Annotated in this window: 60 protein-coding genes and 2 pseudogenes (2 of these 62 only partly in view); 28 read left to right on the plus strand and 34 right to left on the minus strand. The window is 70.1% G+C overall.

Features of this window, described 5'->3' with window-relative positions; translation table 11 throughout:
* The 3 genes from ACZ5U5_RS23235 to ACZ5U5_RS23245 all read left to right on the plus strand — a co-directional run.
* Nucleotides 1–288, plus strand: the end of a protein-coding gene (locus ACZ5U5_RS23235; RefSeq protein WP_469024739.1) for a phthiocerol/phthiodiolone dimycocerosyl transferase family protein. Its footprint begins 951 nt before the window's first position; the window shows 288 of its 1,239 coding nt (coding positions 952–1,239); the start codon falls outside the window, past its left edge; the stop codon is at nt 286–288.
* Nucleotides 289–375: 87 nt separating this feature from the next.
* Nucleotides 376–1,038 (plus strand): TetR/AcrR family transcriptional regulator, encoded by a 663-nt coding sequence (locus ACZ5U5_RS23240; protein WP_469024741.1) that lies wholly within the window; start codon nt 376–378, stop codon nt 1,036–1,038.
* Between the two features lie 151 nt (nt 1,039–1,189).
* Nucleotides 1,190–1,828 carry a TetR/AcrR family transcriptional regulator gene (locus tag ACZ5U5_RS23245; RefSeq protein WP_469024744.1) on the plus strand — a complete coding sequence of 213 codons (639 nt, stop codon included), beginning with the start codon at nt 1,190–1,192 and terminating at the stop codon, nt 1,826–1,828.
* Nucleotides 1,829–1,842: 14 nt separating this feature from the next.
* Here the strand turns inward: ACZ5U5_RS23245 and ACZ5U5_RS23250 are convergent, their stop codons facing one another.
* The 4 genes and pseudogenes from ACZ5U5_RS23250 to mshA all read right to left on the minus strand — a co-directional run bounded on the left by ACZ5U5_RS23250 (nt 1,843) and on the right by mshA (nt 5,843).
* Nucleotides 1,843–2,061: a hypothetical protein gene (locus ACZ5U5_RS23250; RefSeq protein WP_469024747.1), complete on the minus strand. Its 219-nt coding sequence runs from the start codon at nt 2,059–2,061 to the stop codon at nt 1,843–1,845.
* A gap of 143 nt (nt 2,062–2,204) precedes the next feature.
* A pseudogene (locus ACZ5U5_RS23255) lies at nt 2,205–3,874 on the minus strand (glycosyl hydrolase family 28-related protein).
* Nucleotides 3,875–4,000: 126 nt separating this feature from the next.
* On the minus strand, nt 4,001–4,504 hold the full coding sequence (locus ACZ5U5_RS23260) for a type III secretion system chaperone family protein (protein ID WP_469024750.1): 504 nt from the start codon (nt 4,502–4,504) through the stop codon (nt 4,001–4,003).
* A complete protein-coding gene (mshA, locus tag ACZ5U5_RS23265) occupies nt 4,497–5,843 on the minus strand; it encodes a D-inositol-3-phosphate glycosyltransferase (RefSeq protein WP_469024753.1) in 1,347 nt (448 codons plus the stop codon). Before mshA ends, ACZ5U5_RS23260 begins: the two co-directional genes overlap by 8 nt.
* Nucleotides 5,844–6,050: 207 nt before the next feature.
* On the opposite strand from mshA, the gene ACZ5U5_RS23270 reads away from it, so the two are divergent.
* The 3 genes from ACZ5U5_RS23270 (at nt 6,051) to ACZ5U5_RS23280 (ending at nt 9,732) form a co-directional block, all read left to right on the plus strand.
* A complete protein-coding gene (locus ACZ5U5_RS23270; RefSeq protein WP_469024756.1) occupies nt 6,051–6,848 on the plus strand; it encodes a class I SAM-dependent methyltransferase in 798 nt (265 codons plus the stop codon).
* Nucleotides 6,849–7,064: 216 nt separating this feature from the next.
* On the plus strand, nt 7,065–8,114 hold the full coding sequence (locus ACZ5U5_RS23275; RefSeq protein ID WP_469024759.1) for a C40 family peptidase: 1,050 nt from the start codon (nt 7,065–7,067) through the stop codon (nt 8,112–8,114).
* Nucleotides 8,115–8,391: 277 nt separating this feature from the next.
* The gene (locus ACZ5U5_RS23280; protein ID WP_469024762.1) at nt 8,392–9,732 is read left to right on the plus strand and encodes a PP2C family protein-serine/threonine phosphatase; all 1,341 of its coding nucleotides are present in this window, start codon (nt 8,392–8,394) and stop codon (nt 9,730–9,732) included.
* 29 nt (nt 9,733–9,761) lie between these two features.
* On the opposite strand, the gene ACZ5U5_RS23285 is transcribed toward ACZ5U5_RS23280, so the two are convergent.
* The 3 genes from ACZ5U5_RS23285 to ACZ5U5_RS23295 all read right to left on the minus strand — a co-directional run bounded on the left by ACZ5U5_RS23285 (nt 9,762) and on the right by ACZ5U5_RS23295 (nt 11,386).
* Nucleotides 9,762–10,103, minus strand: coding sequence for a DUF2516 family protein (locus ACZ5U5_RS23285; protein WP_469024765.1), 342 nt, complete (start codon nt 10,101–10,103; stop codon nt 9,762–9,764).
* A 125-nt stretch (nt 10,104–10,228) separates the two neighbouring features.
* Nucleotides 10,229–10,831 (minus strand): hypothetical protein, encoded by a 603-nt coding sequence (locus ACZ5U5_RS23290; RefSeq protein WP_469024768.1) that lies wholly within the window; start codon nt 10,829–10,831, stop codon nt 10,229–10,231.
* Nucleotides 10,832–10,891: 60 nt separating this feature from the next.
* Entirely contained in the window at nt 10,892–11,386 is a 495-nt protein-coding gene (locus tag ACZ5U5_RS23295; protein ID WP_469024770.1) for a helix-turn-helix domain-containing protein, read from the minus strand.
* Between the two features lie 393 nt (nt 11,387–11,779).
* Between ACZ5U5_RS23295 and ACZ5U5_RS23300 the strand changes: the two are divergent.
* From ACZ5U5_RS23300 to ACZ5U5_RS23310, 3 genes and pseudogenes are all read left to right on the plus strand, one after another.
* Nucleotides 11,780–12,265 (plus strand): annotated as a pseudogene (locus tag ACZ5U5_RS23300) (GtrA domain-containing protein); the annotation flags it as partial.
* 216 nt (nt 12,266–12,481) lie between these two features.
* The gene (locus tag ACZ5U5_RS23305; protein ID WP_469025020.1) at nt 12,482–12,949 is read left to right on the plus strand and encodes a helix-turn-helix transcriptional regulator; all 468 of its coding nucleotides are present in this window, start codon (nt 12,482–12,484) and stop codon (nt 12,947–12,949) included.
* A 10-nt stretch (nt 12,950–12,959) separates the two neighbouring features.
* Nucleotides 12,960–13,376, plus strand: a complete 417-nt coding sequence (locus ACZ5U5_RS23310; protein ID WP_469024773.1) for a VOC family protein — start codon at nt 12,960–12,962, stop codon at nt 13,374–13,376.
* A gap of 39 nt (nt 13,377–13,415) precedes the next feature.
* On the opposite strand, the gene ACZ5U5_RS23315 is transcribed toward ACZ5U5_RS23310, so the two are convergent.
* Nucleotides 13,416–13,877 carry a pyridoxamine 5'-phosphate oxidase family protein gene (locus ACZ5U5_RS23315; protein ID WP_469024775.1) on the minus strand — a complete coding sequence of 154 codons (462 nt, stop codon included), beginning with the start codon at nt 13,875–13,877 and terminating at the stop codon, nt 13,416–13,418.
* 11 nt (nt 13,878–13,888) lie between these two features.
* Nucleotides 13,889–14,875, minus strand: coding sequence for a helix-turn-helix domain-containing protein (locus ACZ5U5_RS23320; protein ID WP_469025022.1), 987 nt, complete (start codon nt 14,873–14,875; stop codon nt 13,889–13,891).
* A gap of 132 nt (nt 14,876–15,007) precedes the next feature.
* On the opposite strand from ACZ5U5_RS23320, the gene ACZ5U5_RS23325 reads away from it, so the two are divergent.
* Both ACZ5U5_RS23325 and ACZ5U5_RS23330 read left to right on the plus strand, forming a co-directional pair.
* Complete coding sequence (locus tag ACZ5U5_RS23325; protein ID WP_469024777.1) at nt 15,008–15,988, plus strand: NAD(P)-dependent oxidoreductase; 981 nt, start codon at nt 15,008–15,010, stop codon at nt 15,986–15,988.
* Between the two features lie 91 nt (nt 15,989–16,079).
* Nucleotides 16,080–17,555: a peptidoglycan D,D-transpeptidase FtsI family protein gene (locus ACZ5U5_RS23330; protein WP_469024779.1), complete on the plus strand. Its 1,476-nt coding sequence runs from the start codon at nt 16,080–16,082 to the stop codon at nt 17,553–17,555.
* Nucleotides 17,556–17,560: 5 nt separating this feature from the next.
* Here ACZ5U5_RS23330 and ACZ5U5_RS23335 read toward each other — a convergent pair whose 3' ends face one another.
* From ACZ5U5_RS23335 to ACZ5U5_RS23345, 3 genes are all read right to left on the minus strand, one after another.
* On the minus strand, nt 17,561–18,433 hold the full coding sequence (locus ACZ5U5_RS23335; protein WP_469024782.1) for an SRPBCC family protein: 873 nt from the start codon (nt 18,431–18,433) through the stop codon (nt 17,561–17,563).
* Between the two features lie 43 nt (nt 18,434–18,476).
* Nucleotides 18,477–18,791 (minus strand): ArsR/SmtB family transcription factor, encoded by a 315-nt coding sequence (locus tag ACZ5U5_RS23340; RefSeq protein WP_344520983.1) that lies wholly within the window; start codon nt 18,789–18,791, stop codon nt 18,477–18,479.
* Nucleotides 18,792–18,853: 62 nt separating this feature from the next.
* Complete coding sequence (locus ACZ5U5_RS23345; RefSeq protein WP_469024785.1) at nt 18,854–20,950, minus strand: HelD family protein; 2,097 nt, start codon at nt 20,948–20,950, stop codon at nt 18,854–18,856.
* Between the two features lie 84 nt (nt 20,951–21,034).
* Between ACZ5U5_RS23345 and ACZ5U5_RS23350 the strand changes: the two genes are divergently transcribed.
* Nucleotides 21,035–21,748: a TetR/AcrR family transcriptional regulator gene (locus tag ACZ5U5_RS23350; RefSeq protein WP_469024788.1), complete on the plus strand. Its 714-nt coding sequence runs from the start codon at nt 21,035–21,037 to the stop codon at nt 21,746–21,748.
* 16 nt (nt 21,749–21,764) lie between these two features.
* On the opposite strand, the gene ACZ5U5_RS23355 is transcribed toward ACZ5U5_RS23350, so the two are convergent.
* Entirely contained in the window at nt 21,765–22,484 is a 720-nt protein-coding gene (locus ACZ5U5_RS23355) for a TetR/AcrR family transcriptional regulator (protein ID WP_469024791.1), read from the minus strand.
* A gap of 232 nt (nt 22,485–22,716) precedes the next feature.
* Here ACZ5U5_RS23355 and ACZ5U5_RS23360 point away from each other — a divergent pair, with 232 nt between their 5' ends.
* Nucleotides 22,717–23,682, plus strand: coding sequence for an ABC transporter ATP-binding protein (locus tag ACZ5U5_RS23360; RefSeq protein ID WP_469024794.1), 966 nt, complete (start codon nt 22,717–22,719; stop codon nt 23,680–23,682).
* Complete coding sequence (locus ACZ5U5_RS23365) at nt 23,675–24,421, plus strand: ABC transporter permease (protein ID WP_469024796.1); 747 nt, start codon at nt 23,675–23,677, stop codon at nt 24,419–24,421. Before ACZ5U5_RS23360 ends, ACZ5U5_RS23365 begins: the two co-directional genes overlap by 8 nt.
* Nucleotides 24,422–24,437: 16 nt before the next feature.
* Here the strand turns inward: ACZ5U5_RS23365 and ACZ5U5_RS23370 are convergent, their stop codons facing one another.
* The 3 genes from ACZ5U5_RS23370 to ACZ5U5_RS23380 all read right to left on the minus strand — a co-directional run bounded on the left by ACZ5U5_RS23370 (nt 24,438) and on the right by ACZ5U5_RS23380 (nt 28,586).
* Nucleotides 24,438–25,292 carry a hypothetical protein gene (locus ACZ5U5_RS23370; RefSeq protein ID WP_469024799.1) on the minus strand — a complete coding sequence of 285 codons (855 nt, stop codon included), beginning with the start codon at nt 25,290–25,292 and terminating at the stop codon, nt 24,438–24,440.
* Between the two features lie 24 nt (nt 25,293–25,316).
* Complete coding sequence (locus ACZ5U5_RS23375; RefSeq protein ID WP_469024802.1) at nt 25,317–27,545, minus strand: phosphotransferase; 2,229 nt, start codon at nt 27,543–27,545, stop codon at nt 25,317–25,319.
* Between the two features lie 162 nt (nt 27,546–27,707).
* Complete coding sequence (locus ACZ5U5_RS23380) at nt 27,708–28,586, minus strand: GntR family transcriptional regulator (protein ID WP_469024804.1); 879 nt, start codon at nt 28,584–28,586, stop codon at nt 27,708–27,710.
* A gap of 183 nt (nt 28,587–28,769) precedes the next feature.
* Here ACZ5U5_RS23380 and ACZ5U5_RS23385 point away from each other — a divergent pair, with 183 nt between their 5' ends.
* Nucleotides 28,770–28,958 carry a hypothetical protein gene (locus ACZ5U5_RS23385; RefSeq protein WP_469024807.1) on the plus strand — a complete coding sequence of 63 codons (189 nt, stop codon included), beginning with the start codon at nt 28,770–28,772 and terminating at the stop codon, nt 28,956–28,958.
* On the opposite strand, the gene ACZ5U5_RS23390 is transcribed toward ACZ5U5_RS23385, so the two are convergent.
* The gene (locus ACZ5U5_RS23390) at nt 28,943–29,737 is read right to left on the minus strand and encodes an HAD family hydrolase (RefSeq protein WP_469024810.1); all 795 of its coding nucleotides are present in this window, start codon (nt 29,735–29,737) and stop codon (nt 28,943–28,945) included. The genes ACZ5U5_RS23385 and ACZ5U5_RS23390 overlap by 16 nt on opposite strands.
* Complete coding sequence (locus tag ACZ5U5_RS23395) at nt 29,686–30,579, minus strand: winged helix-turn-helix domain-containing protein (protein ID WP_469025024.1); 894 nt, start codon at nt 30,577–30,579, stop codon at nt 29,686–29,688. The genes ACZ5U5_RS23390 and ACZ5U5_RS23395 overlap by 52 nt, the downstream gene beginning before the upstream one ends.
* A 125-nt stretch (nt 30,580–30,704) precedes the next feature.
* Here ACZ5U5_RS23395 and ACZ5U5_RS23400 point away from each other — a divergent pair, with 125 nt between their 5' ends.
* The gene (locus ACZ5U5_RS23400; RefSeq protein WP_469024813.1) at nt 30,705–30,893 is read left to right on the plus strand and encodes a hypothetical protein; all 189 of its coding nucleotides are present in this window, start codon (nt 30,705–30,707) and stop codon (nt 30,891–30,893) included.
* A gap of 33 nt (nt 30,894–30,926) precedes the next feature.
* Here ACZ5U5_RS23400 and ACZ5U5_RS23405 read toward each other — a convergent pair whose 3' ends face one another.
* Entirely contained in the window at nt 30,927–31,802 is an 876-nt protein-coding gene (locus ACZ5U5_RS23405; RefSeq protein ID WP_469025027.1) for a winged helix-turn-helix domain-containing protein, read from the minus strand.
* A gap of 243 nt (nt 31,803–32,045) precedes the next feature.
* On the opposite strand from ACZ5U5_RS23405, the gene ACZ5U5_RS23410 reads away from it, so the two are divergent.
* A complete protein-coding gene (locus tag ACZ5U5_RS23410; protein ID WP_469024816.1) occupies nt 32,046–32,231 on the plus strand; it encodes a hypothetical protein in 186 nt (61 codons plus the stop codon).
* A gap of 88 nt (nt 32,232–32,319) precedes the next feature.
* Here the strand turns inward: ACZ5U5_RS23410 and ACZ5U5_RS23415 are convergent, their stop codons facing one another.
* Nucleotides 32,320–33,297 (minus strand): asparaginase, encoded by a 978-nt coding sequence (locus ACZ5U5_RS23415; protein ID WP_469024818.1) that lies wholly within the window; start codon nt 33,295–33,297, stop codon nt 32,320–32,322.
* 61 nt (nt 33,298–33,358) lie between these two features.
* Nucleotides 33,359–34,024, minus strand: a complete 666-nt coding sequence (locus tag ACZ5U5_RS23420) for an RsiG family protein (RefSeq protein ID WP_469024821.1) — start codon at nt 34,022–34,024, stop codon at nt 33,359–33,361.
* Between the two features lie 214 nt (nt 34,025–34,238).
* Here ACZ5U5_RS23420 and dtd point away from each other — a divergent pair, with 214 nt between their 5' ends.
* Nucleotides 34,239–34,676, plus strand: coding sequence for a D-aminoacyl-tRNA deacylase (gene dtd, locus ACZ5U5_RS23425; protein ID WP_469024824.1), 438 nt, complete (start codon nt 34,239–34,241; stop codon nt 34,674–34,676).
* Between the two features lie 94 nt (nt 34,677–34,770).
* Here the strand turns inward: dtd and ygfZ are convergent, their stop codons facing one another.
* The 3 genes from ygfZ to ACZ5U5_RS23440 are packed head-to-tail and all read right to left on the minus strand — an operon-like array spanning nt 34,771 to nt 36,824.
* Nucleotides 34,771–35,736 (minus strand): CAF17-like 4Fe-4S cluster assembly/insertion protein YgfZ, encoded by a 966-nt coding sequence (ygfZ, locus tag ACZ5U5_RS23430; protein WP_469024826.1) that lies wholly within the window; start codon nt 35,734–35,736, stop codon nt 34,771–34,773.
* A 34-nt stretch (nt 35,737–35,770) separates the two neighbouring features.
* Complete coding sequence (locus tag ACZ5U5_RS23435; RefSeq protein WP_469024828.1) at nt 35,771–36,220, minus strand: Fur family transcriptional regulator; 450 nt, start codon at nt 36,218–36,220, stop codon at nt 35,771–35,773.
* A gap of 31 nt (nt 36,221–36,251) precedes the next feature.
* Nucleotides 36,252–36,824, minus strand: coding sequence for a heme-binding beta-barrel domain-containing protein (locus ACZ5U5_RS23440; RefSeq protein ID WP_249589121.1), 573 nt, complete (start codon nt 36,822–36,824; stop codon nt 36,252–36,254).
* Between the two features lie 295 nt (nt 36,825–37,119).
* Between ACZ5U5_RS23440 and ACZ5U5_RS23445 the strand changes: the two genes are divergently transcribed.
* Complete coding sequence (locus tag ACZ5U5_RS23445) at nt 37,120–37,482, plus strand: DsrE family protein (protein WP_469024832.1); 363 nt, start codon at nt 37,120–37,122, stop codon at nt 37,480–37,482.
* A 23-nt stretch (nt 37,483–37,505) separates the two neighbouring features.
* Here ACZ5U5_RS23445 and ACZ5U5_RS23450 read toward each other — a convergent pair whose 3' ends face one another.
* From ACZ5U5_RS23450 to ACZ5U5_RS23485, 8 genes are all read right to left on the minus strand, one after another.
* Nucleotides 37,506–37,769 carry a DUF3099 domain-containing protein gene (locus ACZ5U5_RS23450; RefSeq protein WP_469024835.1) on the minus strand — a complete coding sequence of 88 codons (264 nt, stop codon included), beginning with the start codon at nt 37,767–37,769 and terminating at the stop codon, nt 37,506–37,508.
* Nucleotides 37,770–37,860: 91 nt separating this feature from the next.
* On the minus strand, nt 37,861–38,148 hold the full coding sequence (locus tag ACZ5U5_RS23455; protein ID WP_160505842.1) for a DUF1416 domain-containing protein: 288 nt from the start codon (nt 38,146–38,148) through the stop codon (nt 37,861–37,863).
* 30 nt (nt 38,149–38,178) lie between these two features.
* Nucleotides 38,179–39,024 (minus strand): sulfurtransferase, encoded by an 846-nt coding sequence (locus ACZ5U5_RS23460; RefSeq protein WP_363213164.1) that lies wholly within the window; start codon nt 39,022–39,024, stop codon nt 38,179–38,181.
* A 158-nt stretch (nt 39,025–39,182) separates the two neighbouring features.
* Entirely contained in the window at nt 39,183–39,263 is an 81-nt protein-coding gene (locus ACZ5U5_RS23465) for a putative leader peptide (RefSeq protein WP_351007875.1), read from the minus strand.
* Nucleotides 39,264–39,477: 214 nt separating this feature from the next.
* Nucleotides 39,478–40,227, minus strand: coding sequence for an LmeA family phospholipid-binding protein (locus ACZ5U5_RS23470; protein WP_469024838.1), 750 nt, complete (start codon nt 40,225–40,227; stop codon nt 39,478–39,480).
* Between the two features lie 111 nt (nt 40,228–40,338).
* Nucleotides 40,339–41,541 (minus strand): hypothetical protein, encoded by a 1,203-nt coding sequence (locus tag ACZ5U5_RS23475; RefSeq protein WP_469024841.1) that lies wholly within the window; start codon nt 41,539–41,541, stop codon nt 40,339–40,341.
* Between the two features lie 8 nt (nt 41,542–41,549).
* Nucleotides 41,550–41,804, minus strand: a complete 255-nt coding sequence (locus ACZ5U5_RS23480) for a MoaD/ThiS family protein (protein ID WP_160505846.1) — start codon at nt 41,802–41,804, stop codon at nt 41,550–41,552.
* A complete protein-coding gene (locus ACZ5U5_RS23485; RefSeq protein WP_469024844.1) occupies nt 41,804–42,703 on the minus strand; it encodes an alpha/beta hydrolase in 900 nt (299 codons plus the stop codon). Before ACZ5U5_RS23485 ends, ACZ5U5_RS23480 begins: the two co-directional genes overlap by 1 nt.
* Before the next feature lie 243 nt (nt 42,704–42,946).
* Here ACZ5U5_RS23485 and ACZ5U5_RS23490 point away from each other — a divergent pair, with 243 nt between their 5' ends.
* From ACZ5U5_RS23490 to ACZ5U5_RS23515, 6 genes are all read left to right on the plus strand, one after another.
* Nucleotides 42,947–43,759, plus strand: coding sequence for a response regulator transcription factor (locus tag ACZ5U5_RS23490; RefSeq protein WP_469024847.1), 813 nt, complete (start codon nt 42,947–42,949; stop codon nt 43,757–43,759).
* Nucleotides 43,760–43,782: 23 nt separating this feature from the next.
* Nucleotides 43,783–44,805, plus strand: a complete 1,023-nt coding sequence (locus ACZ5U5_RS23495; RefSeq protein ID WP_469024850.1) for a LacI family DNA-binding transcriptional regulator — start codon at nt 43,783–43,785, stop codon at nt 44,803–44,805.
* A gap of 178 nt (nt 44,806–44,983) precedes the next feature.
* Nucleotides 44,984–46,006, plus strand: a complete 1,023-nt coding sequence (locus ACZ5U5_RS23500; protein WP_469024852.1) for a S1C family serine protease — start codon at nt 44,984–44,986, stop codon at nt 46,004–46,006.
* Between the two features lie 35 nt (nt 46,007–46,041).
* Nucleotides 46,042–46,269: a hypothetical protein gene (locus ACZ5U5_RS23505; protein ID WP_469024855.1), complete on the plus strand. Its 228-nt coding sequence runs from the start codon at nt 46,042–46,044 to the stop codon at nt 46,267–46,269.
* A gap of 45 nt (nt 46,270–46,314) precedes the next feature.
* Nucleotides 46,315–47,052, plus strand: a complete 738-nt coding sequence (locus ACZ5U5_RS23510) for a response regulator transcription factor (RefSeq protein ID WP_469024858.1) — start codon at nt 46,315–46,317, stop codon at nt 47,050–47,052.
* Nucleotides 47,049–48,470: a HAMP domain-containing sensor histidine kinase gene (locus ACZ5U5_RS23515; RefSeq protein ID WP_469024861.1), complete on the plus strand. Its 1,422-nt coding sequence runs from the start codon at nt 47,049–47,051 to the stop codon at nt 48,468–48,470. Before ACZ5U5_RS23510 ends, ACZ5U5_RS23515 begins: the two co-directional genes overlap by 4 nt.
* Nucleotides 48,471–48,474: 4 nt before the next feature.
* Here ACZ5U5_RS23515 and ACZ5U5_RS23520 read toward each other — a convergent pair whose 3' ends face one another.
* Together ACZ5U5_RS23520 and ACZ5U5_RS23525 are read right to left on the minus strand one after the other, a co-directional pair.
* Complete coding sequence (locus ACZ5U5_RS23520; protein ID WP_469024864.1) at nt 48,475–49,785, minus strand: LmeA family phospholipid-binding protein; 1,311 nt, start codon at nt 49,783–49,785, stop codon at nt 48,475–48,477.
* Between the two features lie 97 nt (nt 49,786–49,882).
* Entirely contained in the window at nt 49,883–51,715 is a 1,833-nt protein-coding gene (locus tag ACZ5U5_RS23525) for a bifunctional metallophosphatase/5'-nucleotidase (RefSeq protein WP_469024867.1), read from the minus strand.
* Between the two features lie 294 nt (nt 51,716–52,009).
* Between ACZ5U5_RS23525 and mshD the strand changes: the two genes are divergently transcribed.
* From mshD to ACZ5U5_RS23540, 3 genes are all read left to right on the plus strand, one after another.
* Nucleotides 52,010–52,933, plus strand: a complete 924-nt coding sequence (mshD, locus tag ACZ5U5_RS23530) for a mycothiol synthase (protein ID WP_469024870.1) — start codon at nt 52,010–52,012, stop codon at nt 52,931–52,933.
* Nucleotides 52,934–53,024: 91 nt separating this feature from the next.
* Nucleotides 53,025–53,435 carry a GntR family transcriptional regulator gene (locus ACZ5U5_RS23535; protein ID WP_469024872.1) on the plus strand — a complete coding sequence of 137 codons (411 nt, stop codon included), beginning with the start codon at nt 53,025–53,027 and terminating at the stop codon, nt 53,433–53,435.
* A protein-coding gene (locus tag ACZ5U5_RS23540) for an ABC transporter ATP-binding protein (RefSeq protein WP_469024874.1) crosses the window boundary here: on the plus strand, nt 53,432–53,456 show its 5' portion. The gene runs 875 nt beyond the window's last position; only the first 25 of its 900 coding nucleotides appear in the window; it begins with the start codon at nt 53,432–53,434; its stop codon lies beyond the right edge, outside the window. The genes ACZ5U5_RS23535 and ACZ5U5_RS23540 overlap by 4 nt, the downstream gene beginning before the upstream one ends.

The raw sequence follows: 53,456 nt of genomic DNA on the forward strand, positions 1-53,456 counted from the left end.
CCGGCGAGCGGGGAGGAGGCAGAGGCGATGATGGCCGCCGCCACCGCGGCCGACATCCAGATCACCAACCTCGGCGTGGCGGAACCGCGGCCCCCGAGTGCCGGCACGCTCACCGCCCTGTGGGGCCCGGCGCAGATCACGCAGTTGCGCGGGGAGCACGTGCTCGGTGTGGTCACCGTCGGCGGGCGGCTCCGGATGACTGAGCTCACCCACGACCCCGTCGCCGGTCTTGTCGGGGACATCGGCGCCGTACTGGCCGAGGCTTGTCGCCGCACCGGCCACGCGTAGGCCCGCCCTGCCGTGCTGGCACGGGACGTCACTTAATGTCAATATGACACTGACGCACCGGCAAGAACACGAGCGGAAGTGACCGGCATGGCGACGGCCAAGCGTGGCAAGAGCGGGATGAGCGACCAGCGGCGCCACCGGCTGCGCCTGGAGATCTCGCGGGAGGCATCCCGCCTCTTCTGGGAGCAGGGCGTGGACGCCACGAGCGGCGACCAGATCGCCGCGGCGGTGGGCCTGTCGACCCGCACCATCTGGCGTCACTTCCGCAGCAAGGAAAGCTGCGCCGAACCCATCGTGACGCAAGGCGTCGAATGGGAGATGAGCACGCTGCGCGGCTGGCCCGCGGACGTCTCCCTCGAAGAGCGCTTCCGTACGGAGGCGAGCCGGTTCCGCCGCGAGGCCGACCCCGTCGAAGTGGCCGACACCGGGCTCGCGATGCGGATGATCCGGCTCGCCGACACGGAACCGGCCCTGCGTACCGCCTGGTTGATGGCCTGTGACCAGGTGGAGCGCGAGATGGCGGAGATCATCGCGAAGCGGCTCGGGCGCCCGGCCGCCGACCTCGAGGTGCGCCTGCACGCCGCGGCGGCCTCGGCCGCCCTCCGGGTCCTCAACGAGGAGATCGGCGCGGCCCTCCTCGACGGTGCCGATCCCGCACAGTTCGCCGACGCCTCGGAACGCATCGCGTCCGCCGTGCGCCGGGCCACGGGAGGGGCCGTGGGGGACCCGGTTCCGGTCACCACGGCCTGAGCCGGTTCGGAACCCCATCCCGGGTCGCCAGGAGCGCCACTAAATGCCATCGTGACACTTGATGACATGCAAATTACACTGGTGGCAGACGTCCATGTGCCGCGATGGGGTGAATCAGATGGCAACGCCCACCAGCCGTGGCTCCAGGGGAATGAGTGAGCGCCGGCGCCACCGGCTGCGCCTGGAGATCTCCCGGGAAGCGTCCCGCCTCTTCTGGGAGCACGGCGTCGCCGCGACCAGCGGCGACCGGATCGCCGCGGCGGTGGGCCTGTCCACTCGCACCATCTGGCGTCACTTCCGCAGCAAGGAAAGCTGCGCCGAACCCATCGTGACGCAAGGCGTCGAATGGGAGATGAGCGCGTTGCGGAGCTGGCCGCGCCATCTCTCCCTCGAAGACCATCTCGCCGCGGAGGTCATCAGGCACGAGAACGCCGCCGATGCCGCGGAGCGCTCCGACACCCTGCTCGCGATCAAGATGATCCGGCTCGCGGACCGCGAGCCGCCGATCCGGACGGCCTGGCTCATGGCCTGCGACCAGGTGGAACGCGAAATGACCGCGATCATCGCGAAGCGGCTCGCGCGCCCGCCCGGCGACCTCGCGGTGCGCCTGCACGGAGCGGCCGCCTCCGCCGCCTTCCGGGTCGTCAACGAGGAACTCGGCGCCGCCTCGCTGCGCGGCGCCATCCCCGTGGACTTCGAGGACGACCTGATCGGACGCATCGCGCGGGCCGTACGGGATGCCACCGGCGGGGCGATCGGCGACGCGATCGCCCCAGCCCCACCCCCCTGATCACGGGGCAGGGCTCACGGACCGCCACCCGCGTCCGAGATGCCCTGCGCGAGCTCGCCGACGGCGTCCATGATCCCGTGCCCGAAGGCCGTCGGGGCGATCAGTACGCCGAAGACCAGCACGACCGCCATGGTCATCCCCGTGTCGAGCCGGGTCCTTGGCTTCACACGTCTGCGCCACAGCAAGACGATGACGACAGCCAGCAGGACCGCGAGATCCATCGTGAGCACCACTTGGCCGGCCCTCCCCATCAGGCAAGAACGTCCCGGTCATCCTGTGTAGCCGGAACCGCGTGATGGGGGCACTCAGTTGGGCGGGGTTGGCGACAAAGCACCCGTGGGGGGCCGAATCGGCGGACTTGTCAGGGGCGGACCTGTCAGACGGGGCGCGGCTCCCGCTGTGCCTCGGGCAGTTCCAGCTGCGCCTCGGGCAGTTCCCGTTGTGCCTCGTACAGGTTCCTCGGCCGCACGGCATCCGTCGTCCCGTAGAGCTCCAGTCGCGCGTGCAGGTCTCCGGAGAAGTCCGGTACGTCGATCTGGTCGAACTCACGGACCTCGTTGATGCCGACCGTGGCGCTGTACGGCGCGAGGCCGTCGATTTTCATCAGGCCCGCGCGGCCGTTGGTGACGCGGATGTTCCAGTGGGTGAAGCGTGCCCCGAAGAGGGGGCCCGCGCTCGCGTCCCCGCCGTGGCGGCCGTTGTTGTCGACCGTGATGTCCGTGCGGACGTTCGCGAAGGGCATGCCTCGGTGGCTGTCGAACGTGCCCATCTCCATCTCGCCCCGGGACCAGACGTTGTGGGAGGACAGGCCCTCCACGTTGATGCCGTGGAGCTGGGTGCCCGACGGGGCCGGGGCCGTGCGCCGGGCTATGTGGAAGTCCTCGGTCAGGTTGTCGTGCGAGCCCTCGCGGCAGAAGTACGGGTGGTGCGCTCCCCTGCCCTCCACCCGCGTGCGGCGCAGCGTGCACGCCGACGCGCTCACCAGGCCGAAGCCGTTGTCCACGTGGCGGACCACGATGTCGTCCGCCCAGCAGTCGTACGCGCACTGGAAAGTCACCCCGTTGTAGCCCTTGTCCAGGAGGTGGGGCGATTGCGGTGTCTCCACGGCTTCGAGCGTCAGGCCCTCGACCCCCGCGCCCGTCAGCGCCTCCACGTGCGTCGTCAGGCGGGGGTCCCATTCCTCGCGTACATCCAGCGGGAGCGGGCGTTCGAGGGTGACCGCTTCGTCTTGTCGTCCCAGGTGTACGACTCGGCGCCCGGACCGCCGCCCGCCATGTGCTCCAGGAGCGTGTGGCCGGCGTCGTCCGCCAGGCGCAGCAGCACCAGGTCGCCCTGGTGGAGGCGCGATGTGTCCTTGACCCGCAGGGTGCGATCGCCTCGGCTCGCGGGAGCGACCGCCGTGAGGGGCTCCCACTCGTCCCGCCCGTTGCCCGTCCAGCCCTCGAAAGGCCACGCCTTCGCCCTGATGGCGGTCGTCAGCGAATCCCAACGAGCCTGCGGGCAGAGCCAGATGAGCCCGCCGGCCCAGGACCAGCTCGACTTGTCGCCGCCGTAGCGTGAGCCGTACGGGCCGATCAGTTCCGTGAGGTTCTTCGTCGCGTGGAGGGTGGTGCGGTGACTGCCCGCGCCCCGCAGGACCACGTTGTCGTGGGCCATGCGGATGATGCCGTCGATGCGGTATCTGCCGGGCGGGAGGAGCACCGTGCCGCCGCCCCGCTCCCCCGCTTCGGCCAGTGCGCGGTTGATCGCCGGGGCCGCGTCCTGCGTGCCGTCCGGCCTCGCCCCGTAGTCCCGCGCGTTCGCGACCACCTTGGGCCTGGGGAGGCGGCGGGCGCCGGAGCGGGCGCCTGCCCTGGCTACGTAGGGGATCTGGGGGTGCGTATACGGGGCCGCCCTGAACTCCCGCCAGAGCGCGGGGATTTCGCCGGGCTTCGCCGCCGCAGTCCCACCGGAGGCGGCGACGGCGACGGCCGCTACGGCGATCGCACCGCCGAGTACGCCACGTCTGCTGGGATGCTCCTCGTCCGTGCCCGTATGCCTGTCCATGCCCGCCGCCACCTTCCATGGATGTGAACGCCATTCATGTCTGCGATGGGCGCGAGCATGCCACTGCCTCCCCGCACGGGGAAGACGTCCCGCGGAGGCGAATCTGGCGCAATTACTGCGGCGCAGCTAGCCCTGCGGCTGAGTCAGGTGAGTGAACGCGTCCAGGTTGCGCGTGGATTCGCCCCGCGACACCCGCCACGCGTACTCCTTGCGAATCGCCGAGGCGAAGCCCAGCTCAAGGAGGGTGTTGAAGGACCCGTCCGCGTTCTCAAGGACCGAGCCGAGCAGGCGGTCAAGTTCGTCGGGGGTGACCGCCGCGAGCGGGAGCTTGCCGGTGAGATAGATGTCGCCGAGGGAGTCGATCGCGTAACTCACGCCGTACAGACGCAGGTTCCGCTCGAGGAGCCAGCGGTGGACCGCGTCGTGGTTCTCGTCGGGGTGCCGGATCACGAACGCCGTCAGGGACAGCGCGTGCTTGCCGACCCGCAGCGAGAGCGTCGTCGACAGCTTGCGGGTGCCCGGGAGCGTCACGACGAAGGAGCCGCTCTGCGGGCTCTCCCACTCCAGTTCCGCTTCGTTCAGCGTCTGTTCGATGATCCCGATCGCCGCTGCGTCCGCCTGATCAGCCATGATGCGAGCGTACGCGACGCCGGTGTTCGTGCACCGCCGCCGTGTAGACGTCCGCCGTGGCGGACGCGGCCGTGTCCCAGCCGAAGGATTGCGCGTGCCGTGCGGCCGCGTCGCCCATGCGGTCCACGAGGTGCGGGGTCTCGGCGAATTCACGGAGCACGCGCGCGTAGTGGGCCGGTTCGTGGCCGTCGACCAGGAAGCCCGTCACCCCGTCGCGTACGGCGACCGGAAGACCGCCCACCGACGCGGCGAGGACCGGCGTGCCCGCCGCCTGGGCCTCTATGGCGACCAGGCCGAACGACTCGCTGTACGAGGGCATCACCAGGACCGAGGCGGCCCGGAACCAGTCCGCGAGCTGTTCCTGGCCCACCGGCGGCTGGAAGCGGACCACGTCCGCGATGCCCAGCCGGGCGGCCAGCTTCTGCAGGCCCTCCGGCTTCGCGAGTCCGCTGCCGCTCGGGCCGCCCACCACGGGGACGACGATGTGCCTGCGCAGGTCGGGGCGCTGGTCGAGGAGGACCGCGACCGCGCGGAGCAGGACGTCCGGCGCCTTGAGGGGCTGGATGCGGCCCGCGAAGAGCGGGATGAGGGCGTCCTGCGGGAGGCCGAGGCGGTGCCGGGCCGCCGCGCGGCCGTCGGCGGGGCGGAAGCGGTCGAGGTTCACGCCGGGGTGCACGACGGCGACCTTGCCCACCTCGGACTCGTAGTGGCGTACGAGCTCGTCGGCCTCTTCGGAGGTGTTGGCGATGAGGCGGTCGGCGGCGCGCACGATCTGCGTCTCGCCGATCACGCGTGCCGCGGGCTCCGGGGTGTCGCCCTCCGCGAGCGCCGCGTTCTTGACCTTGGCCATCGTGTGCATGGCGTGCACCAGCGGCACGCCCCAGCGCTCGGCGGCGAGCCAGCCGACATGCCCGCTGAGCCAGTAGTGGGAGTGGACCAGGTCGTAGTAGCCGGGGCGGTGGCCCGCCCACGCCTGCATCACGCCGTGCGTGAAGGCGCAGAGCTGGGCAGGCAGCTCTTCCTTCGCCAGGCCTTCGTAGGGTCCCGCGTCGACATGGCGCACGAGGACGCCCGGAGCGAGTTCCACGGCGGGCGGCAGTGCGCCCGTCGTGGAGCGCGTGAAGATCTCCACCTCGATGTTGATGGCCGCGAGGCGCTTGGCCAGCTCCACGATGTAGACGTTCATGCCGCCCGCGTCGCCCGTGCCCGGCTGGTGCAGCGGGGACGTGTGCACGCTGAGCATGGCCACCCGGCGTGGGCGCCGATTGCCGACCGGAAGCCGCAGCCTGCCGGGCGCTGCCGACGAGCGACGGCCGAGCCTGGTCACGTACTGGCTCACGTGGCGGTCCTCCTTGTGCGCGCGGGCATGTCTCAAGGGAGGGCGTGCACGGTCCTCCGGAGGGAGAACATCGGAAGGGCCGACTCCATTTCCTCTTTGCCAAATCATTACCGGACGCAGCTCAACCCATGACCGGCCGGAGCCCGGCCCACACCCTCACGGAACGTGCCGCGCACCCCCGGCACCAGGGCGCATACCCTTTCCCCCATGGCCTCCCGCACCCCTCCCCGCCCCGTGGGAACGGTGACGCGCGGGACCACCAACCCCAACCGTCTGCGCCGCATGGACCGCTGGATCGCCGCCACGCACGGCGCCGGACTGCGGCGCTCCACCGACCCCGTCGCGGTCGACCTCGGCTACGGCGCCGCCCCCTGGACAGCCGTGGAACTGCTCGTCCGGCTCAGGACCGCCGCGCCGCACGCGCGCGTGGTCGGCGTCGAGATCGATCCGGCGCGGGTCGCGGCCGCGAAGCCGTACGAGAGGGAAGGGCTGTCCTTCCGGCACGGCGGCTTCGAGGTCCCGCTGACCGGCAGGCCCGCGCTGATCAGGGCGGCGAACGTGCTCCGGCAGTACGACGAGGAGCAGGTCGCCGCCGTCTGGCAACGGCTGTGCGGGCGGCTCGCACCCGGCGGCCTGCTCGTCGAGGGGACGTGCGACGAGATCGGGCGGCGGCACGTCTGGGTCGCGCTCGGGCCCGAAGGTCCGCGCACGGTCACCTTCGCGACGCGCCTCGGATCGCTCGACCGGCCGTCCGACCTCGCCGAACGCCTGCCCAAGGCGCTGATCCACCGGAACGTGCCGGGCGAGCCGGTGCACACGTTCCTGCGCGACTTCGACCGCGCCTGGGCCGCCGCCGCTCCCTACGCCTCGTACGGCGCCCGGCAGCGGTGGATCAGGACGGTGCGGGACCTGGCCGCCGACTGGCCGGTGGCGGACCGCCCCGCGCGGTGGCGGCAGGGCGAAGTGACGGTGCGGTGGGAAGCGTTGGCGCCGCGTCAGGGGTGAACGCGCGGGGTGCCTCCGGGTGAATTCGGGGGCCGGCGGCGGGTGAACTCCGCGTGTGGCACGCCGCGGAGGGAACGATCTACGAGTGCCGTTCGTCACATGGGGCGGGTGAGATCGAAGTTGCCGCCGCGCTCTGTCGCATTGCGCGTCGGCATGGCACCATCCCCGGTGCACTCGTATGTTACTGACGGTAAATCAGCTTTGGGGGAGGCGGACGTGACCGGCAAGCGGAGTTCGACTGCGGCTGGCCTGGCGCTGATCTGCGCGGCAGTGGTGCTGAGCGCACCGGGCGCGGCCTATGCGAGTCCGGCGGAGCCAACGCCCGGCAGCCCCACGTCCCTTGAGGAGCTGCGCAAGGAGCTCGAGAAGCTCTACCACGACGCGGGCGTCGCCACGGACGCGTACAACGCGGCGGAGGAGAAGAGCGAGAAGCAGTCCAAGCAGATCGTGAAGCTCGCCCGCTCCATCACCAAGGGCCAGCAGAAGCTGGACAAGCTCAAGTCCCGCGCGGGGGCCGCCGCCCGCGCCCAGTACCGCAGCGGCGGTGTCTCCTCCGAGGCCCGGCTGATGCTGAGCGAGGACCCCCAGGAGTTCCTGGACGGCGCCGGGCGGATGCGGCAGGGCCAGAAGGCCACCAAGGGCATGATGACGGAGATGGAGCGGACGCAGGAAGACCTGCGGATCTACGCCAAGGACGCCACCGCCCAGTGGAAGAAGCTGGAGTCCAACCGCAAGGCGAAGGCCGCGTCGAAGAAGAAGATCAAGAAGAAGATCGCGGCCGCCGAGGAGATGGAGTCCAAGCTCGAGAAGAAGGAGCTGGAACGGCTCAGGAAGCTCGAGGAAGAGGCCCAGCTCAAGAAGCAGTCGGCGTGGGTGAGTTCGGGTGTCCTCGAGGACATCAAGGGCAAGGCGACCGGTCCGGGCAAGAAGGCCGTCGAGTTCGCCACCGAGCAGATCGGCAAGCCGTACGTCTGGGGCGCCGAGGGCCCCTCGTCGTACGACTGCTCCGGCCTCACGTCCAAGGCCTGGGCCGCCGCCGGCCAGGGCATTCCACGTACGTCACAGGAGCAGTGGAAGCAGCTCCCCCGCATCGACATCAAGAACATGCGCCCCGGCGACCTGATCATTTATCACGCGGACGCCAGCCACGTCGGGATGTATGTGGGTGACGGCGCGATCGTGCACGCGCCGCGGCCCGGCCGCGATGTCACCGTCGCGGGCGCGGGATCGATGAAGATTCTCGGGGTCGTGCGGCCCGACAAGTAGGCGGCACCTGGGCAGGTGGAGACCCGGCGGCCGTTCTGTGGGCCACGTCATGTGACCCACCGCACCCCGGACGGGTCTCTCAACCATCCGGGCGTGATGTTCGTCATCCCTGCCGGAGGCTGTCGTGCCCAATTGCGGTCCTAGATGCGGCATATGACGCTGGCTGTTTGCCGCGCGCCATTCCAATCGGGGCTCGCCTAACGCTATGGTCCCCGTCGGTGGAGCGTTCGACCGTCGATCCACCATGCCCTCGGGGGGAGGGAAGGAAACCGAAGCCATGCCCGTACCCATACCGCGGCAGAGAGCGATCCCGGCCGCGGAAGGCGGTCAGGCTCACGCTCTGCCGACGCCGACGCCCGCACCCGTGCAGGCGCCCGAACCCGTACCCGCCCCCATGGGGCACCTGCCGACGTCCAGGGACATGGACCAGCAGGCGAGCGGCCCCGGCCTCAGCCTCCTGGTCATCGAGGACGACCCGGTGGGCTCCCTGAGCGTCCCGCAGATGCTCGACTCCGCGGGCAAGCCCATCAGGGTCCGCACCGCCCGCAACCTCACCGAGGCCGAGCGGCTGCTCACCGACGACGTGCACTGCATCCTGCTCGACCTGGCCCTCGCGGGCCCCGCGAGCACCCCGGAGGAGGAAGCGGACGAGCTCGCCACGCTCAAGCACGTCCTGCGCCTCGCGCCCCGGCACGCCGTCCTCGCGCTCACCGCGAGCGGCGACACCGAGGGTGGCGCGGAGGCCGTGCGGGTCGGCGCCCAGGACTATCTCTTCCGTGACGAGCTGGACGGGCGGCTCCTGAGCCGCGCCATCCGGTACGCCGTGGAGCGCAAGCGCGCGGACGCCGCCCAGCGCCAGCTGACGGAGTCGCGCCTGCGGGCCCAGGAGAACGCCCGGCTGGAGCGCGGTCTGCTGCCGACGCCGCTCCTGGACGGCTCACCGCTGCGGTTCGCCGCCCGCTACCGTCCGGGGCGTTCGCGTGCGCTCCTGGGCGGCGACTTCTACGACACGGTGCGCACCCCTGACGGCTCCGTGCACGTCATGATCGGCGACGTCTGCGGCCACGGCCCGGACGAGGCGGCGCTCGGCGTCGAGCTGCGCATCGCCTGGCGGACGCTGACCTTCGCGGGTCTGTGCGGCGACGAGCTGCTCAGCACCATGCAGAAGGTCCTTGAACACGAGCGCGCCGACGACGAGATCTTCGCGACGCTCTGCACGGTCGACATCGCCCCGGACGGCCGCCGGGCCGGGCTCTGCCTGGCGGGCCACCCGTCACCGCTGATCGCGCGCGACGGCCACCTCGCCGAGCTGCTGCCGTACGACACCAACGGCCCGGCGCTCGGGCTCCTGCCGAACGCCCGCTGGCCGCGCCGCCAGGTGGAGCTCGGCGGCAAGTGGAGCCTGATGCTCTACACGGACGGGCTGATAGAGGGACGCATCGGCCAGGGCAACCAGCGCCTCGGCCAGGACGGCATGGTGGAGATGCTGCGCCGCCAGATCGCGGCGGGCCTGCGGGGCGACGAGCTCCTTGAGGCCGCGGTGAACGAGGTGCGTGAGCTCAACGGCGGGGATCTGACCGACGACGTGGCCGTACTGCTGCTCGACCGGGACCGCTGAAGGACCCGGCCTCACGGCCGGCCGGAGTCTTAGCGGCCGCCGTTGTACGGCCCGTACGGACCGTCGCTGCTGGAGCCGCCGCGGCGGCCGCCGCCACTGCCCCCGCCGGTGATCTGCCGCAGCGCGGGGCGTACGTCGACCATGTAGACGATGGTCGCGATGAGCCCGATGATCGGCAGGAACGACAGGATGTTGAAGATCAGGTTCACGATGAAGGCGAGCCCGAGGATGATCAGCCAGAACGGCTTGGTCTTCTTGTCCGCCGCGCGATAGGCGTCCTCACGACGGATCGCCGCGTCCACCAGCGCGAAGCCGCTGAAGACGATCAGCGCCAACGACAGCAGCCACATGAAGTTTGCGAACCCCTGCATCAGCACTACGTCCACCACCAGTCTCGGCTCTTGAGTACGCGGACACCGTACCCGCTACCCGGAGAACGGGCCGGGCACTTCGAGAGTGCCCGGCCCCTTCACACGACAACCTCCGTACCGCGCGCTTACTTGGCGGGCGGCGTGGTCTTCTTCGCCGCGGGCTTGCGGGGCGCCGGGGCCTTCTTGGCGACCGGCTTCTTCGCAGGAGCGGCGGTGGCCCCGGTCGGGTCCGATGTCACCGACGCGTCGGAAGCGGCGGCGGGCTTCTCCTCGGCGTCCGGCTCGACGGCCACGGCCAGTTCGTTGATCTCCTCGGCGGCCTCGCCGCGCCAGGTCCGCACGGCCTGCTCGCCGTGCTCGGCGACCTTCTCGTACTGCTCGCGCGCCTTCACGGCGTACTCGGCGGCGACGCCGACCGAGCTGAGAGCAAGACCCTGAGCGCTCTCGCTCAGCTTCTTGAAGTCGGTGTCGAGCGAGCCGAGCAGCTCGGTGAACCTCGTCTGAAGGGTCTCCTGCGCCTCCTTGGCGCGGGCGACCGCCTTGTCCTGGACGGCCTTGGTGTCGGTGTTGCGCACGGCGTCGATACGGGCCGGCGCCTCGGCGATCAGCTGCTCGATGGCGCCCGGCACCTTCTTCGCCTGCTGGAACGCCAGGTCGGCGGTGCCGACGACGAAGTAGGCGGGGGTGGTGTCGGTGAGGGTGTTGCGCAGGTCGTCCTTGATGGCCATGGCGATGGTCCTCCCGGATTCGCGTCAGCTCGGTCAGCTCGGTCAGCTGGCTCAGGTCGGTCAGCTTGTGGGGTGGTCCTTGGTGCCGGCATCACTGCCGTCGGCAGCACTTCCGTCGGCCGTGCGGGGGCCGTCAGCGGTGGCGTCCATGTCGTCCGCGTCGTCCGCGTCGTCCGCGACGTCCAGGTCGTCCGCGTACTCGGACACCTCGAAGCCGTTCTCTTTTCTGAACGACTCGTAGATCTGCAACAGGACCTGCTTCTGCCGCTCGTTGATGGAGGGGTCGGCAAGGATGACGGCGCGCGTCTCCAGCTCGTCCCGCTCCTTCTCGTCGAGGATCCCGGCCCGGACATACAGCGTCTCGGCGGAGATCCGCAGCGCCTTGGCCACTTGTTGCAGCACGTCGGCACTGGGCTTGCGCAGGCCGCGCTCGATCTGGCTCAGATACGGATTGGACACCCCGGCGGCCTCGGCGAGCTGCCTGAGCGAGAGCTGCGCGTTGCGCCGCTGCTCGCGCAGATACTCCCCGAGATTGCCGACGTTGAGTGATGCCATGCGTCGATACTGCACGCCCGTTGCTAACAATTGCAAGCGCCTGCTTGCAAAAGTGCGCCACGCCACTGATCGGGCCGCCGATCGCGCCGCCGGACACCCCGGCACATGAGCACCCGCGGCATGGCACTGGGCGTGGCGCCACGGGGTGCCACTTGATGCCAGCAGCGCCCGCTCCCCCGGCTCGACGCGTGAAGTATTCAGAGATTTCGCGCGCGTTGGGGGTGATGTGAGCCGACCGCTGACCTGCGCATTCGTGGGCTGGTGACCCCCCTTGACCCTCACGACACCACCCCTGACGCCAATAATGACTCGACGTGGCACCAGCGGTGTGCCACGATGGCACCACCGGAGCGGAGAACGCGCCGCCGAAGCAGCGAGGGAGGGGAACGGATCATGGAATCAGCACCACGTCAGCAGTCGGCGGCACCCGGCGCCTTCACCGCCTTCGCCCGCTTCGTGCTCTGTGGCGGAGGGGTGGGGGTCGCCTCCAGCTTCGCCGTCGCCGCCCTGGCCTCCTTGATCCCCTGGGCCCTGGCGAACGCCCTGATCACCGTCGTGTCCACGCTCCTGGCCACCGAGCTGCACGCCCGCTTCACCTTCGGTGCGGGCGGGCGGGCCACCCGGCGCCAGCACGCGCAGTCGGCAGGGTCCGCGGCGGCCGCGTACGCGGTGACCTGTCTGGCGATGCTGGTCCTCCAGTTGCTGGTGGCGGCGCCCGGCGCGGCGCTCGAACAGGTCGTCTACCTGTCGGCATCCGCGCTCGCCGGAGTCGCACGGTTCGCCGTGCTGCGTCTGGTCGTCTTCGCCCGCAGCCGCTCGCAGGCCGCGACCGAGGCCGCCGCCGCGACCGAGGCCGCCGCCGTGACCAAGGCCGCCGCCATGACCAAGACCGTGCCCGGGACCAAGGCCGCGACCAAGACCGTGCCCGGGACCAAGGCCGCCGCCGGCAACGCACCCGCCGTGCGGCCCGTCCACGCGGCGGCCGTGGCCCCCGCCGCGCTCTGCCCCGCGGCCTGACCGCGCCCCTCACCTCCCCCCTCCCCCATGCGTTACCGGCCGCCTCTCCCGGCGGTCGGTAACGTCTGTCGTGTGTCTGTGTCTCTCTCCGACCTCGTCCGGCTCCGCCAGGCCCGTGACCGGATGGACCGCGACTACGCGGAGCCCCTGGACGTCCCGGCGCTGGCCCGAGCCGCCCTCATGTCACCGGGGCACTTCTCGCGCAGCTTCCGCACCGCCTACGGCGAGACGCCGTACAGCTACCTCATGACCCGCAGGATCGAGCGGGCCAAGGCGCTGCTGCGGCGCGGGGACCTGTCGGTGACGGACGTCTGCATGGCGGTCGGGTGTACGTCGCTGGGCTCCTTCAGCTCACGCTTCACCGAGCTGGTCGGCGAGAGCCCGAGCGCGTACCGCGCCCGCGACCACTCCCACAGCGCCGCCATCCCCGCCTGCGTCACCAAGATCCACACCAGGCCGGTGAAGAACGGGCCGGTGAGGAATGGGCCGACTGGAAACGCACCACCGATCAGGAACGGAGAAGCGAAACCCGACGCCGGTCCGTAGCGTCGTACGCATGGAAATCAACCTCGCACAGTGCTTCATCGCCGTCGACGACCACGACAAAGCGCTCGCCTTCTACCGCGACGTGCTCGGTCTGGAGGTCCGCAACGACGTCGGCTTCGAGGGGATGCGCTGGGTCACCGTCGCCTCGCCCGCGCAGCCGGACGTCGAGATCGTCCTCGAACCGCCGCTCGCCGACCCGAACGCGTCGGACGCCGACCGCCAGGCCGCGGCCGAGCTGATGGCCAAGGGGATGCTGCGCGGCGTCATCTTCCGCACCAGCGACGTCGACGCCGTCTTCGAGCGGATCCGCGCCGCGGGCGCCGACGTGCTCCAGGAGCCGATGGACCAGCCGTACGGAGTCCGCGACTGCGCCTTCCGCGACCCGGCGGGCAACATGCTGCGGTTCAACCAGCCGCGCGAGAAGTAGGGCCGAGCGCGGACAGCCGGTCACGCCGCCCACGCCCCGTCACACCGCCCACGCCCCGTCCCGCATCAGGACCCTGCCGGTCAGCTCGTGCTCGCCGCGCCATGCACGCACCGTTCGCGGGGTGACGCGCAAGTACACGAAGGAGCCCTCCTCCTCGCGCGGGTCCCAGCCGAACTTGGCGGCGAACCCGTCCCCGGCATCCCGCGGGACGACGGAGGCCGGGAAGCACTCCGCCTCGCCCTGTACGAGCACCACATCGGCGGTGTCCGGCAGGGCGAGGCGCACCCGGGGCTCCTGCCGCGCGTTGCGTACCGTCACGGAGGTCTCGCCTGTGCACATCCACAGCGCGCTGCCGTCCCACCGGAACCACAGGGGCACTTGGTGGGGCCCGTGCTCCGGGTGGGACGTCGACAGCCAGATGTCCCGCTCCCGGTCGAGGCGTTCCAGCGTCTCGCGCCTGCGCTCCGGTCCTTCACGACGAACGATCTCCGTGTTCCGCATGAGCGCAGACCCTAGCCGGTGGCCGCTCCCGCCCCTGAGGCTCCCGCCCCGAAGGCCCTGCGGTAGTCCCCCGGTGACACCCCCACCTGCTTGAGGAAGTGGTGGCGGAGGTTGTTCGCCGTGCCGAGACCGCTCAGTTCGGCGATCTTGTCGATCGGGGCGGCGGTCGATTCGAGGAGGCTCTGGGCGCGGGCCAGGCGCTGGTTGAGCAGCCACTGGAGCGGAGTCGTGCCGGTGGCCGCCTGGAGCCGGCGGTAGAGGGTGCGCGGGCTCATCGCCGCACGGCGCGCCAGGTCGTCGACCGTCAGGGGGCGGTCGAGACGGGCACGCGCCCAGTCGAGGACGGGCCCGAGGCCCTCGTCGTCCGTCGCGGGCACGGAGAGGTCGATGAACTGGGCCTGGCCGCCGGGGCGGTGAGCGGGTACGACCATGCGGCGGGCCAGCTGATTGGCGACGTGCGCGCCCAGGTCGCGGCGGACCAGATGCAGGCACAGGTCGAGGCCGGCGCTGACGCCCGCGCTGGTCAGGACGTCGCCGTCGTCCACGTAGAGGACCGAGTCGTCGACCTCCACCTTCGGGTAGCGCGCGGCGAGTTGGGCGGTGTGCATCCAGTGGGCGGTGGCCCTGCGGCCGTCGAGGAGCCCCGCCTCGGCGAGCGCGAAGGCGCCGGTGCACAGGGAGACCATGCGGGCGCCCTCGTCGTAGGCGCGACGCAGCGCCGCCGCCAGGCCGTCCGGCAGCGGGTGGCCCTCCTCCACGCAGGCGTCCGGCACCGACGTGACGATGACCGTGTCCGCCCCGACGATGTCGTCCAGGCCGTACGGGGTACGCACAGTCAGGCCGAAGGCAGCACCCTCGTCCTCGTACGCGGTGCCGCACAGCCGGAAGTCGTACCAGTGGTCCGACAGGTCCGGCTGCGGCTTGCCGAACACCGTGCAGGGGATGCTCAGTTCGTACAGATCCCAGGACGGGATCGCTATCTCCTCGGTCACGACCAGGGCCACGGAACCAGCGCTCATGACGGTGAGCGTAAGCCGCGAGGGGGCCGCCCCGGGGCGTGGCAGGAATTTGGTGGCCGCCGTCACCCCTGTCACTGTCCGACGCCGCCGCCCGCTGCGAGCGTGGTCCGCATGAACGCAGAGAACGAGAACGCCGCCGCAGGCAGCACGTACGCAGAGAACCCCGCCGCAGGCAGCACGAGCCCACAACGCAAGACGCCCGTCACCGTCATCGGCCTCGGCAACATGGGCGCCGCCCTCGCCGCCGCCCTTCTGGCGAACGGCCACCCCACCACCGTCTGGAACCGCTCCCCCGTCAAGGCCGAGCCCCTCGTCGCGCGCGGCGCCCGCCTCGCCGCCACCCCCGAAGAGGCCGTCGCCGCCAGCCCGTTGATCCTCGCCTGCGTGCTCGACGACGGCGCCCTGCACGCCGTACTGGACCCGGTCGCCGAGGTCCTCGCCGGAAAGGCCCTGGTCAACGTCACCTCCGGCTCCCCCGAGCAGGCCGGTGAGGCGGCGAAGTGGGCCGAGTCGCTCGGGCTCGGTCATCTCGACGGGGCGATCATGACCACTCCGCCGGGGGTCGGGAACCCGGAGATGATGTTCCTCTACAGCGGCTCGGCCGAGGTGTTCGACGCCCACCGCGCCACCCTCGCCGCGCTGGGCGACCCGCTGTATCTGGGCGCGGAGCCGGGCCGTGCCTCGCTCTTCGACGCCGCCCTGCTCGGCCTGATGTGGTCCACGTTCACCGGCTGGTTGCACGGCACGGCCCTGGTCGGGGCGGAAGCGGCCAAGGGCGACGGAACCAAGGCCACCGACTTCACGCCCGTCGCCCTCCGCTGGATGCGGCACGCCGTGGCGGGCTTCATCGACACCTACGCGGCCCAGGTGGACGCCGGGCGCTATCCGGGTGACGACGCCACCGTCGACGTACAGATCGCGGCGATCGGACACCTCATCCACGCGGCCGCCGACCGCGGTGTGGACAATGCTCTGCCGGAACTCCTGAAGGCCACCATGGAGCGGGCTAGCGCCGCAGGGCACGGCTCCGACAGCTATGCGAGCGTGATCGAGGTTCTGCGGGCGGATCGGCGGGACACGATGCAAGTGTGACCATTCGGCAACAACAGGCAGGAGAAACGTGACTCCGGGCGCATGATGAAACTTCATCGCCACCTGCTGTCACGGGTCTTGGGGGGACCGAATGAACAAGCCGCTGCGCCGCATAGCCGTCTTCTGCGGGGTGCTGACGCTCGCCCTGCTCCTGCGGGCGACCTGGGTGCAGTTCGCCGAGGGCGAGTCGCTCGCGAAGCACGACAAGAACCGCCGCGTGCAGATCGAGGCCTTCTCCCACCCCCGCGGTGACATCATCGTCGGCGGCAAGCCGATCACCGGCTCGAAGGAAGTCAGCGGCACCGACTTCAAGTACCAGCGGGTCTTCAAGGAAGGCCCCATGTACGCGCCGGTCACCGGCTACTTCTCGCAGGCCCAGGGCGCGACCTTCCTGGAGGGCGTCGAGAACGACGTGCTCAGCGGCGACGACGACCGCCTCTTCATCCGCAACACCCTGGACATGCTGACCGGCGAGAAGCGCAAGGGCGGCGACGTCATCACGACCATCGACCCCAAGGCCCAGAAGGCCGCCTACCAAGGTCTGGTGGACCTCGATGCCCGGGGCGCGGTCGTCGCGCTCGACCCGCGCTCCGGGAAGGTGCTCGCGCTGGCCAGCACCCCCTCGTACGACCCTTCCGTCTTCGCCGGGATCTCGCAGAAGGAGGGCAAGGAGTTCTCGCGGCTCGGCGAGAACAAGGACAAGCCGCTCTCCAACCGGGCGCTGCGCGAGATCTACCCGCCCGGATCGACCTTCAAGATCCTCACCGCGGCGGCGGCCCTCGAACACGGCGTGATCGACGACATCGACGACCGCACCGACGCCAAGGCGCCCTACAAGCTGCCGCTCAGCTCCACGACGATCGGCAACGACGTGCCCGGCGCCCCCTGTGACAAGGCCTCGCTGAAGGTCGGCATGCAGTGGTCGTGCAACAACGTCTTCCTGGACACCGCGCTCAAGGTCGGCGACGACGACATGCGCGAGACGGCGGAGAAGTTCGGCTTCAACAAGCAGCAGTTCGTCCCCGTGCGCGCGTCCGCGAGCAGCTACCCGGACGGCCTCGACAAGCCGCAGACCGCCCTGACCGGCATGGGCCAGGGCAGCCTGACCAGTACGCCGCTGCAGATGGCGATGGTCGCGGCGGGCCTCGCCAACGACGGCAAGGTGATGAAGCCGTACATGGTGGAGGAGCTGCGCGGCCCCGACCTCTCGACGATCGAGAAGGGCAAGCCGCAGGAACTGAGCCAGGCCGTCTCCGAGGACACCGCGGGCAAGGTGCAGGAGATGATGGAGCACACCGTCGAGGAGGGCACGGCGAACAAGGCGCAGATCGACGGCGTCACGGTCGGCGGCAAGACCGGCACCGCCCAGCACGGCTCGAACGTCAACGACGAGCGGCCGTACGCCTGGTTCGTCTCCTACGCCAAGAACGAGGACGGCTCGTCCCCGGTCGCGGTCGCCGTCTTCGTCGACCCGAAGGACATGAACATCCCTCGCTCGGAGATCGCGGGCGGCAAGCTCGGGGCGCCGATCGCGAAGGCGGTCATGGAGGCGGTGCTGGACGACTGAGCGTCTCAGTCCTCGGCTCCCCGGCCCTCCAGAAGCCGTCCCGCAAGACGTTCGATGCGGGCGTGCCAGGCGGCGAGCGCCTCGTCCTTGGCCGCCGGGTCGTCGAACGGTCCGGTCTGCGTGAGGACGAGCCGGGTGCCGTAGCCCGTGCCCTCGCCGAACTCCCAGCGCACCTCACCCTTGGGATGCACGGCGTACGTGAGGAACTCCGGCGCCCGCAGGGCGGTGACCGGGCCCGCGGAGACGCCGTCCGCCAGGAACCCGTCGGGTGCCGTGTCGCCCTCCAACGGCACCTCCCCCGAGCAGAGTTCGGCCCACACCGCGTCGGCGGACCGCACCAGCTGCCGCTCGAAACGGATGCCCTCGCCGGTGACCTGCCCGTGGCCCAGGTCGAACTGTTCCAGATACGCCTCGTGCAGTTCGCCCACGTCCCGGCTCACCTCGGCCCGCCCGCCGTCCAGGAACTGGCCGAGCGCCGAGATGCACAGCTGCCAGCCCGCGGCGAAGCTCGGGGCGCCGAAGCGGTCGCCGAAGGTGTGGACGAGGGTGAGGAGCGAGCCGCGGCCGTCGGGGCCGTCCGGGGTGATCTCCCAGCGCAGGTGGTCCTCGCCCCAGCTGAAGGCGAAGAGGCGGGGCTCGTCCGCGTCGGTGACCTCGCCGGTCATGCCGGGGCCTTCGTCGCCAGGGAAGTGGAAGCCCATCGCGCCACCGGGCCGCAGTTCGAGGGTCACCTCGGAGGGGAACCACTGGGCGAGGTGCTCCGGCCGGGTGATCGCGGCCCAGACCTTGGCGGGCGGGTGCGCGAGGCGGCGCTCCATCCGCAGGACGCTGCGGTCGCCTTCCTCGTCGGGGCCGAGGGTGTCGGAGTGCGGGTTCATGAGGAGTCACCGTCCCGGTTTGTGGTCCATCGTTCATCGTTCATCAGGACTCACCGTCCATGACGTCGAGGTGCCGTTCGAGGGCGTCGAGCCGGCCCGTCCAGAGGTGCCGGTAGTGCGCGAGCCAGGCGTCGAGCTCGGCGAGGGGCTCGGGCCGCAGCTCGTACCAGCGGCGCTGCGCGTCCTGCCGCACCCGCACGAGACCCGCGTCGCGCAGGACGCGCAGATGCTTGGACGTGCCGGGCTGGCTCAGACCGAGCCGCTCGGTGATCTCGCCGACCAGGTGGGGGCGTTCGAGCAGCAGGTCGAGGATCTTCCGACGGCTGGGCTCGGCGAGGACGTCGAACGGTATGGGCATACTCCGAACATAACCCCATGGCTATATAACCGCAACGGCATGCTCCCGTAGGGGCCGCCAGGTCACCTCTCCCACGGCAGCGGGCGACTGTGCAGCACGTCGAGCCGGGACACCGCCCTGGTCAGAACCACGTAGAGGCGACTGGGCCCGCGCTGTTCCGCCTCCGCGATGGCGGCGGGCTCGACGGCCACGACGTGGTCGTACTCCAGGCCCTTCGCGACGGACGCGGGCAGCACCGTCACACGCGCGCCCAGGTCGTCCGGGCTCGCGCTCTCGATCCCGGCCGCGGCGAGGGCCGCGCGCAGCCGGGCGGTGTCGGCGTCGGCGGCGATGACGCCGACCGAGCCCTCGCGGGCCAGCGCGGCACGCACCGCGTCGACAGTGGCGGCGGCGATGTCGACGGCCCGCACCTCCCGAATCCTCAACTCGCCGTCCGTACGCAGTGACCGGGCGGGCGGTACGTCGACGTCGAGCGAGGCGAGAACGCGATTGGCGAGCCCCACGATCGCCTTCGGTACGCGGAAGCCGGTGGTCAGCGGAGTGACGGAGGCGTCGGGTTTGCCGAGGTGGGCGAGGAGTTCGGGCCAGCCGCGGGCCGCCCACGGGGTGGTGCCCTGGGCGAGGTCGCCGAGGACGGTGAGCGAGCCGAAGCCGGCGCGGCGGGCAATCACGCGGGCCTCCATCGGGGAGAGATCCTGGGCTTCGTCGACGACGATGTGGCCGTAACCCTCGGGCCGTTCGAGCAGCCCGGCGATCTCGTCGAGCAGGACGAGGTCGGCGGCGGACCACTTCGCCGACTTGTACGAGCGCGGGGGCCTTGCCCAGCGAATCGCGCGCTGCTCGTCCGGGGCGAGGATGCCGTCGGCCGCGGCGGTGAGCGCTGCCGGGTCGGTGAGCAGGGCGGCGAGCACCTCCTCCGGCTTGACCCTGGGCCAGGCTTCGTCGACGAAGGCCGAGACGGGCCTGGCGCGGGAGATCTTCTGCAGCCAGGCCTTGTTCACGGCGCCCGCGCGGCGCTCGGCCTGGTCCTGGATGTGCCGGACGGCGCGGGTGCGTACGCGCTCGCGGCCGACCGCGTAGGGGGGTTCCTCGGCGCGCACGTCCGCGATGATCCGCTCCAGGTCGTCGAGCGCGACCCGCCAGGTGTACGAGCCGTCCGGCACGGCGAGGGAGCGGGTGGGCGGTGTGACGCGTGAGTAGAGCGCGCGGCGCAGGACCTCCGCCATGCGGGCGTCGTGCTTGACGCTCGCCGCGGCCTCGCCGTCCTCGGCCCGTACGGGCGCGGTGGCCCTGGCGATCTCGTCCGCGACGGTGGACTGACGCACGCCGGTCTCGCCGAGGGAGGGGAGGACCTCGGCGATGTAGCGCAGGAAGGTGCGGTTGGGGCCGAGGATGAGCAGTCCGGCGTGCTGCACGCGCTGGGGGTGGGTGTAGAGGAGATAGGCGGCACGGTGCAGGCCGACGGCCGTCTTGCCGGTGCCGGGGGCGCCCTGGACGCAGACGGACGCGGTGAGTTCACCGCGGACGAGGTCGTCCTGCTCGGGCTGGATGGTGGCGGCGATGTCGCGCATGGGGCCGACGCGGGGGCGCTCGATCTCTTGGGCGAGGATGCGGCTGCTGGGCGGGGGCGGAGCGAGCGGGGGCGGGGCGAGCGGGGTGCCGTCCGGCTTGCTGCCGCCGGCCAGCGGCTCGTCCTCCAGGCCCGTGAGGTCGGCGGAGTCGCCCTTGCTGCCGGGGGCCCAGCCGAAGCGGCGGCGGACGGCGACGCCCTGGGGGTCGCGGGGTCCCGCCTGATAGAAGGCGCGGGAGACGGGGGCGCGCCAGTCGACGACGAGGGGCGGGGCCGAGGGATGTTCGGTGATGCGGAGGCGGCCGACGTGATAGCTCTGCCCGCGGTGATCACCGGCTTCGGCGGCTGCGGGCCCGTCGGCGGCGAAGTCGAGACGGCCGAAGAAGAGGGGGGCTTCGGGGAGTTCGCGCATCGCTTTGGCGAGGCTGCGGAACTGGTAGCCGAGGACTTCGGCGTCGGCGCCGGACGCGGAGACGTCGGCTCCGTTGACGACCTGTTGCTCGGCGCCGTCGACCATGCCGGTGAGGGCGGTGCGGCAGTTGTCGTGGTAGCGGCGTTCGCGGGCCAGGTCTTCGTCGAGGGGCGTCATACGGGCAAGGATAATGTAACCGAGTTAAATTTGTAGTCCAGTCAGATTCGTTACCGTAAATCAGCGATGCGATAGGATCCCGCCATGACGGACGAAAAGGGCCCGATCCCGGGGGCGGGGGCAGGCACGGCGACTGATGCCACCGCCGAGCCCGGCCTGCGCGAACGCAAGCGGCAGCGGATGTACCAAGCGGTCTCCGACGCGGCGATCGCACTCTTCTTGGAGAAGGGCTTCGAGAAGGTGCCGGTCGCGGAGGTGGCGGCGGCCGCGGAGATCTCGAAGCCGACCCTGTTCCGGTATTTCCCGGCCAAGGAGGACCTCGTACTCCACCGGTTCGCGGACCACGTGGACGAGGCGGCACGCGTGGTGACCGGGCGCCCGCCGAAACGCTCCCCCCTGGACGCATTGCAGCGCCACTTCCTCGACGGCCTGGAGCGCCGGGACCCGGTGACCGGCCTCTGCGACAACAGCCACGTACTGGCCTTCCACCGCCTCCTCTACGGGACGCCGTCGCTGGTGGCGCGGCTGTACGCGTATCAGGAGCGGTCGGAGAGGGCGCTGGGCGAGGCACTCGATGATTCGCTCGACGAGGCGATCAGCGGGGCGGCTTCGGACGCCGAGGCGCTGGCCGCGCGGCTGGCCGCCGGCCAGATCATCGCCGTACAGCGCATCCTCGCCATGGAGAACTGGCGCCGCATCGACGCGGGCGAGAGCGCGGAGGCGGTGTGGCCGGACGCGGTGGTGGCGGCGAACAGGGCCTTCGGGCAACTGCGTTCGGGGGTGGCGCGGTACGCCTGAAGGACGGTCGTCACCCTCACCGGTCCACCAGGACCGCCACCCCGTCGAGCACGCGTCCGATCCCGAACTCGAACTCCGTGTCCTCGGTGTCCGCGGCGTCGAAGATGCCCGCCGCGAGCATCCGCCGCAGCGCCGGGAACCGTTCGGGGGTGGCCGAGGTCAGGGCGTCGACAGTGCGCGCGTACCGCCGCATCGCCTCGTCGGGGTCCTGGCCCCCCGCCCTCATGGCCGCGTCCAGATCGGCCATGAGCGCGACCTCATTGCGCACGAACCCGCCCACCAGCATGAGCACGGAGATCTTCCGGCCCTCGTCGAGCCCGCTGTCGCCGAGCGCCGCGAGGCCCTGCTCCATCCATTCCAGGGAGTGGGGCGACGCGGGCGGTGAGGTGACGGGGACGCGCACGAGCCACAGGTTGCGCCGGAAGACGTCGCGCTGGGCCCGCGCCCACCAGTCGAGCCGCGCCCGCCACCCCGTGATCTCGGCGGGCATCTCGGGCGGGGCGCCGGTCGCCGCGTCCTGCATGAGGACGTACAGCTCGTCCCTGGCGGAGACGTACCGGTAGAGGGACATCGTCGAGACGCCGAGCGCCTTGGCGACCCGCCCCATGGAGACCGCGCCGATCCCTTCCGCCGCGGCGACGGCGATGCCCGCGTCGACGATGCGTTCGAGGCTCAGGCCGGGCTTCGGCCCTTTCGACGGCCGCTCGCGCAGCCCCCAGGCGGTTTCGAGGCTCACGGAAAGCCCTGAGCCCTGATCTTGCGCGTCTTGCGCGTCTTGCGCGTCTTGCGCGTCTTGCGCGTCTTGCGCGTCACCCCGCGCGTCCCTGTCCGCCGCCATGAGCCGCCGCCTCCCTGTTCCCGGTCCACCCGCCCCCTCTTGACGCACATCGTAGTTCTGCGTAACCCTTACACGGTAATGCGTAGACCATACGCAATAAACGCGACGCAAGCCGGGAGAGGTCAACCGCATGCCACCCACACGGGCCCCAGCCATCGAAGCGACATCCCTCACCAAGACGTACGGAGCCGGAAGCGGCGCCCGCCGCCCCGTCCCCGTGCTCCGAGGCATCGACCTCCACGTGCCGCCCGGCACCGTCTTCGCCCTCCTGGGCCCGAACGGCGCCGGCAAGACGACAGCCGTCCGCATCCTCACCACGCTCACCGCGCCCGACGCGGGCACGGCGCGGGTGGCGGGCCATGACATCCGTACGGGACGTCGCGAGGTCCGCCGCGCGATCAGCCTCACCGGCCAGTTCGCGGCGGTCGACGAGACGCAGACCGGCGCGGAGAACCTCCGCATGATGGCGCGGCTCGCGGGCCTGTCCCGCCCCGCGGCCCGCGCGCGGGCGGCGGAACTGCTGGCCCGCTTCGACCTCACCGAAGCGGCCGACCGCCTGGTCCGCACGTACTCGGGAGGCATGCGCCGCCGGGTGGACCTGGCGGCGGGCCTGGTGGGCGAGCCGGAGGTCATCTTCCTCGACGAGCCGACGACGGGCCTCGACCCGCGCAGCCGCCACGAGATGTGGGAGGTGGTGCGTGACCTCACGGCGCAGGGCACGACCGTCTTCCTGACGACTCAGTACCTGGAGGAGGCGGACCAACTGGCCGACCACGTGGCGGTCTTGCACGAGGGAGAGATCGTGGCGGAGGGTTCACCCTCGTCCCTCAAGTCCCTGGTGTCGGGCCACCGCCTGGAGGCGAGGCTCACCACCCGGGAGGCCTACCTGCGCCTGACCGACCGGGCCACGCACCACGCCCCGGAAAACCTGACGCTGGGCTTCCCGACGGACGGCACGGCGGGTGACGTACGCGCCCTCCTTGACGACCTGGACCCGGCCCGCACGGATTTCGCGGCCTTCACGCTCCACGCGGCAACGCTGGACGAAGTCTTCCTCACCCTGACAAGCCCACGGAAGGCGCCGACTCATGTCTGAAGCCCTGATCATGACCGGCCGGGCGATCCGCATCAGCCGCCGCAACGTGGACGCCCTGGTCACCGCCATGGCGCTCCCCGTGATGATCCTGCTGATCTTCGTCTACTTCTTCGGCGGCGCGATCAAGACGGACACCCGGTCGTACGTGACGTACGTGGTCCCCGGAGTGCTTCTCCTCTGCGCGGGCTTCGGCTCGTCGAACACGGCGATCGCGGTGACGGAGGACCTGAAGGGCGGCATCATCGACCGCTTCCGCTCGCTGGACATCGGCGGCACCCAGATCCTGACGGGCCACGTCTTCGCCTCGCTGGCCCGCAACCTCATCGCCACGACCTTGGTCCTGACCCTGGCGTTCACGATCGGTTTCCGCCCGACGGCAACCCTGTTCGGCTGGCTGGCGGCGGCAGCCATCCTCCTGGCCTTCATCCTGGCCCTGTCCTGGCTCTCGGCAGCAGTGGGCCTCCTGGCCAAGTCCCCGGAAGCGGCGGGCGGCTTCACGTTCTTCGTGAGCTTCCTCCCGTACCCGAGCAGCGCCTTCGTCCCCACCGCCACGATGCCGCCCTGGCTCCAGACCTTCGCCGAGAACCAGCCGGTGACCCACGTGATCGAATCCCTCCGGGGCCTGCTCCTCAACCAACCGGTGGGCTCCACCCCATGGGTGGCACTGGCCTGGTGCACGGGAATCCTGGCGGCTTCGGTGGCGGCTTCGGGGGAGCTGTTCAGGAGGCGGACGGCGTAGGAGTGCCAGGGACGGGCTAACGGCGCCACGAGGGTGTGGCCGCCAGACGCCACACCCCCTCGAAGTGACTGATCTGCGTCGCGACAGCCGTCTCGGCCGCTGCCGTTCCCTCCTTGCGGGAGCGGACGGTGAGGTCCGTGTTGTAGCCCTTGGGGTCGTAGACCTCGCAGTCGGGATCCTGCAGGGACATGGTGGCGACCACGTCATAGAGGCCGCACAGCACCAATTCCTTGTTGAAGATGCACACTTTGTCCCGCGGGTCCCCGTTGTACAGCCGGTACTCGCACTGCACCATCACCCTGCCGTCGCCCGTCAGGCGGTCAGCCAGCCGGGAGAGGATCTGGTCGTACTCCCGGCACTTGGCCTCGATCCGAGCGCGAAACTCGGGGTAGTCGACGGGTCTCCCGTCAGGGCCTACGCGTGACGGGACGGCCATCTCACGCCCGAAGTCCGGTATCAGCATCCTGACCGACACCCGCTTTGTCGGCCCGGGGTCGTCCAGAAGGCTTTCCAGCCGGTGATAGAGCTCGTTGTAGAGCGTCTCGCCCGTGTAGCCCAGGAAGCAGATCTCCACTTTCCTGGAGTGGAAGGCATCGCTCACGAGCCTGCCGAGATCACGGGAGCTGACGAGGGCGCGGTCGGGCGGCCGGGACGAGACTGCGAGCTCGTTGACCGCGTCGTACAGCACATAGCCGACCAGGCTGAGCAGCGCTCCCCCCAGGTACGCCTGGCCCTCGAGAGCGTCTCCCACCGGCTTCACGAACTGCGCGGTCAGCCCCGTCACGAAGATGGCAAGCAGCAGGGCTCGCGTAGCAGCCGATTCGAACCGCGCCCGGTACCGCCGCAGCCACCCGCCCACGGTTCTCGCCACGAGAGCCCTCCCCCGAGCAAGCCTCTATGGCGTCGCCCTCATCACTCCATGCTCGCCGTGCGGCAGTGCCCGGGCAAGATAGGGATTGGCCGTTGGGCTGGGCCGGAGACCCAGAGATGCCATCGCCGCGGCCAGCGTCATCGCGTACGAGTCCACGGCGCGCTGCACATTGGGCGCGTCCAGACCGGCGCCGGTGACCAGTCGGTCCAAGTCCACGTAGGCCGACCGGACCACTTCGATCCAGCGGTACACGGGCCAGTCGTCCTCCCACCCTCTCGTGCACTGCTCGGGAAGCCGGGCGCTCCAGCGAGTGAACATGCGCTGCCTGATCTCGGCACGGATAGGGGTGAGATGCATGTGGCGGACCAAGTCGTACAGCGGATCGCCGACCATCGCCATCTCCCAGTCGATGACGGTGAGTCCACGGCCGTCGTCGTGGCGTACGAGATTCCAGGGGTTGAGGTCTCCGTGCAGCAAGGCGGAACGGCGGGCCGTCAGCCGGTGGCGGCTCAGCAACTCCCGCAGCCGGTCGCCTGCCGGCAGTCCGAGTTCCCTGGCCAGTTGCCGGGATTCTCTGGGCAGATCCATGACCAGCTGCACCAGTTCGTCGCAGAGCCAGCGGTAGAAGTCCGTCTCGCGTGCGGTGGGATCCAGCTGCCTGGTATCGATGTGAGTCAGAGCGCAGAGTTGGTCCACCAGGTCATCGGCCTCGCCGGGGCGCAGCCCGTTCACGGGATGGACCGGTGCCAGGTCGCCGTTGCCCGGCCCCTCGTAGGAATGGATCGCGAACTGGTCCTTCAAGTCGCTTATTCCCAGAGCCAGTACGACGGGGGCCCGCACCGGCTGGCCGGAATGCTCGATGAGCCGCAGCACCGCGTGCTCACTGAGGATGCTGCGCTCGCGGCGCTCGGGCGAGCTGAGCTTTCGCCGCACCACGACCGGGAGCCAGACCCCTTCCACCCTGACCACGGTGTTGAGGTGGGCCGTCCCCTTGAACACCCTGGCGGCCGGCGCCGCTCCCTCACCGATCAGTGCGTCGAGCACGGCGGAACGGGGAAAGCCGGGGTTCTCGGGCACGCGCGGGTCGGGCTCCCAGGAGATCGGGATGTTCTGCCGGACCCCCTCGTAGCGGCCCCCGAATCGGGCCGCGCGCCAGCGGAACAGAACCCGCTGGATCTCCTCCTCGTCCGGCACTCCGGGCAGTTGCAGCGGAGCAGCCGCGTCCGTCAGCGCTCTGTGGACCACGCCGGTCGCCAGGTCGAGGCTCTTCTGGTCGGGCGTGTCGCCCAGCGACTTGGCCGCGCGCATCACGTCCGGATAGACGGACTGGGCGCGTTCGAAGGCGACGTAGTGCTCCAGGTCCCGGCCCAGGCCGTTGACCGCCCGGGGCCTGAGACGTTCCATCGCCTCCACCCAGGCCTCGGTCACCTCATCCCACTGATGTTCCGGGTATCGCATACGGACCAGGTGCGTGGCCAGGTCGTGCAGCGGGTCACCATAGGTGGCGAGCTCCCAGTCCACGCAGATCAGCGGCGGCTCACCGTCGTAGGAGAAGATCACGTTGTCGCGGTGCAAGTCGGTGTGGAGCAGGCTGCAGGGACGGCGGGTCATGCTGGGCACCCGGTCCGCCAGCCTGAGCAACGCGTCCTCAGGAATGCCGAGGGCCGCGAAGAGACCCCCGTAGTCGCACCAATTGGGCTGCCGGATCTGTTGCTCCGCGAGGAGCGCCAGCGTCCGCAGGAACGACTGCCCGCCCTTGTCGGTACGGGGCCAGCACTCCGGCAGCGGCGGCAGCGACTCCCGGCGCACCTGGGTCATCTGCGCGAGCAGTGTGGCCAGCGCCCTGATCAGTACGGAGTCGACTGGTTTGTCGTTCGGGCTGATGCTGGAGAACGGCACGCCTTCCACGTAACTGTGGACCACGGAGTCGTCGCCCTTGGCCAGGAACTCGGGGACGTGGGGGAGCACGCCCTTGAGCGCCCGGAGGATCGCCGACTCGTCCTGCCAGGTCCGGATGACGACCGGCAGTGCGTCCTGCCTGCGCAGCCGCACCGTGACAGGTGTCCCCGGATCGCGGCGCACCAGCCGGGCCATCGGCTCCGTCAGCGGAAGCACGTAATTCCGGTTGTGATGGCCTCCGCTCATCTTCCCGTGCAGCAGGGCTCGCTCGACAAAGCGCGCGTACGCCTCGTCGGCGTGGCCCTCCTCCCGATACACCAGTGACGGGGAAACGGGCACAGCTGACACGCCCACGGGTCGCTCCTGAATAGTCACGCGAAGTTGGCGAAAGTGATGCACACCTTAGTGGCGCACGAGAATGGAGACCGCTCGGCGGCGGCAATCAATGGGCTCAACGAGGTAAGCGCCACTCCTGGGTGCTGAACGTTCGAGGAACGTCCATTTCCGACCCTCCGCTCAGCGCTCCACCAGCAGGTTCCAGCACGAGTCGAACCAGGCCTGCATGCTGTCCACGAAGAGGGTCCCCTGCGATTCCGGTTCGTCGCCCCGCACGTAATGCGTGAGGGCCGATCCGAGGCCGACCACGTCCAGAGCAAGGATCTCCTCGCCGTCGTCCAGCTGGATACGGCGCTCGAGCACCTCGTACGGCCCGTGCAGCGCCTCGGCGCCATTGAGCAGGTAAAGCTTGAACGCGGGCGCCAGCGGCACTCGACGTACCTCGACGCTCACCTCCGCCACCAGATCCTCGGTGTGCAGATCCCGCAGCGCGTTGCGCAGCGACGCCGTGTGCCGGCGCGTGATGTCACGCAGGCGCTGCTGCGGACGCGGATCGTCCGGGTCGTCCTTGGCGCGGGGATACGGGAGGTCGAGCTCTTCGGACGGCAGCAGTATGCGGACCGCTATGCGCTCCGGTGCGATCTCTCGGACACGTATACGTTCCGCCTGTACTCGGATGTGGGCGTCCAGGGATTCCGAGGTCAGCGTGAAGACGTCCAGGGTCACCTGTGGGGACGCGAACGCCGCCCCGATGATCGGCCCGAGCAAGACCCGGCCGGTGCCGCTCCCCGGTTGTCCGCCCGTACTCATGTGGGCCAGCTGCGCCTTCACCACCCGCGACCCGCTCCCCTGCTTGGAACGGACGAGGCCCTCGCTGGTGAGTTCCCTCATCACCCGCTGGATGGTGTCCCTGGAGACATCGAATTCTCGTGCGAGATCGCGCTGCGTGGGCAGGAGGCTGTTCAGCGAGTACGTGCCGTCGGCCAAGCGGGAGTGCAGCGCGTCCGAGACCCGCTGGAACTCGCTGCCGCCACCCTCACCAGTTCGCTCATCGTCCACACGCCGACCGTACCTCTGGCGCTCTCCGAGCAAACCGCTTCCAGTCAAATTGGTTGCTCGGCAAGGCAGTTGGTTAACCGATCAGCCGACCGGGGCACACCAATCCCAAGCCAACCAGTCCAATTGGACGGAAAGTTGATCGCTTCGCCGGTTCGGCCGGCGCGCGAAGAGGGGTGGGGACCCGTGATCTTCTACCAACTGCTCTCAGCCGTACTCGGCTTCGGCATCGAACAGCTGCTCCAGACGTACTACGGCCGTCTCGGGCTGCTCGCCCTGGTGCTGCTCGGCATAGGCATGAAGGCGAAGGACAAGACCTGCTTGTCCGTATCAGCGTTGATCATCTTGCTCCTGATGACTCAGGCCCGAGCCTGACCCCGCAACACCTTCAGCACCGGCTCCAGCGAACTCACCACACAAGCCGCGCCCGCGTCCTTCAGCAGCTTCGCCTTGCGCTCGTTACGCGCGTAGCCCAAGAAGCCCACTCCGGCCACCTGCGCTGCCTGGTGGTCCGTGGGGGTGTCGCCGATCATCAGTGCCGCCGCGGGCTCGGCGCCCATCGCGCTCAGGGCGCGGTTGAGGCAGTGCGGGTGGGGCTTGAGGAGGTGGAGGTTCTGGGTGCGGCCGTAGATGTGCGGGGTGAAGCACTGGCTCAAGCCACGGCCTTCGAGGTAACGGGTCACCGCTCGCGGCGAGTTGTTCGTGGTGACGGCCAGCCGGGAGCCGCTCGCGTGCCACGTCATGATCAGCGGATCCGCGTACTGGGTGGGCCACGCCGAGGCGACCGCCGTCAGCTCCTGATGCGTGAGGCGTTCCTCGAGCTCGGTCACCAGATCACTGCCCGGATGCCTGCGGTCGACCGCCCGCAGCACGGCGTGCGGGTCGGGCTGCGCCCGCTCCTCCTTGGTCAGCAGCCCCCGCAGCCCCCGCTCCTCCAGCCAGCGGACCTGATCACCCGCGATCCGCTCCGCCGAGTGCCCGGCGAACAGCCGGCAGATGGGGCCGTCGAAGTCGAAGAGTACGTAGCGGGCGCGTTCGATCAGTTCCCGCAGTTTCTCGGCCTCTTCCGCCATCCACTCAGTCTGCTTCGCATCAGGAGTCACTAAGAGAGTGTCAGCTCCGTCGCGATGGTTGCCCAGAGCGCGTCGAACCATTTCTGGGACTCGTCCACGAACGCGGCGTCCCGCGGGGCCGCGTTCCTGTCGAAGGAGAACAGGGGGGACTTCAGTCCGGACACGTCGAACGCCTCCATCTCCGCGCTGCCGAAGTCCAGCATGCTGCGCTCGATCGTGTAGTAGGCGAGGAGCGCCTCCCGCTGATTCAGGAGGTACAGCTTCACCGGCGGCGTGAACGGCAGCGCGCGGAACGAGACGTCCACGTCGATGCCGTGCGAGGCCCGCAGCGCGCGCAGGTTGTGGCGCAGGACCTGCCCCTGGGTGTTGCGCAGTGCCAGCCAGCGCTGGTGGACCCGGCCGTCCACGTCCCCCTGACCGTTGACCGGCCTGGGAAAGGCGAGGTCGATGTCGCTGCTCGGCAGCAGGATGCGGACGTTGATCGACTCCGGGCGGATGAGGCCCTCGTGGATGCGCCGCAGCGGATCACCGAGCGCCAGGATCAACGTCTCCGCCGTGTACGACACGACGTCTATCCGCACCTGCGGCTCCGAGAACGCGTCGCCCAGGCGTGGTACCAGGCCCACCATCGAGGCCTGGGGTTCCGAGCCCGCCGATGTCGGTCCCGGCGGTTCCGCGGCGATCCGGGGTGGGCTGCCCTTGCTCACGTTGGCGAGGAGGCCGTCGCCCTGCAGTGTTTTCAGCGCCTGCCGTACCGTCCCCCGCTCCACGCCGAACTCCTCCGCGAGCACCGCTTGCGTGGGGAGGCGGTCGCCCGGTTTGAGTTCGCCGGTGCGGATGCGGTCGCGGAGGGCGTCTGCGATGTCCTGGGGAGTGAGTTTTCTGCTGCCGTTCACTGCAACGTTCTCCTGGGTCACGACCAGACGATACAACTCCTCGCCATCTCAGGGCAGTTGTCTCGAAGTTGTTTATGTTGTGGGACCAAGTGGGGACAACTTAAGTGAAGTTGGTTGCCAACTCATTTGAGATGGCAGAAGGGGGAACCATCATGGCAGTCCTCGCCCTCCTCGCAGCAGCGTCCGTTGTCATCTTCGAGCAGTTCTTGCAGTGGCGGTACGGACCCGTCGGCATCGTCGGGCTCCTGTTCCTGACCGTCGGAATCAAGGCGAAGAGCCCCACCTGCAGCTCCATCGGAGCCGTCGTCCTCGCGCTGACGATGACCGGCCCCGCCCTCTGAACCTCTGAACCTTTGAGCCTCTGAACCTCTGAGCTAGCCGCGCGCCAGTTCCAGGTCCTGGCTGATCGTGCTCCACAGCGCGTTGAACCACAGATGGGACTGCTCCACGAACGTCGTGTCCCGCAGGCCATCACCCTGGTGAAAGGGGAAGAGCATCGACTGCGCGCCCTGGGCGTCGTACATCTCCAGGTACTCGTGGTCGATCTCTTCGCTCTGCTTGGCCAGTGTGTAGTACGCGAAGAGCGCCTCTGAGCCGTTGAGCAGATAGAGCTTCACCGGCGGCGTGAACGGCAGCGCGCGGAAGGAGACCTGTACGTCGATTCCGTGCGAGGCCCGCAGCGCGCGCAGGTTGTGGCGCAGCACCTGACCCTGCGCGTTCCGCTGGTCGAGCCAGCGCCGGTGCACCTGGCCGCTCTCGTCGTCCCCGCTGTCCACCGGCGCCGGAAAGGCGAGGTCGATGTTGCGGCTCGGCAGCAGCACCCGGACGTCGACCTTGGCCGGTTTCCGCTGTCCGGCGTGAATCTGCCGGAGCGGTTCCCCGATCGCCATCGTGAGCGAGATGGAGGTCAGACAGAGCGCGTCGATCTCCACGTGGGGGGCCTCGAACGCCGCCGCGATGCGCGGGGCGAGGCCGACCATGGTGGGCTGCGGCTTCACGCCGCCCGGCCCGGCCAGCACCTGCTTCGAGGTGACCGCCACCGTGGCCGGGCTCCCCTTGGACACGTTCGCCAGGAGTTTCTCGCTCTGCAGGGTGCGCAGCGCCTCGCGTATCGCGCCGCGCTCGACGCCGAACTCGTCGGCGAGTTCGGCCTGCGTCGGCATGCGTTGGCCCGGCCGCAGCGCACCGGACATGATCCGGTCGCGCAGTTCGTCGGCCACCTCGTGGTGCGACCTAGGTGGCCTCTTCATCCCGTTGACGGGTGCAGGTTCCGGGCTCACAACCAAACAGTACAACTTCGCGCCATCTTTGGGGAGTTGCTCGGAAGGTGGTTATGAGTCGAGCCATCGCGGAGATAACTCAGATGAAGTTGGTAGCCAACTTAGGCAACCTGGCAGGAACCCCAAGGGGTTGGCCGCCAGTAGTCCGCCATCGGATGGCCACCGACCGGATGGGACGGGGACCGCATGCCCCGTCCCGAAAGGGGGAACGTCATGCCGCTCATCGCCATCGTCATCGCCGCCCTCGCCATCGGATTCGAGCAGCTCATCCAGTGGAAGTACGGACCGTTGGGCATCGTCGCCTTCGTCCTGCTGACCGTGGGCATCAAGGCCAAGAGCACCAAAATCAGCGGCGCCGGGGCTGCGCTCCTCGTCCTGCTGCTCGCCCAGCCGGGCTGACAGAGCTGGTTGGCCGGGCCCCCATCCGGAGGGGAGCCGGGAGCCCGGTCAGCCATCAGCGCACTAGCTACCCGGGCCGCAACTTGGGCTAGAACGCCGCCCGGATCTCCCCCACCTCGGTCGCGCCGCCCAGTAGGGGCGCCCGGCCGACGCGGGTGAGTACGTCCTCGTTCACGCCGGCCAGGTGCAGCGCGCGGGCCAGGACGGGGCCGAGAGCCCGTAGGCCCCCGTCGTCCACCTTGAAGGCGAGGGCGCGGCCGTCCGGCAGCGCGAACGCCTGGACCGCCTCGGCGCCCATCTTGGACAGGGCGCCCGGGATCTCCCGCATGAGCCAGGTGTCGGGGCGGCGCGTGCCTGCCACGTACTCCGGGTGGGCCCGCATCGCGTCCGCGACCCGGCGCTCCGCCGAGCCCTCGGGGGCGAGGACGAAGTGGCGGAAGGCGCGGGCGAGGCCGGTCAGGGAGATCGCCATCAGGGGCGCGCCGCAGCCGTCCGTGCCGACGGCCGCCACCCGCTCCCCCGCCGCTTCCTCGACCACCTGGAGGATCAGCTGCTGGAGAGGGTGCTGCGGGTCCAGGTAGGAATCCGTGGGCCAGCCGTTCAGGTCACACACCGCGAGCATCGACGCGTGCTTGCCGGAACAGTTCATCGTCACCCGGTCACGAACGGCACCCGCTGCCAGATATGTCTCGGCCTCGACCGCGTCCAGCGGGAGATCCGGCGGGCACTGCAGGTCCGCCGCCGTCAGGCCGTGCTCGGCCAGCATCTTCTGGACGAGGTCCCGGTGGAACACCTCCCCCGAGTGGCTTGCCGCGGTCAGCGCGAGGCGCTCACCCGCCAGGTCGAGCCCCGCCCGCAGCACCGCGGCCGCCTGCATCGGCTTGTTCGCCGACCTCGGGAAGACGGGAGCCGACACGTCCCCCATCGCCAGCTCCACGCTGCCGTCCGCCGCGAGCAGCACCAGGCTTCCCCTGTGACGGCCCTCGACGAAGCCTGAACGTACGACCTCGGCGAGGACCGGGGATATGACAGGGGTGGCGGCGGACTCGGCGGACGTCGAGGTCATCTTCGGCCTTCCGGGGCGGGGGTGGCGTCACGGGCCGCCCGCGGAAGCCGGGATCACCGGGTCACGCGAGCAGGTCGTCTACTTGTGCTTCACCTTCACGGTACCTGCGGGCGATCTCCGCGCTGCAATCGTCCGCCGTACGCTGCAGCTGCTGGCGGCGCCGGGAAACCTGCTGCTCGTAGCGGACGAGGCGCCCCATGGCCGTGTGCAGCTCGTCGTCCGTGCGGGCGTCCAGGTCGGAGAGCTCGACCTCGGCGAGCATCTCCGTCGCCAGGAGACCGACCTCCACGCTGTGCGGCGTGCCCAGCGTCACATGCCGGGCCGACGAGCGATGCCGGGCGGGCCCGTCCGTGAGGATCTCCGAGAGCCGGTGCACGAGCGGCCCCTCCGGACTCTTCCCCGCTGGGCCCTTCCCCTCCGGACCCGGCGCCGCCGGGTCCTTACGGCGCGCCACCTCGGCCCGCAGAATGTCGATCCGGCCCTGCAGCAGGCGCCGGACATAGCTCAGATCCGCCTCGTTCTGCTGCGCGTCCCTGCGCAGCTCACGCAGCTCGCGCAGGAGCAGCGCGGCGAGGTCGTGCGCGGGCTGCTCGGACAGCACCGCACTGCCCGTGACCGGACTGCCCGTCCGCTGCACGGGCGGGCGCGGCACGCTCGTAGGTCGCGCCGCGCTCATGCGGGTCAGCGACACAGATCCGGGCGGCTGTCCCGTACTTGGTGTGCTCATGTGGCTCTACCGTCCCCTCGACCGGCGCGGTACACCGCGTGTAAGCATGGTGCCACCCCCGGTGGCCGCTATGTGAGCGAGTGCCCCTAATCGGCCCCAGATGGGGGGTTCAGGACACCCCATGGGCGGCGCATCCGGCGGCGTGGCACAGCCGTTCGGAGCAGGCGCCTGAGTGGGCGGCCGAGCAGGCGTCCCAGCAGGCATGATGGGCCGTATGCGTGCTGTGGTGCAGAGGGTGGACGGGGCGAGCGTCGTCGTCGAGGGCGAGAACGGCCCCGAGACGGTCGGCGAGATCAACGGCGAGGGACTGTGCGTCCTGGTGGGCGTGACCCACGAGGACACCAAGGAGAAGGCGGCCCAGCTGGCCCGCAAACTGTGGTCCGTTCGGATGCTGGCCAACGAGAGGTCCTGCTCGGACATCGACGCGCCGCTGCTGGTCATCAGCCAGTTCACGCTGTACGGCGACGCGAGGAAGGGCCGCAGGCCCACCTGGAACGCCGCCGCTCCCGGCGACGTGGCCGAGCCCCTCGTCGACGAGGTGGTCGCCCAACTGCGGTCGCTGGGCGCGACGGTGGCCTGCGGCCGCTTTGGCGCCAAGATGCGGGTGGGCTTGACGAACGACGGCCCGTTCACGGTGCTTCTGGAGATGTGACGGGCCGAACCGAACCGCCGCCGACGACGGCAGAACCGCCCACGGCAGTGCAGCGGGGCAGCTGGGACCACCGCTCAAGGCCGGCCGCCAAAGGCTACGGCTCGACCACGGCCTCCTGGGCCGCCGCCGTGCCGCCCGCGCTCAGCGCCGCGTCCAGCGGCACGTTCCGCTTCACCAGGGCCAGCGCGATCGGGCCCAGCTCGTGGTGGCGTACCGCCGTCGTGATGAAGCCCAGCTTGCGGCCCTCCTCGCCCTCCGAGGCCAGACGCAGCTCCGTACCCGCCACCGGCAGGTGGACCTCGCTGCCGTCCAGGTGCAGGAAGACCAGGCGGCGCGGGGGCTTCCCCAGGTTGTGGACGCGGGCGACCGTCTCCTGACCGCGGTAGCAGCCCTTCTGCAGATGCACCGCCGTACCGATCCAGCCCAGCTCGTGCGGAATCGTGCGGTGGTCCGTCTCGAAGCCGAGCCGCGGCCGGTGCGCCTCCACGCGCAGCGCCTCGTAGGCGAGGATGCCGATCGCGGGGCCGTTGTCATCGGCGTACGACTCCAGGGACGCACGCGGCAGGAAGAGATCCCGGCCGTGCGGCGTCTCGCGTACGACGACACCGTCCGGGACCGGGGCGATCGAACCGGCCGGCAGATACACGACCGCGAACTCGTCCGTACGGTCGGCGACTTCGACGCGGTTGAAGAACTTCATGCTCTCCAGGTACGCGACGAGCGCGTCCTGCGTGCCGGGCTCCACATGCGCCCACACCGTCTCGCCGTCGTCCACGAGATACAGGGCGTGCTCGATGTGGCCGTTCGCGGAGAGGATCAGCGCCTCGGTGGCCTGGCCGACGGGCAGCTCCGTCACATGCTGGGTGAGCAGCAGATGCAGCCAGCTCAGCCGGTCGGGTCCCGAGACGGTGACGACACCGCGGTGCGAGAGGTCGACGAGACCGGTGCCGTCGGCGAGGGCGCGCTGCTCGCGGAACAGGTCGCCGTAGTGGGCGGCGACGCCTTCGTCCACGCCCTCGGCGGGGACGGCGCCGGGCAGGGACAGGAGGGGGCTCTTCATGTTCACCCACACTACGACCCGGTGGCGGGCGCTCTTATTCCTTGCCGGGGCCCTCGGCCTTCGCGCCGGAGCAGTTCTCGCAGCGCCCGAAGATCGCGAAGTGCTTCAGGTCCGTGTCGAAACCGAAGGTCTCCCGCAGTTTCGCGGTGAACTCCGCGGCGACCGAGACATCCGCCTCGATGACGTTCGTACAGTCCCGGCACACCAGGTGCAGATGGTGGTGCCGGTCCGCGAGGTGGTACGTCGGCGCACCGTGCCCCAGATGCGCGTGGCTGACCAGACCCAGCTCCTCCAGGAGCTCCAGGGTGCGGTAGACCGTGGAAATGTTGACCCCCGACGCCGTCTTCCGCACTTCGGAGAGGATGTCGTCGGGGGTCGCGTGCTCAAGGGTGTCGACGGCTTCGAGGACCAGCTGGCGCTGCGGCGTCAGACGGTAGCCGCGCTGTCGCAGGTCGCTCTTCCAGTCGGAATCGGTGCTCGCCACACAGGCAGTCTAGGCCAGCCGGTCCCGCGGCCTACTTGAAGAAGGCGATGCCGTCGTCCGGCAGGTCGCCCAGGCCCCTGGCCATCTCGGCGACGTCCTCGGGCGAGACGACCTTCTTCAGCTGCGCCGACATGTACGGGCGCAGCGGCACCTCGGGGGTCTGCTTCTCGCCGACCCACATCAGGTCGCCCTTCACATACCCGTAGAGGCGCTTGCCGCCGGTGTACGGGCCGGATGCCGCCGTGCGGGCGACCGCGTCCGTGACCAGGTCGATCTGCGGCTTCTGGTCGGCGAGCTCGCCGTACCAGACCTCGACGACGCCGTCGTCGCGCACCATCACGGTCTCGACCTTGCGGTCCTTGTCGATGCGCCAGAAGCCCGACTCGGACTCCAGCGGCTTCACCTTGTTGCCCTCGGCGTCGAGCACCCACGTGTGCGAGTGGTACTCGATGAAGTCCCGCCCGTCATGGGAGAAGGACACTTCCTGGCCGAAATTCGCCTTCTCGGCGCCGGGGAAGTCGGTGACGCCCGCGCCGGCCCAGTTGCCGAGGAGCCAAACGAGGGGCACGAGGTCGGGGTGCAGGTCGGACGGAATCTCGATCATGGGAAGCTCAGACGATCTCTAGGTGGCGTACGGGGCGTACGGGACTCAGCGCTGACCCTGGTACAGCTTCTTCACGGTCAGACCGGCGAACGCGAGAACGCCGACGCAGACCAGGACCAGCAGGGCGGAGAAGAAGGCCTCAAGCACGGGGTGCTCCTCGGTGAGCTATGGGGTGAGCTATGGGGGCAGGTATCAGAGCCGCTCCCACTGTAGTCGTGCGCGGCCCGCCGCTCGCTGCGAGGTGGCCTTACGGGTGACTGTGTGGACGGCCGGTGGATGGCCATACGATGCGGCCATGGCGAAGAAGCTCGTGATCAAGGTGACCGCCGGGGCCGACGCCCCCGAGCGCTGCTCCCAGGCGTTCACGGTGGCGGCCGTGGCCGTGGCCAGTGGCGTGGAGGTCTCGCTCTGGCTGACCGGTGAATCCGCGTGGTTCGCGCTGCCGGGCCGCGCGGCGGAGTTCGAACTGCCGCACGCGGCACCGCTCCCCGACCTGATCGACTCGATCGTGACCGGGGGCCGGGTCACCCTCTGCACGCAGTGCGCGGCGCGCCGCGACATCACCGAGAAGGACGTGCTCGACGGCGTACGGATCGCGGGCGCACAGGTCTTCGTACAGGAGGCCATGACGGACGGGACCCAGGCGCTCGTCTACTGACAGCTACTGACGGCGGCTGCCGCCTACTGCCGGGGCCGCCGCTTCCCGTCCAGTTCGTCCCACCACTCGTCGGACTTCGAGTCCCCCGAGGGGTCGTCCCACCAGCGGTCATCGGCGCCGCGCCGGTTCGCCACCATCGCGGCGACCGGCGGGATCACCATCGCCACGACACACATCCCGACGGCGACGGGGATGGACCAGAGCCTCACGACGCCCCACGCCAGGACGAAGAGGGCGATGCACGTCCCCATCATGGCGAAGTAGGCGTGCCGCCTTCGCGCATACATACGTCCAGCGTAAGCCGAAGGACCGCACCCCGATCCGATGGCGTCCAACCCCCGGAGGTGCGGCCCTTCGGCCGTCAGTGATCCGCTGTCGTCAAACCGCGATCGCGACCTCCGCCAGGCCGCCCGTCTGGGCCACCACCGTGCGGTCGGCCGTGCCGCCCGGGATGAGGGCGCGCAGCGTCCACGTGCCCTCGGCCGCGTAGAAGCGGAACTGGCCGGTGGCCGAGGTGGGGACCTCGGCGGTGAACTCGCCGGTCGAGTCGAGCAGGCGCACGTAGCCGCTGACGGGCTCGCCGTCGCGGGTCACCTGACCCTGGATGGTGGTCTCGCCGGGCTTGATGGTCGAGGCGTCGGGGCCGCCGGCCTTCGCTCCACACATATGTCGATTCCGTCCTTCAGGCCTTGAGGGTTACTTGTTGGCGCCGAGCTCGATCGGCACGCCGACGAGGGAGCCGTACTCGGTCCAGGAGCCGTCGTAGTTCTTGACGTTGGTCTGGCCGAGCAGCTCGTGCAGGACGAACCAGGTCAGGGCCGAACGCTCACCGATGCGGCAGTACGCGATGGTGTCCTTGGCCAGGTCGACCTGCTCGTCCTCGTAGAGGGCCTTGAGCTCGTCGTCCGACTTGAAGGTGCCGTCGTCGTTGGCGTTCTTCGACCACGGGATGTTGCGCGCGGACGGGACGTGGCCCGGACGCTGCGACTGCTCCTGCGGAAGGTGCGCCGGGGCGAGCAGCTTGCCGCTGAACTCGTCGGGCGAGCGCACGTCGACCAGGTTCTGCGAGCCGATCGCGTTGACGACGTCGTCGCGGAAGGCGCGGATCGAGGCGTCCTGGGGCTTGGCCTTGTACGACGTGGCCGGGCGGCTGGGGACCTCGGAGCCGTCGACCAGGTCGCGGGAGTCGAGCTCCCACTTCTTGCGGCCGCCGTCGAGGAGCTTCACGTCCTGGTGGCCGTAGAGCTTGAAGTACCAGAAGGCGTAGGACGCGAACCAGTTGTTGTTGCCGCCGTAGAGGACGACGGTGGTGTCGTTCGCGATGCCCTTGGCCGAGAGGAGCTTCTCGAAGCCCTCCTGGTCGACGAAGTCGCGGCGGACCGGGTCCTGGAGGTCGTCGGTCCAGTCGATGCGGATCGCGTTCTTGATGTGGTTCTTGTCGTACGCGGAGGTGTCTTCGTCGACCTCGACGATGGCGACCTTCGGGTCGTCGATGTGGGCCTCGACCCAGTCGGCGTCTACCAGGACGTCGCTGCGGCTCATACTTCTTCTCCTCCGGGGCAGTTACGGCGGGGCTTTGGTGCTGTACGAGGGGTTCGTGACGGGTACGTGCGGTGACTGCGCTGTAGCGCGGCGTACGCGGCACGGGGTGGCCCTGACGGTGTCAACGGGCCGGGGGATACGGGAGTCGGAGCTCCCGCTCAGAAGGTGCGACAGAGCATGGCGGCGACGCGGCACAGGTCTACTGCCCGCCGCTTCGTGAGGTCCGCCTGTCGCTGCATGCGTCCGATCGTAAGGACGCGAGGGCGGCCGTGTCACCGGGGTGTCGGATGGTGAGACAGGATCATCCACGATGTGGGATGCGATCTACGAAAAAGCCGCCCGCGCGGGGGCGGGGAGCGGGGTTCGCTCCTGCCGCATCCATCGCGCGGACGGCTTCGTCTCGTACTGCGGAACGGCCGCTCCTGGCGGCCGATCAGGAAGGTCCCTCGGGCCTCAGCCCGCGAGCTTCACGTTCGTGCCCTTGACCGAGATGTCCACGCCGTCCTGCGCCGGCTCCACCCCGTCGATCTTGATGCCGCCCGGCAGCCCGGTGACCTTCTCCTCGAAGTCGGTCACGTCGCGGACCATGCCCTCGGGGAGGGGGATCGAGACGCCCATGACCTCGAACTTCTTCGGGATCTCGTCGGCGTTCACCTTGATCGTGTCGCCCTCGACCGTCACCGAGCTCAGCACGTGCACCGGCTTGGGCAGCTTCGCGCCACCCTTGCTCACCTCGACCTCGACCTTGATCTTGTTGCCGCCGCCGTCCGAGAGCCCGACCACCTTGCCGGTGGCGCCGAGCGGCAGCTCGACCGGCTCGCCCTGGGCCTGCTTGAGCAGCTCGTCGTACGAGATGTGGGCGGTGCCCGTGGCCTTGTCGGCGGTGGCGGAGCTGTAGTCGCCGGAGAAATCGACGCCCTGCATACGGGCGTCGAGATCGGCGATGCGGATCTTGTCGGAGCCGGAGGCGGCGTCGTAGTTCTGCATGCCGATCTCGACGTCGTCGAGCGTGCCGCCCGCAACCTGGGTCAGGAAGGGAAAGCCCTTGATCGAGACGTCGGGCGTCTCGCTGAGCCCCTCGCTGGTACGCAGCTTCTCCGCCGCCTCGTCCTCGGCGAAGCCCACCGCGAGGCGGTCGGCGCCGACGAAGAGACCCCCCAGGATCACGAGGACGATCAGAAGTATTCGTACGGAGCGCTTCATGTCCGGTGTTCCCCCACCTTGTACCCCCGCTTGGCTGTCGTTGCCGCGAGCCTAAAGGACAGGTCCCCGGCCGGAGTGCCCGGCCGGGGACCTGTCGATCAGCTGTGACGATCAGCCGATGGCCCTGCCCAGGAGGTAGACGGCCGGGGCCGCGGCGGCGAGCGGCAGGGCGACGCCCGCCGTCATGTGCACGAAGCGCGACGGATAGTCGTAGCTGGCGACCCGGTGGCCGATCAGCGCGCAGACACCGGCGCCGAGGCCGAGCAGCGCGCCCTTGCTCCCGAAGTCCGTCATGCCGCCGACGGCGATACCGGCGCCCGCGGCGGCGAGCAGCGCGACGACCACCGAAGCGGGCGTCGGCAGGGGCAGCGCACGGGCGATCACGGCGACCGCCACCGCGATGCCGCCCACCGTCACGGCGTCGTCCGACGCCGCGAGGTGCCCGGTCGCGATGATCGCGAGCGCGGCGGACGCGACGGTCGCCATCAGGCCGGCCATCCGCTCGTCGGCGGAGGCGCGGCTGCGCAGCTGGAGCACCAGGACGAGCAGCACCCAGACGCCGAGGGTGCCGAGGATCGCGGCGGGCGCGTTCTCCTTGCCGGTGACGAGCAGGGCGATGTCGGCGACGACACCGCCCATGAAGGCGAGCGCGATGCCCTGCCGGGCGGGCCACATCCCGTTGAGCCGGAACCATCCGGCGGCGGTGACGGCCTGCAGCAGGATCAGCGGTACGAGGAGTGCGTACTGCCCGACGGCGGCCGTACCGGCGAGCAGCAGCCCGAGGACCGCGGTCAGCGCGGCGGGCTGGATCCCCGGCTCTATGATCGGCGACCGCCCCTCGGCGCGGGCGCGCTGGGCGTCGGTGACGCGGGGGTTGCCGGTGGTGGTGGCGGGGCCGTAGGTGGCGGAGTCGACTTCAGCCGCCTCGTCCGCAGCACCTGCCATGGGCAGGCGTCCCGCAGGGCGGGACGGGTGGGCATGGCCACCAAGGCTGCCGGGTTCCGAGTAACCAGGCTCAGGCGAAGGCTGCGGCTCCCCGTAGGACTGCGGCGGCAGATACGCCGTATCCGTCACGTCCACCACAGGTGAGGGCTGGATCGTCGTGTCCCAGGTCTGCCCCTCCCACTGCTGGGTGTACGAGGCGTCCTGGGCATACGGCTGCTGCGGGTACGGATACTGGTACTGCTGCTGGGCGTACTGCTGGTCAGCGGGGTAGGCCCCCGGCTCGGGCGGGTAAGCCTGCGGCTCGGCAGGCGGATAGTCCCCCCGGTAGGGGTCGTAATCCCCGTACCCCTGATATCGCGGATCGCTCATATCGCTGCTCACCCTCCTGCGAACGGCGGGAGCACCTCGACCGTGCCGCCCTCGGCCAGCCGTACCGTCTCATGCCCACGGGTACCCACGGGGTCGCCGTCGATGAGGAACGAGCATCGCCGCAGTACCCGGACCAGCTCGCCGGGGTGTCGCTCGCGTGCCGCGTCCAGCGCCTCGGCCAGCGTCGTCGCGGCGTACGGCTCCTCCGCGACACCTGCGGCTGCTTTGGCCGCGGCCCAGTAACGAATGGTGCCGTTCACCATCACAGCTCCTCTCCTTCGGCGGATGCCGGTCTTCCTTCGGCGGATGCCGGTCTTCCTTCGGCGGTTGCCGACGTCCATGATGCCGTGGCCCATCCGGCGATCCGACCGAGCAGGACGTCGTCCGCCGCGTTCTCCGCGTGCCCCATGCCCGTCTCCAGCCACAGCTCCGCCCCGCCCTCCGCGGCGGCGGCCAGCATCCGGGGGTGGTCGACGGGGAAGTACGGATCACGGTCGCCGTGCACGATCAGCAGCGGCGTCGGAGCGATGAGCGGGACCGATTCCACCGGGGACAGCGGGACGGGGTCCCACTCGTGCGGGTGGATTCGCGTGCGCAGTCCCACCCGGCCCACCACGCGCCCCACGGGCCGCGTCACCACCCAGTGCAGTCGCCGCATCGGCGCCGTCCCCCGGTAGAACCAGCGGGCCGGAGCACTCACCGCGACGACCGCGTCAACCCGCGCTTCCGTGCGCCCCCCGTGCGCTGATCCCGCGAGCGCCGCATGCCGGAGCACCACGGAACCGCCCATCGAGAAGCCCACCGTCACCACACGTGCATGGCCGAGGGACCGCGCCCACTCGACCGCGGCCGCCAGGTCGAGCACCTCGCGGTCGCCGACCGTGGAGAGCCCGCCGGACGCCCCGTGGCCCCGGAAGGAGAACGTGATCACGGCCGCGGCCTTGGCGAAAACGCCCGCGGCCCGCCGCACGTGCGGCCGGTCCAGATCTCCCGTGAAGCCGTGTGCGATCACGATCGCGAGGTCCGTGCCGGGGTCGGGACCGGGCTCGTACAGAGCGTCGATCGCGACTCCGTCCCGTGTACGGAGCGTTGCGCTCCGCTGAACGCGAGTGATCGGCCGCACAGAAGATCGCGCGACTTGACCTGCCGGACCGGAACTCATGTGGGCTATTCTCCTTGGCAGAGGATCCGGGCAGCGAAGCCCCCGGGTCCTTTCGTGCTTTCAGACGCGTTGTGATCGACAGCGCGCCGGGGCCCAGGGCGCGGCCCCCGGAATCACGGCAGTACCAGGTAGTAACAGTACGAAGCAGTGCCGTAAACGTCCTCGCAGGGACCGAGGAGGAACCGACGTTATGGGCGAGCGAAACGTGCACAACCGTATGACGACCCAGGCAGGTGGGCGGCGATGAGTTCTCTGCTGCTCCTCACGAATGCCCTTCAGCCGTCGACGGAGGTGCTTCCCGCCCTCGGCCTGCTGCTGCACAACGTGCGGGTGGCCCCCGCCGAAGGCCCCGCCCTCGTCGACACCCCTGGTGCCGACGTCATCCTGATCGACGGCCGCCGTGACCTCCCGCAGGTCCGCAGCCTCTGCCAGCTCCTCCGCTCCACGGGACCCGGCTGTCCGCTGGTACTCGTCGTCACGGAGGGCGGCCTCGCGGCCGTCACCGCCGACTGGGGCATCGACGACGTACTGCTCGACACGGCGGGTCCCGCCGAGGTCGAGGCGCGGCTGCGGCTCGCGATGGGCCGCCAGTCGATCACCGCCGACGACTCCCCCATGGAGATCCGCAACGGCGATCTGTCCGTGGACGAGGCGACGTACAGCGCGAAGCTGAAGGGCCGGGTCCTGGACCTGACCTTCAAGGAGTTCGAGCTGCTCAAGTACCTGGCGCAGCACCCCGGGCGCGTCTTCACGCGGGCCCAGCTGCTCCAGGAGGTCTGGGGCTACGACTACTTCGGCGGCACGCGCACGGTCGACGTCCACGTACGGCGCCTGCGCGCGAAGCTCGGTGTCGAGCACGAGTCACTCATCGGCACCGTCCGGAATGTCGGCTACCGCTTCGTGACGCCTGAGAAGGTCGAGCGGGCAGCGGACGAGAAGAAGGCGAAGGCGGCGACGCCGCCGGTCGAGGGTGAGCACAGGGGTATCCCGAAGCGGGACGCGGCACCCGCCGTCTCCGCGCCGAAGGAAGCTGCCGTACGCCCTGCCCAGCGGTAGTTCCATCCGCGTAGACTCCGCGCGTGGCCAAGGTGACTCGGGATGACGTTGCGCGACTTGCGGGTACTTCCACCGCCGTCGTCAGCTATGTCATCAACAACGGACCTAGGCCGGTTGCCCCGGCCACGCGCGAGCGTGTACTCGCCGCGATCAAGGAGCTGGGGTACCGGCCCGACCGGGTCGCCCAGGCCATGGCCTCGCGGCGGACCGACCTCATAGGCATGATCGTGCCGGACGCGCGGCAGCCGTTCTTCGCGGAGATGACGCATGCCGTGGAGCAGGCGGCCTCCGAGCGCGGAAAAATGGTGCTCGTCGGCAACACGGACTACGTGGACGAGCGCGAGGCCCACTATCTGCGGGCCTTCCTCGGCATGCGGGTCTCCGGCCTCATCCTCGTCAGCCACGGCCTGACGGATTCGGCCGCCGCCGAGATCGACGCGTGGGACGCGCGGGTCGTGCTGCTGCACGAGCGGCCCGAGGCGATCGACGACGTCGCCGTCGTCACGGACGACCTCGGCGGCGCGCAGCTCGCCACCCGGCATCTGCTGGAGCACGGGCACGAGTACGTCGCCTGTGTCGGCGGCACCGCCGACACCCCGACCGTCGGTGACCCCGTCTCCGACCACGTCGAGGGCTGGCGGCGGGCGATGCGGGAGGCCGGGCGCTCGGTGGAGGGACGGCTCTTCGAGGCTCCGTACAACCGGTACGACGCGTATCAGATGGCGCTTGAACTGCTCGCCCGGCCCGACCGGCCGACGGCGATCTTCTGCTCGACCGACGACCAGGCGATCGGCATCCTGCGGGCCGCGCGGGAGCTTCGGATCGACGTCCCGGAGCAGTTGGCCGTGGCCGGCTTCGACGACGTGAAGGAAGCGGGGCTCACGGACCCGCCGCTGACGACGGTGGCCTCGGACCGGCCCGCGATGGCGCGGGCGGCGGTCGACCTGGTCCTGGACGACGGGCTTCGGGTCGCCGGTTCGCGCCGGGAGCGGCTGAAGCTGTTCCCGTCGCGTCTCGTGGTCCGGCAGTCCTGCGGCTGCAACTGACGCCTTTCATCGTTTGCCCCGCGCCCTCGGCCGGTGGGAGCTGTTGCCGGGTAATCGGGTGGGTGGGCGGGAAAAATCCGCCGCGCAGCGGCGGCTTTATATGGGGCATACGCACTTCTACCGGTGTTCTCAGGGCGCACTCAGCCGCCTCTCATGAACACCCCGCAGCCTAGATTCCATGACAAACAGCGGCGAGTACCCCCAGCAGCAGTCGTCAGCGCCTGTTCACCATGGCGGTACGCAGGGCGCGTACCCGCCCCCGCCCGCTTTCGCGCCGGAAGCGCCGACACCGGGACAGCCTCCGAAGCCTTCGCGTCGGCGGGCCAAGGGACCCATGGCCCTGCTCGCCGCGGTGGCCATCGCGGCGGCGGCCGTCGGTGGCGGCACCGCGTACGCCTTCCAGGAGCTGACCGGCAAGGACGGCACGTCGAGCAGCGCCACCAACACGAACGTCGTGCCCACCAGCCAGAAGGGCACCGTCTCCGGTGTCGCCGAGGCGGTCAGCCCCAGCATCGTGGAGATCAGCGCGCAGTCCGGCTCGGGCCAGGCCACCGGCTCCGGCGTGATCATCACGGGGGACGGCGAGATCATCACGAACAACCACGTGATCTCCGGTGCCTCGTCGGTCAAGGTGACGACGAACGACGGGAAGACGTACGAGGCCGAGGTCGTCGGCACCGACAGCAAGAAGGACCTGGCGCTGATCAAGCTCAAGGACGCCTCCGGGCTCAAGGCCGCGAGCCTCGGCAACTCCGACAACGTCAAGATCGGCGACGACGTCGTGGCGATCGGCTCCCCCGAGGGCCTGACCGGCACCGTCACCAGCGGCATCATCTCCGCGCTCGACCGGGACGTCACCGTCTCGGCGGACCAGGACCAAGGCCAGGGACAGCAGCAACAGCAGGGCGGCGGCAACTGGCCCTTCGAGTACGGCGGCGAGCAGTTCAACGGCGACACCGGCTCGTCGAAGACCACGTACAAGGCCCTGCAGACCGACGCCTCGCTCAACCCGGGGAACTCCGGCGGCGCCCTCATCGACATGAACGGCAACATCGTCGGCATCAACTCCGCGATGTACTCGCCCAGTTCGTCGCAGGCCGGATCCGAGTCAGGCTCCGGCAGCGTCGGCCTCGGCTTCGCCATCCCGATCAACACGGTCAAGGCCGACCTGGACACCCTGCGGGCCGGCTCGACCGACTGACCCCGACCACTCCCCCGGAGCACCTGGAGGCCGCCATGCCCGGACCCCTGATCACCGTCAACCGCGCCCGGCACGCCCTGGCCGCCACCATCGGCTGGGGCCGCCTGCCCGACACCGATCCGGCGGGGCTCGGCCTCCCCCTCTCCGTGGCCGGGGAACTGCACGGCGCCACCGCGGCCCGCGCCCCCGAAGTGGCCACGGCCAAGGCACCGTCCTCCCGGCCCGCCGCACGCCGCAAGCCCCGCGCGCGCGTGCGAGGCTGATACCGGCCCCGTCCACCGCCCCGCACCCGAGGAAGTACCGAGCCGATGAGCCCCGCCGAAGGCGACCGCGAACAACTGCGCATCCTGATCGTCGACGACGAGCCCGCCGTGCGGGAGGCGCTGCAGCGCAGTCTCGCCTTCGAGGGGTACGGGACGGAGGTCGCCGTCGACGGCGCCGACGCGCTGGAGAAGGCGGCGGCCTACCGCCCCGACCTCGTCGTACTCGACATCCAGATGCCCCGCATGGACGGCCTCACCGCCGCACGGCGCCTGCGCGCGACCGGCTCTCTGACGCCCATCCTGATGCTCACCGCGCGCGACACCGTGGGCGATCGCGTCACGGGGCTCGACGCGGGCGCCGACGACTACCTGGTCAAGCCGTTCGAGCTGGACGAGCTCTTCGCCCGCATCCGGGCACTCCTGCGCCGCAGTTCGTACGCCGCCGGCGCGGGGCAGGCCGAGGAGGGCGACACGCTCGCCTTCGCCGACCTGCGGATGGACCTCGCGACGCGTGAGGTCACGCGGGGGGCCCGCACGGTGGAGCTGACCCGCACGGAGTTCACCTTGCTGGAGATGTTCCTCGCGCATCCCCGTCAGGTGCTCACCCGGGAGCAGATCCTGAAGGCCGTCTGGGGCTTCGACTTCGAGCCGTCCTCCAACTCCCTCGACGTGTACGTCATGTACCTGCGCCGCAAGACGGAGGCGGGCGGCGAGCCTCGCCTCGTCCACACGGTGCGGGGCGTGGGGTACGTGTTGCGGCCGGGTTCCGGCGGCGCCGAGTGAAGAGGCTGACCAGGCGCTTCCGGGCGCTTCCGCTCCGGTCGCGCCTCGCCATGCTGGTGGCCACGGCGGTGGCGCTGGCGGTCGCCGCCGCCGCGGTCGTGTGCTGGTTCGTGGTGCGCACCGCGCTGATCAACTCGCTGGACGAGGCGCTGAGTTCCAACCGCGTGCCGGATCAGCTCGTACTGAGCCTGATCGACGGGAGCGGGCAGTGCCGCCACGCCTCGGTCATCAGCAACCAGGAGAACGACCCGAACCCGTTCAAGTCGACGGTCCAGGTGGTCGACCGCAAGGGCAACAGCTGCGTCATCTCCGGCAAGCAGTCCATCGAGGTCTCCCCCGAGGATGTCGATGTCGCCGACCGGGTGTCCAACCAGGTGATCCACACCGCCACGGCGTCGAACGGCGCCAAGTACCGCGTCCTCACCTACCCCCTGGAGGGGCAGCCCCTGGCGGTCTCGGTCGCCCGGCCCCTCAGCGAGGTCGACGACACCCTGAACAACCTCGTCCTCGTCCTCGTCCTCGTCGCCGGCATCGGCGTACTCGGCGCGGGTGCCGCCGGCCTCTGGGTCGCCCGTACCGGCCTGCGCCCGGTGGACGAGCTGACGGCAGCGGTCGAGCACGTCGCCCGCACCGAAGACCTCGACCTCCGCATCCCCGCCGAAGGCGACGACGAGATCGCCCGGCTCTCCCGCTCCTTCAACTCCATGACCGCATCGCTCGCCTCGTCCCGCGACCTCCAGCAGCAGCTCATCGCCGACGCCGGGCACGAGCTGCGCACCCCCCTCACCTCGCTCCGTACGAACATCGAGTTGCTGGCCCGCAGCGAGGACACCGGCCGGGCCATCCCGCCCGACGACCGCAAGGCGCTGCTCGCCTCCGTGACGGCGCAGATGACCGAACTGGCGGCGCTGATCGGCGACTTGCAGGAGCTGTCGCGCACGGACAGCGGCCAGGCCGGAAAGGTGCAGGTCATCGCCCTGCACGAGGTCGTGGAGGCCGCCCTGGAGCGAGCGCGGCTGCGCGGCCCCGAGCTGACCTTCGAGGCGGACCTCGCCCCCTGGTACGTACGCGCCGAGCCCGCGGCCCTGGAGCGGGCCATCGTGAACATCCTGGACAACGCGGTGAAATTCGGGCCCCCGGGCTCCGCCGTCGAGGTGGCCCTGAAGGGCGGCGCGCTGACCGTCAGCGATCACGGCCCCGGCATCCCCACCGACGAACTCCCGCACGTCTTCGACCGGTTCTGGCGTTCCCCGTCGGCCCGCAGCCTCCCCGGATCGGGCCTCGGCCTGTCCATCGTGGCCCGCACCATGCACCAGTCGGGCGGCGAGGTGGAGCTCCGGCCCGCCGAGGGCGGCGGGACCGTGGCGACGGTCAGCCTGCCGGGAGCGCCGACCCCGCCCCCGACGACCGCCGTGTAAGCCGCTACGTGCCGATCCCGAGACCCGTGCCGCTCAGCCGCACCCGGATGCCGTCCTGCTGCACGCTCACGTCCCGCAGCCAGACGTTCCCCTTGCCCGGCAGCTCCGGCAGCTGGAAGGCGAGCGTGAGGCGGTCGGTGAGCACGGGGCGGGTGAGCCCGGAGAGGCCCTTGAGGAGACCCGGGTCCAGGCCCAGCTTCTTCAGGAGCTCGGGGTGGCCCATCGCGACGTCGATGAGGTTCAGGCCCATCACGTCGTTGATGAAGCGCGGCGTTCCGACGAGGTCGTGGAGCTTGGTGTCGCTCTTCAGGGCGCCGCTGAGCACGGAGTCCGGGACGCCGAGGCGCTTGACGATCGACGGCACGGAGAGCAGCGCCTTGGCCTTGGCGGTCTCCTCGGCGAGGCGGTCAGCGGACTTCTTGCTGAGGTGCAGGCCCTCGGACTCGCGGGTGCCGGGCCGATAGGTCGCCAGGTCGCCGATCTGCAGGCTCATCCTGCCGATGTCGGTGGAGATGCCGCGGTCGCCGTTGCGCTGGATGCGGGCGTCCGCGCGCAGCTTCAGGTCGTGGCCTGCGACGGGCAGCGTGCCGCGGGCGAGGACCTGGTCGCTGCCGTGGCCGGTGAACGTGACCTGTGACGCGCCCAGTTCACGGTTCAGGTCGTCGAAGGAGAGCAGCACCTCGCCCTTCATCTCGCGGATGAGGGCGCCCTTGATGTCGGTGGGTCCGTCGCCGGTGATCGTCACGTCCTCGGCGGTGGCGGAGACCTGGGCGAGCGAGATCCGGTCGGCCGCGACGTCCGGGACGGTGACCTTGACCTTGTCCACGCGCTTGTCGACGACCTGGGTCAGGAAGGGGAAGCCCTCGATGTCGACCTCGGGCGTGGCGCTCAGGTGCATGGTGTCCTTGAGCTTCTCCGCGGCCTCGTGCTCGGCGTAGAGCAGGGCCCAGCGGTCACCGAGCCCGAGGAAGGCGGTGGCGACCAGGAGCGCCACGACGGCCTTGGCGGCGAGCGGGAGTCCGGCGAACCGGTTCACACGGCGGCGGCTGCCGCGGCGGTGGTTCGGGGGCTGCCAGGGGGCGTCGGCCTTGTCGGCGCCGGCCGCGCTTTCGTCGTCGTCCGTGTCGCGGAGGAAGTCCTCCAGCGGGTTCGGCGAGGCGAGGGCGCCGAGCTCGTCGTACGGGTTGAGCGGGGCGGTCGTCTCCACCGCCGCTGGAGCTGCTTCGGGGGGAACCGATTCGGCGTGCCAACCATCAGACGGATTAGCCTGGTTGTGATCGGGCGGAAGCGTGGCTATGCGGTGGGGGGAACGCATCAGCTGATTTCACCATACGTTCACACCCCACCCCAAGCCTTACGCCCAGTAACCACCGATTTAGGCCGGCTTCTGAGCGCGTCTGTTAACGCGTCATTCACTTCACGATGGTGATCCTGTCCGCCTTGGGCGGCGCGATCGGCTTGTCCGCCGAGGAGTTGGCGGTCAGGTAGTCGTTGAACGCCTTCAGGTCATCGCTGCCGACCAGCGGCTTCGTGCCCTTGCCGAGCTCGGCGAAGCCGTCGCCGCCGCCCGCGAGGAAGGAGTTCATCGCCACACGGTACGTGGCGGCCGGATCGATCGCCTTGCCGCCCAGCTTGATCGAGTCCGCCACGACACGATCAGCGCCGGACTTCGTCATGTCGAGCGTGTACGTGAGGCCGTCCGAGATCTGCAGAATCTTCGGGGATGCCTCGTTCGACCCGCTGACCTGCTGCTTGAGGCCGGTGATCAGCTGCGCGCCGGTCAGGTCGACGAGATTGACGGTGTTGCTGAACGGCTGGGCGGTGAAGCCCTCGCCGTACGTGACGACCCCGTCACCCTCGCTCCCGCTCGCCTTGTGGACCAGGTCGGAGCGGATGCCGCCGGGGTTCATCAGCGCAAGATCCGTCTCGGGGTCGAGCGCCTTGCCGTGCGCGAGCTGCGCGTCCGCGATCAGGTCGCCGAGCGGCGCCTCGGGGGTGGTCGCGCCACGGCCCGGGATGTCCGCCGAGATGAAGCCGACGGGCTTGTTGGCGACAGGCTCGGCCAGCTTGTTCCAGCGCCCGATGAGCGAGGTCATGTCCTTGGCCTTGGCCTGCTCACGGCTGACGACGTGATTCGCGGACTTCGCCGACTTCACCGACGTACGGACGATGTCCTTGGTCTTGCGGTCGTACGTGAGCGTCGTGTCCGTGTAGAGCTTCCCGTAGGACGAGGCGGACGTGACCATGCGGGGGTTGCCCGCGGGGTCCGGGATGGTGCAGACGTACGCGGAGTGCGTGTGCCCGGTGACCAGGGCGTCGACCTTCGGCGTGATGCCCTTGGCGATGGTGGTGATGGGGCCCGAGATGCCGTCGCCCGCGCCCGGGGAGTCACAGTCGTAGTTGTAGCTCTGCGACGCGGGGGAGCCGCCCTCGTGGAGGAGCGTGACGATCGACTTCACGCCCTGCTTGTCGAGGATCTTGGCGTACTTGTTGACCGTCTCGATCTCGTCGTGGAACTTCAGGCCCTTGATGCCCTCGGCGGAGACGATGTCGGGCGTGCCCTCCAGGGTGACCCCGATGAAGCCGACCTTGACGCCCTTGTGCTTCCACACCCAGTACGGCTTGAGGATGGGCTTGTCGGTCTTCTCGTCGGTCACGTTCGCCGCGAGGTAGGGGTAGTCGGCCCCCTTGAACTTCTTGCCCTTCTCGAAGCAGCCGTCCTTGGGGTGGCAGCCGCCGTTCTGCATGCGGGCCAGCTCCTTGGCCCCCTCGTCGAACTCGTGGTTGCCGACGCTGGTGACGTCGAGGTCGAGCTTGTTCATCGCCTCGATCGTCGGCTCGTCGTGGAAGAGGCCGGACAGGAGGGGGCTCGCGCCTATCAGGTCACCGGCGGCGGCCGTGACGCTGTAGGGCTTCCCCTTGCGGGCCGTACGAAGGGACGTGGCGAGGTACTCGGCGCCGCCCGCGTCGATCTTCTTCTCGGTCCCGTCGGCCTGCTTCTCCGTCACCTGGCCCGAGGAACCGGCCGGGGGCTGCAGATTGCCGTGGAAGTCGTTGAAGGACAGCAGCTGCACGTCGACGGTGCGCTTCTTGCCCGCCCCACCCGCCGCGTCCTGTCCGGCGGACTGCCCGGCGTTCGCGGGCAGCGCGGCGGCCAGCGCACCGATCGTGGCGAGACCGGCAGCGGCGGCGAGCACACGGGTGGCGCGGCGTCTTGGCCGACGCGGCTGAGGAGTGACTGGCACGTGTCCCCCTGGGAGAGGTCTGAGACGGGCTGAGGGTGGTGAAACTCCGCGCAGCCTAAGGTCAACGCGCGTAGCGCGACAGGGGGTTACGGGTTACGAGGTGGTTGCCGTCAGGGGGCACGTCGGGAGCGTCGCGGACACTTCGGGCACTTCGGACGACCGCAGGGGGGCGTACGGGGGCGAAGCCGGCCGGATGCGGCGACAGCGGCGCGTGCGCCGTCGCGCACTCCTCCACGGGCCGTGAGTACGTCCGTGATCTGCTGCTCGACCGGCCGTCGCCGTACCCTCGACTCCATGACTGACGAGCAGCAGCCTCCCGCCACCCTGCGGCAGATCGACACCGTCGCCGCCCTCACCTCCGACCAGGCCGACGCCGTGCTCGGGCTCATCGCGGAAGCGGCCCGCTCGGACGGCCAGCAGGCCGTGTCCGAGCAGGGGCGGCTGCAGCTGCGGGGCGGCGCGCGGGACGGGGTGCGGCATCTGCTGCTCGGCCTCAACGGCGATCTCGTCGGGTACGCGCAGCTGGAGGACACCGATCCCATCGAGGCGCCGGCGGCCGAGCTCGTCGTGCACCCCGCGCACCGCGGCCGCGGGCACGGCCGGGCGCTGGGCACCGCGCTGCTCGCCGAGTCCGGCCGCCGGCTGCGGATCTGGGCGCACGGCGGCCACTCGGCGGCGCGGCACCTCGCGCAGGTCCTCGGGCTCACCCTCTTCCGCGAACTGCGGCAGATGCGGCGCCCGTTGGGCGACCTTGACCTGCCCGAACCCGTCCTTCCCGAAGGCGTGTCCGTACGCCCCTTCGCCCCGGGCCAGGACGACGCGGCCTGGCTCGCGGTGAACGCCGACGCCTTCGCCCACCACCCCGAGCAGGGCTCGCTCACCCAGCGCGACCTGGACGACCGCAAGGCCGAGCCATGGTTCGACCCGGCGGGCTTCTTCCTGGCCGAGAAGGACGGCGAACTCGTCGGCTTCCACTGGACCAAGGTGCACGCGGACGAGGGCCTCGGCGAGGTGTACGTCCTCGGGGTGCGGTCGGGCGCGCAGGGCGGCGGCCTCGGCAAGGCGCTGACGACGATCGGCCTCAACCACTTGGCGGCGGCGGGCCTGCCGACCGCGATGCTGTACGTGGACGCGGACAACAAGGCGGCGGTGAGCGTCTACGAGCGGCTCGGGTTCACCACGCACGAGACGGACCTGATGTACCGCACGGAGTCCTGAACCAACTTCCTGAGGGGCGGCGTCACTTGACGCCGCCCCTTTTTTGCACCACCCTTTCACTACTCAATTAGTGAAAGGGTGGTGCAAGGGCATGGTCGAGTTCCGTATCGACCGGCGCAGCGGCGTCGCCACCTATCTCCAGATCGTCCAGCAGACCCAACAGGCCCTGCGCCTTGGCCTGCTGGAACCGGGCGACAAGCTGCCCACGGCCCGCGAGGTCGTCGAGGCGACGGCCATCAACCCGAACACGGTGTTGAAGGCCTACCGCGAACTGGAACGCGAGGGCCTGGTCGAGGCCCGCCGTGGGCTCGGCACCTTCGTGCGGAAGTCACTGGGCTCCACGCCCGCCGACTCACCGCTGCGCGGCGAGCTGAGCCGGTGGGCCGCCCGTGCCCGCGCCTCCGGTCTGGAGAGGGACGACGTGGCGGCGCTGTTCAGCGCCGTGCTGGAAGAGCAGTTCACCGAGGCAGAGCAGCACGTATCCAAGGGGGACCCCGCATGACCGACACCGCCATCGAGGCGG

The sequence above is a fragment of the Streptomyces sp. NPDC033177 genome (assembly GCF_055577715.1).

What these genes read in the sequence shown, in the direction of transcription:
- ACZ5U5_RS23295 (WP_469024770.1), bottom strand. Translation starts at nt 11,386, where the DNA reads ATGGCATCACTCAACGTCGGCAATCTCGGGGAGTATCTGCGCGAGCAG.
- ACZ5U5_RS23520 (WP_469024864.1), bottom strand. Translation starts at nt 49,785, where the DNA reads ATGCGTTCCCCCCACCGCATAGCCACGCTTCCGCCCGATCACAACCAG.
- ACZ5U5_RS23480 (WP_160505846.1), bottom strand. Translation starts at nt 41,804, where the DNA reads ATGGTGAACGGCACCATTCGTTACTGGGCCGCGGCCAAAGCAGCCGCA.
- ACZ5U5_RS23310 (WP_469024773.1), top strand. Translation starts at nt 12,960, where the DNA reads ATGGAAATCAACCTCGCACAGTGCTTCATCGCCGTCGACGACCACGAC.
- ACZ5U5_RS23490 (WP_469024847.1), top strand. Translation starts at nt 42,947, where the DNA reads ATGAGTTCTCTGCTGCTCCTCACGAATGCCCTTCAGCCGTCGACGGAG.
- ACZ5U5_RS23325 (WP_469024777.1), top strand. Translation starts at nt 15,008, where the DNA reads ATGAACGCAGAGAACGAGAACGCCGCCGCAGGCAGCACGTACGCAGAG.
- ACZ5U5_RS23285 (WP_469024765.1), bottom strand. Translation starts at nt 10,103, where the DNA reads ATGCAGGGGTTCGCAAACTTCATGTGGCTGCTGTCGTTGGCGCTGATC.
- ACZ5U5_RS23270 (WP_469024756.1), top strand. Translation starts at nt 6,051, where the DNA reads ATGGCCTCCCGCACCCCTCCCCGCCCCGTGGGAACGGTGACGCGCGGG.
- ACZ5U5_RS23360 (WP_469024794.1), top strand. Translation starts at nt 22,717, where the DNA reads ATGCCACCCACACGGGCCCCAGCCATCGAAGCGACATCCCTCACCAAG.
- ACZ5U5_RS23260 (WP_469024750.1), bottom strand. Translation starts at nt 4,504, where the DNA reads ATGGCTGATCAGGCGGACGCAGCGGCGATCGGGATCATCGAACAGACG.
- ACZ5U5_RS23475 (WP_469024841.1), bottom strand. Translation starts at nt 41,541, where the DNA reads ATGAGCGATCCGCGATATCAGGGGTACGGGGATTACGACCCCTACCGG.
- ACZ5U5_RS23460 (WP_363213164.1), bottom strand. Translation starts at nt 39,024, where the DNA reads ATGAGCCGCAGCGACGTCCTGGTAGACGCCGACTGGGTCGAGGCCCAC.
- mshD (WP_469024870.1), top strand. Translation starts at nt 52,010, where the DNA reads ATGACTGACGAGCAGCAGCCTCCCGCCACCCTGCGGCAGATCGACACC.
- ACZ5U5_RS23240 (WP_469024741.1), top strand. Translation starts at nt 376, where the DNA reads ATGGCGACGGCCAAGCGTGGCAAGAGCGGGATGAGCGACCAGCGGCGC.
- ACZ5U5_RS23330 (WP_469024779.1), top strand. Translation starts at nt 16,080, where the DNA reads ATGAACAAGCCGCTGCGCCGCATAGCCGTCTTCTGCGGGGTGCTGACG.
- ACZ5U5_RS23410 (WP_469024816.1), top strand. Translation starts at nt 32,046, where the DNA reads ATGCCGCTCATCGCCATCGTCATCGCCGCCCTCGCCATCGGATTCGAG.
- ACZ5U5_RS23315 (WP_469024775.1), bottom strand. Translation starts at nt 13,877, where the DNA reads ATGCGGAACACGGAGATCGTTCGTCGTGAAGGACCGGAGCGCAGGCGC.
- ACZ5U5_RS23455 (WP_160505842.1), bottom strand. Translation starts at nt 38,148, where the DNA reads ATGTGTGGAGCGAAGGCCGGCGGCCCCGACGCCTCGACCATCAAGCCC.
- ACZ5U5_RS23505 (WP_469024855.1), top strand. Translation starts at nt 46,042, where the DNA reads ATGCCCGGACCCCTGATCACCGTCAACCGCGCCCGGCACGCCCTGGCC.
- ACZ5U5_RS23415 (WP_469024818.1), bottom strand. Translation starts at nt 33,297, where the DNA reads ATGACCTCGACGTCCGCCGAGTCCGCCGCCACCCCTGTCATATCCCCG.
- ACZ5U5_RS23535 (WP_469024872.1), top strand. Translation starts at nt 53,025, where the DNA reads ATGGTCGAGTTCCGTATCGACCGGCGCAGCGGCGTCGCCACCTATCTC.
- ACZ5U5_RS23280 (WP_469024762.1), top strand. Translation starts at nt 8,392, where the DNA reads ATGCCCGTACCCATACCGCGGCAGAGAGCGATCCCGGCCGCGGAAGGC.
- ACZ5U5_RS23345 (WP_469024785.1), bottom strand. Translation starts at nt 20,950, where the DNA reads ATGACGCCCCTCGACGAAGACCTGGCCCGCGAACGCCGCTACCACGAC.
- ACZ5U5_RS23350 (WP_469024788.1), top strand. Translation starts at nt 21,035, where the DNA reads ATGACGGACGAAAAGGGCCCGATCCCGGGGGCGGGGGCAGGCACGGCG.
- ACZ5U5_RS23450 (WP_469024835.1), bottom strand. Translation starts at nt 37,769, where the DNA reads ATGTATGCGCGAAGGCGGCACGCCTACTTCGCCATGATGGGGACGTGC.
- dtd (WP_469024824.1), top strand. Translation starts at nt 34,239, where the DNA reads ATGCGTGCTGTGGTGCAGAGGGTGGACGGGGCGAGCGTCGTCGTCGAG.
- ACZ5U5_RS23335 (WP_469024782.1), bottom strand. Translation starts at nt 18,433, where the DNA reads ATGAACCCGCACTCCGACACCCTCGGCCCCGACGAGGAAGGCGACCGC.
- ACZ5U5_RS23290 (WP_469024768.1), bottom strand. Translation starts at nt 10,831, where the DNA reads ATGGCCATCAAGGACGACCTGCGCAACACCCTCACCGACACCACCCCC.
- ACZ5U5_RS23470 (WP_469024838.1), bottom strand. Translation starts at nt 40,227, where the DNA reads ATGAAGCGCTCCGTACGAATACTTCTGATCGTCCTCGTGATCCTGGGG.
- ACZ5U5_RS23440 (WP_249589121.1), bottom strand. Translation starts at nt 36,824, where the DNA reads ATGATCGAGATTCCGTCCGACCTGCACCCCGACCTCGTGCCCCTCGTT.
- ACZ5U5_RS23445 (WP_469024832.1), top strand. Translation starts at nt 37,120, where the DNA reads ATGGCGAAGAAGCTCGTGATCAAGGTGACCGCCGGGGCCGACGCCCCC.
- ACZ5U5_RS23340 (WP_344520983.1), bottom strand. Translation starts at nt 18,791, where the DNA reads ATGCCCATACCGTTCGACGTCCTCGCCGAGCCCAGCCGTCGGAAGATC.
- ACZ5U5_RS23465 (WP_351007875.1), bottom strand. Translation starts at nt 39,263, where the DNA reads ATGCAGCGACAGGCGGACCTCACGAAGCGGCGGGCAGTAGACCTGTGC.
- ACZ5U5_RS23420 (WP_469024821.1), bottom strand. Translation starts at nt 34,024, where the DNA reads ATGAGCACACCAAGTACGGGACAGCCGCCCGGATCTGTGTCGCTGACC.
- ACZ5U5_RS23510 (WP_469024858.1), top strand. Translation starts at nt 46,315, where the DNA reads ATGAGCCCCGCCGAAGGCGACCGCGAACAACTGCGCATCCTGATCGTC.
- ACZ5U5_RS23500 (WP_469024852.1), top strand. Translation starts at nt 44,984, where the DNA reads ATGACAAACAGCGGCGAGTACCCCCAGCAGCAGTCGTCAGCGCCTGTT.
- ACZ5U5_RS23390 (WP_469024810.1), bottom strand. Translation starts at nt 29,737, where the DNA reads ATGGTTCGACGCGCTCTGGGCAACCATCGCGACGGAGCTGACACTCTC.
- ACZ5U5_RS23365 (WP_469024796.1), top strand. Translation starts at nt 23,675, where the DNA reads ATGTCTGAAGCCCTGATCATGACCGGCCGGGCGATCCGCATCAGCCGC.
- ACZ5U5_RS23485 (WP_469024844.1), bottom strand. Translation starts at nt 42,703, where the DNA reads ATGAGTTCCGGTCCGGCAGGTCAAGTCGCGCGATCTTCTGTGCGGCCG.
- ACZ5U5_RS23400 (WP_469024813.1), top strand. Translation starts at nt 30,705, where the DNA reads ATGGCAGTCCTCGCCCTCCTCGCAGCAGCGTCCGTTGTCATCTTCGAG.
- ygfZ (WP_469024826.1), bottom strand. Translation starts at nt 35,736, where the DNA reads ATGAAGAGCCCCCTCCTGTCCCTGCCCGGCGCCGTCCCCGCCGAGGGC.
- ACZ5U5_RS23245 (WP_469024744.1), top strand. Translation starts at nt 1,190, where the DNA reads ATGAGTGAGCGCCGGCGCCACCGGCTGCGCCTGGAGATCTCCCGGGAA.
- ACZ5U5_RS23405 (WP_469025027.1), bottom strand. Translation starts at nt 31,802, where the DNA reads ATGAAGAGGCCACCTAGGTCGCACCACGAGGTGGCCGACGAACTGCGC.